The 55,697-nt window shown below is 59.4% G+C and carries 55 protein-coding genes and 1 pseudogene (2 of these 56 cut by a window edge); 31 read left to right on the top strand and 25 right to left on the bottom strand.

Features of this window, described 5'->3' with window-relative positions; all coding sequences use genetic code 11:
- The 3 genes from IF199_RS04595 to cysN form a co-directional block, all read left to right on the top strand.
- Positions 1-312: the 3' end of a Nif3-like dinuclear metal center hexameric protein gene (locus IF199_RS04595; RefSeq protein ID WP_102619445.1), read on the top strand. It extends 447 nt beyond the left edge of the window; only the last 312 of its 759 coding nucleotides appear in the window; its start codon lies beyond the left edge, outside the window; the stop codon is at positions 310-312.
- A 149-nt stretch (positions 313-461) separates the two neighbouring features.
- Positions 462-1,379, top strand: a complete 918-nt coding sequence (cysD, locus tag IF199_RS04600) for a sulfate adenylyltransferase subunit CysD (protein ID WP_096818994.1) — start codon at positions 462-464, stop codon at positions 1,377-1,379.
- Positions 1,380-1,388: 9 nt separating this feature from the next.
- Positions 1,389-3,287: a sulfate adenylyltransferase subunit CysN gene (cysN, locus tag IF199_RS04605; protein WP_096818996.1), complete on the top strand. Its 1,899-nt coding sequence runs from the start codon at positions 1,389-1,391 to the stop codon at positions 3,285-3,287.
- A 493-nt stretch (positions 3,288-3,780) separates the two neighbouring features.
- On the opposite strand, the gene IF199_RS04610 is transcribed toward cysN, so the two are convergent.
- From IF199_RS04610 to IF199_RS04620, 3 genes are all read right to left on the bottom strand, one after another.
- Positions 3,781-4,686, bottom strand: a complete 906-nt coding sequence (locus tag IF199_RS04610; protein WP_192559790.1) for an acyltransferase — start codon at positions 4,684-4,686, stop codon at positions 3,781-3,783.
- Positions 4,687-4,690: 4 nt separating this feature from the next.
- Positions 4,691-6,790: a phosphate acetyltransferase gene (pta, locus tag IF199_RS04615; protein ID WP_096819000.1), complete on the bottom strand. Its 2,100-nt coding sequence runs from the start codon at positions 6,788-6,790 to the stop codon at positions 4,691-4,693.
- 61 nt (positions 6,791-6,851) lie between these two features.
- Entirely contained in the window at positions 6,852-7,178 is a 327-nt protein-coding gene (locus IF199_RS04620; RefSeq protein WP_096819002.1) for a DUF3565 domain-containing protein, read from the bottom strand.
- Here IF199_RS04620 and IF199_RS04625 point away from each other — a divergent pair.
- The 3 genes from IF199_RS04625 (at position 7,147) to IF199_RS04635 (ending at position 9,498) form a co-directional block, all read left to right on the top strand.
- Positions 7,147-7,632 carry an FKBP-type peptidyl-prolyl cis-trans isomerase gene (locus IF199_RS04625; RefSeq protein ID WP_096819004.1) on the top strand — a complete coding sequence of 162 codons (486 nt, stop codon included), beginning with the start codon at positions 7,147-7,149 and terminating at the stop codon, positions 7,630-7,632. The genes IF199_RS04620 and IF199_RS04625 overlap by 32 nt on opposite strands.
- A gap of 122 nt (positions 7,633-7,754) precedes the next feature.
- Positions 7,755-8,237 carry a glutathione peroxidase gene (locus tag IF199_RS04630; RefSeq protein ID WP_007959082.1) on the top strand — a complete coding sequence of 161 codons (483 nt, stop codon included), beginning with the start codon at positions 7,755-7,757 and terminating at the stop codon, positions 8,235-8,237.
- 157 nt (positions 8,238-8,394) lie between these two features.
- Complete coding sequence (locus IF199_RS04635; RefSeq protein ID WP_192559791.1) at positions 8,395-9,498, top strand: NADH:flavin oxidoreductase; 1,104 nt, start codon at positions 8,395-8,397, stop codon at positions 9,496-9,498.
- Here IF199_RS04635 and IF199_RS04640 read toward each other — a convergent pair.
- Entirely contained in the window at positions 9,467-10,687 is a 1,221-nt protein-coding gene (locus IF199_RS04640) for a glycosyltransferase family 4 protein (protein WP_192559792.1), read from the bottom strand. The genes IF199_RS04635 and IF199_RS04640 overlap by 32 nt on opposite strands.
- A gap of 120 nt (positions 10,688-10,807) precedes the next feature.
- On the opposite strand from IF199_RS04640, the gene IF199_RS04645 reads away from it, so the two are divergent.
- Positions 10,808-11,962, top strand: a complete 1,155-nt coding sequence (locus tag IF199_RS04645; RefSeq protein ID WP_192559793.1) for an AAA family ATPase — start codon at positions 10,808-10,810, stop codon at positions 11,960-11,962.
- Positions 11,955-12,770 carry a hypothetical protein gene (locus IF199_RS04650; RefSeq protein ID WP_192559794.1) on the top strand — a complete coding sequence of 272 codons (816 nt, stop codon included), beginning with the start codon at positions 11,955-11,957 and terminating at the stop codon, positions 12,768-12,770. Before IF199_RS04645 ends, IF199_RS04650 begins: the two co-directional genes overlap by 8 nt.
- 172 nt (positions 12,771-12,942) lie before the next feature.
- On the opposite strand, the gene cysZ is transcribed toward IF199_RS04650, so the two are convergent.
- The gene (gene cysZ / locus IF199_RS04655) at positions 12,943-13,689 is read right to left on the bottom strand and encodes a sulfate transporter CysZ (protein ID WP_192559795.1); all 747 of its coding nucleotides are present in this window, start codon (positions 13,687-13,689) and stop codon (positions 12,943-12,945) included.
- 312 nt (positions 13,690-14,001) lie between these two features.
- Here cysZ and trxB point away from each other — a divergent pair, with 312 nt between their 5' ends.
- Positions 14,002-14,964 (top strand): thioredoxin-disulfide reductase, encoded by a 963-nt coding sequence (trxB, locus tag IF199_RS04660; protein ID WP_085711762.1) that lies wholly within the window; start codon positions 14,002-14,004, stop codon positions 14,962-14,964.
- Positions 14,965-15,027: 63 nt separating this feature from the next.
- Here the strand turns inward: trxB and IF199_RS04665 are convergent, their stop codons facing one another.
- The 6 genes from IF199_RS04665 to IF199_RS04690 all read right to left on the bottom strand — a co-directional run bounded on the left by IF199_RS04665 (position 15,028) and on the right by IF199_RS04690 (position 18,015).
- Positions 15,028-15,366, bottom strand: coding sequence for a HopJ type III effector protein (locus IF199_RS04665; protein WP_192559796.1), 339 nt, complete (start codon positions 15,364-15,366; stop codon positions 15,028-15,030).
- Positions 15,359-15,655: a DUF1244 domain-containing protein gene (locus IF199_RS04670; RefSeq protein WP_102619451.1), complete on the bottom strand. Its 297-nt coding sequence runs from the start codon at positions 15,653-15,655 to the stop codon at positions 15,359-15,361. The genes IF199_RS04665 and IF199_RS04670 overlap by 8 nt, the downstream gene beginning before the upstream one ends.
- A gap of 68 nt (positions 15,656-15,723) precedes the next feature.
- A complete protein-coding gene (gene folX, locus IF199_RS04675; protein ID WP_096819038.1) occupies positions 15,724-16,095 on the bottom strand; it encodes a dihydroneopterin triphosphate 2'-epimerase in 372 nt (123 codons plus the stop codon).
- Positions 16,096-16,656, bottom strand: a complete 561-nt coding sequence (gene folE / locus IF199_RS04680) for a GTP cyclohydrolase I FolE (protein ID WP_096819040.1) — start codon at positions 16,654-16,656, stop codon at positions 16,096-16,098. It lies immediately after the preceding gene.
- A 22-nt stretch (positions 16,657-16,678) separates the two neighbouring features.
- Entirely contained in the window at positions 16,679-17,389 is a 711-nt protein-coding gene (gene folM / locus IF199_RS04685) for a dihydromonapterin reductase (protein WP_102619452.1), read from the bottom strand.
- A 56-nt stretch (positions 17,390-17,445) separates the two neighbouring features.
- Positions 17,446-18,015 carry an antibiotic biosynthesis monooxygenase gene (locus IF199_RS04690; protein ID WP_102619453.1) on the bottom strand — a complete coding sequence of 190 codons (570 nt, stop codon included), beginning with the start codon at positions 18,013-18,015 and terminating at the stop codon, positions 17,446-17,448.
- Between the two features lie 213 nt (positions 18,016-18,228).
- Here IF199_RS04690 and IF199_RS04695 point away from each other — a divergent pair, with 213 nt between their 5' ends.
- A complete protein-coding gene (locus tag IF199_RS04695; protein WP_096819327.1) occupies positions 18,229-19,188 on the top strand; it encodes a MerR family transcriptional regulator in 960 nt (319 codons plus the stop codon).
- Positions 19,189-19,191: 3 nt separating this feature from the next.
- Here the strand turns inward: IF199_RS04695 and IF199_RS04700 are convergent, their stop codons facing one another.
- Both IF199_RS04700 and IF199_RS04705 read right to left on the bottom strand, forming a co-directional pair.
- Positions 19,192-19,797 (bottom strand): hypothetical protein, encoded by a 606-nt coding sequence (locus IF199_RS04700; RefSeq protein ID WP_192559797.1) that lies wholly within the window; start codon positions 19,795-19,797, stop codon positions 19,192-19,194.
- 54 nt (positions 19,798-19,851) lie between these two features.
- Entirely contained in the window at positions 19,852-20,328 is a 477-nt protein-coding gene (locus IF199_RS04705) for a PAS domain-containing protein (protein WP_192559798.1), read from the bottom strand.
- A gap of 153 nt (positions 20,329-20,481) precedes the next feature.
- On the opposite strand from IF199_RS04705, the gene IF199_RS04710 reads away from it, so the two are divergent.
- On the top strand, positions 20,482-20,937 hold the full coding sequence (locus IF199_RS04710; protein ID WP_192559799.1) for a flavodoxin: 456 nt from the start codon (positions 20,482-20,484) through the stop codon (positions 20,935-20,937).
- Here IF199_RS04710 and IF199_RS04715 read toward each other — a convergent pair.
- Positions 20,927-21,814, bottom strand: coding sequence for a LysR family transcriptional regulator (locus tag IF199_RS04715; protein WP_192559800.1), 888 nt, complete (start codon positions 21,812-21,814; stop codon positions 20,927-20,929). The two genes, IF199_RS04710 and IF199_RS04715, sit on opposite strands and share 11 nt — an antisense overlap.
- Positions 21,815-21,909: 95 nt before the next feature.
- On the opposite strand from IF199_RS04715, the gene IF199_RS04720 reads away from it, so the two are divergent.
- From IF199_RS04720 to IF199_RS04740, 5 genes are all read left to right on the top strand, one after another.
- Positions 21,910-22,296 carry a CidA/LrgA family protein gene (locus IF199_RS04720; RefSeq protein WP_192559801.1) on the top strand — a complete coding sequence of 129 codons (387 nt, stop codon included), beginning with the start codon at positions 21,910-21,912 and terminating at the stop codon, positions 22,294-22,296.
- Positions 22,286-22,972: an LrgB family protein gene (locus IF199_RS04725; RefSeq protein ID WP_192559802.1), complete on the top strand. Its 687-nt coding sequence runs from the start codon at positions 22,286-22,288 to the stop codon at positions 22,970-22,972. Before IF199_RS04720 ends, IF199_RS04725 begins: the two co-directional genes overlap by 11 nt.
- Before the next feature lie 131 nt (positions 22,973-23,103).
- The gene (locus IF199_RS04730) at positions 23,104-23,886 is read left to right on the top strand and encodes a class II aldolase/adducin family protein (RefSeq protein ID WP_192559803.1); all 783 of its coding nucleotides are present in this window, start codon (positions 23,104-23,106) and stop codon (positions 23,884-23,886) included.
- Positions 23,886-24,788, top strand: a complete 903-nt coding sequence (locus IF199_RS04735) for an alpha/beta fold hydrolase (RefSeq protein WP_102619458.1) — start codon at positions 23,886-23,888, stop codon at positions 24,786-24,788. The genes IF199_RS04730 and IF199_RS04735 overlap by 1 nt, the downstream gene beginning before the upstream one ends.
- A gap of 152 nt (positions 24,789-24,940) precedes the next feature.
- The gene (locus tag IF199_RS04740; protein WP_102619459.1) at positions 24,941-25,852 is read left to right on the top strand and encodes an SDR family oxidoreductase; all 912 of its coding nucleotides are present in this window, start codon (positions 24,941-24,943) and stop codon (positions 25,850-25,852) included.
- Positions 25,853-25,900: 48 nt separating this feature from the next.
- Here the strand turns inward: IF199_RS04740 and IF199_RS04745 are convergent, their stop codons facing one another.
- The gene (locus IF199_RS04745) at positions 25,901-26,164 is read right to left on the bottom strand and encodes a bacteriocin immunity protein (RefSeq protein ID WP_041475141.1); all 264 of its coding nucleotides are present in this window, start codon (positions 26,162-26,164) and stop codon (positions 25,901-25,903) included.
- The gene (locus IF199_RS04750) at positions 26,148-28,343 is read right to left on the bottom strand and encodes an S-type pyocin domain-containing protein (protein ID WP_192559804.1); all 2,196 of its coding nucleotides are present in this window, start codon (positions 28,341-28,343) and stop codon (positions 26,148-26,150) included. The genes IF199_RS04745 and IF199_RS04750 overlap by 17 nt, the downstream gene beginning before the upstream one ends.
- A gap of 227 nt (positions 28,344-28,570) precedes the next feature.
- Here IF199_RS04750 and IF199_RS04755 point away from each other — a divergent pair, with 227 nt between their 5' ends.
- The 5 genes from IF199_RS04755 (at position 28,571) to IF199_RS04775 (ending at position 37,460) form a co-directional block, all read left to right on the top strand.
- Positions 28,571-28,771, top strand: coding sequence for a hypothetical protein (locus IF199_RS04755; RefSeq protein ID WP_192559805.1), 201 nt, complete (start codon positions 28,571-28,573; stop codon positions 28,769-28,771).
- A 273-nt stretch (positions 28,772-29,044) separates the two neighbouring features.
- On the top strand, positions 29,045-30,838 hold the full coding sequence (locus IF199_RS04760; protein ID WP_192559806.1) for a DUF1302 domain-containing protein: 1,794 nt from the start codon (positions 29,045-29,047) through the stop codon (positions 30,836-30,838).
- A 23-nt stretch (positions 30,839-30,861) separates the two neighbouring features.
- Complete coding sequence (locus IF199_RS04765; protein WP_425220356.1) at positions 30,862-32,229, top strand: DUF1329 domain-containing protein; 1,368 nt, start codon at positions 30,862-30,864, stop codon at positions 32,227-32,229.
- Between the two features lie 139 nt (positions 32,230-32,368).
- Positions 32,369-34,915 carry a helix-turn-helix transcriptional regulator gene (locus IF199_RS04770; protein ID WP_192559808.1) on the top strand — a complete coding sequence of 849 codons (2,547 nt, stop codon included), beginning with the start codon at positions 32,369-32,371 and terminating at the stop codon, positions 34,913-34,915.
- Between the two features lie 151 nt (positions 34,916-35,066).
- On the top strand, positions 35,067-37,460 hold the full coding sequence (locus tag IF199_RS04775) for a dermonecrotic toxin domain-containing protein (RefSeq protein WP_192559809.1): 2,394 nt from the start codon (positions 35,067-35,069) through the stop codon (positions 37,458-37,460).
- A gap of 3 nt (positions 37,461-37,463) precedes the next feature.
- On the opposite strand, the gene IF199_RS04780 is transcribed toward IF199_RS04775, so the two are convergent.
- On the bottom strand, positions 37,464-38,258 hold the full coding sequence (locus tag IF199_RS04780) for an IclR family transcriptional regulator (RefSeq protein WP_192559810.1): 795 nt from the start codon (positions 38,256-38,258) through the stop codon (positions 37,464-37,466).
- A gap of 163 nt (positions 38,259-38,421) precedes the next feature.
- Between IF199_RS04780 and hmgA the strand changes: the two genes are divergently transcribed.
- The 4 genes from hmgA to IF199_RS04800 all read left to right on the top strand — a co-directional run bounded on the left by hmgA (position 38,422) and on the right by IF199_RS04800 (position 43,155).
- Complete coding sequence (gene hmgA / locus IF199_RS04785; protein ID WP_064593461.1) at positions 38,422-39,717, top strand: homogentisate 1,2-dioxygenase; 1,296 nt, start codon at positions 38,422-38,424, stop codon at positions 39,715-39,717.
- A 3-nt stretch (positions 39,718-39,720) separates the two neighbouring features.
- Complete coding sequence (fahA, locus tag IF199_RS04790; protein ID WP_192559811.1) at positions 39,721-41,025, top strand: fumarylacetoacetase; 1,305 nt, start codon at positions 39,721-39,723, stop codon at positions 41,023-41,025.
- A gap of 12 nt (positions 41,026-41,037) precedes the next feature.
- The gene (gene maiA / locus IF199_RS04795; protein ID WP_096819076.1) at positions 41,038-41,676 is read left to right on the top strand and encodes a maleylacetoacetate isomerase; all 639 of its coding nucleotides are present in this window, start codon (positions 41,038-41,040) and stop codon (positions 41,674-41,676) included.
- 81 nt (positions 41,677-41,757) lie between these two features.
- Entirely contained in the window at positions 41,758-43,155 is a 1,398-nt protein-coding gene (locus IF199_RS04800) for an MFS transporter (protein WP_192559812.1), read from the top strand.
- Here the strand turns inward: IF199_RS04800 and IF199_RS04805 are convergent.
- Positions 43,079-43,882 (bottom strand): SirB1 family protein, encoded by an 804-nt coding sequence (locus tag IF199_RS04805; protein ID WP_096819080.1) that lies wholly within the window; start codon positions 43,880-43,882, stop codon positions 43,079-43,081. The genes IF199_RS04800 and IF199_RS04805 overlap by 77 nt on opposite strands.
- 184 nt (positions 43,883-44,066) lie before the next feature.
- On the opposite strand from IF199_RS04805, the gene IF199_RS04810 reads away from it, so the two are divergent.
- A complete protein-coding gene (locus IF199_RS04810; protein WP_096819082.1) occupies positions 44,067-45,086 on the top strand; it encodes a Glu/Leu/Phe/Val dehydrogenase family protein in 1,020 nt (339 codons plus the stop codon).
- A 156-nt stretch (positions 45,087-45,242) separates the two neighbouring features.
- On the opposite strand, the pseudogene IF199_RS04815 reads toward IF199_RS04810, so the two are convergent.
- Positions 45,243-45,497 (bottom strand): annotated as a pseudogene (locus IF199_RS04815) (YebG family protein); the annotation flags it as partial.
- A 294-nt stretch (positions 45,498-45,791) separates the two neighbouring features.
- Between IF199_RS04815 and IF199_RS04820 the strand changes: the two are divergent.
- The gene (locus tag IF199_RS04820) at positions 45,792-46,292 is read left to right on the top strand and encodes a phosphate-starvation-inducible protein PsiE (protein WP_003221775.1); all 501 of its coding nucleotides are present in this window, start codon (positions 45,792-45,794) and stop codon (positions 46,290-46,292) included.
- On the opposite strand, the gene IF199_RS04825 is transcribed toward IF199_RS04820, so the two are convergent.
- The 3 genes from IF199_RS04825 to IF199_RS04835 all read right to left on the bottom strand — a co-directional run bounded on the left by IF199_RS04825 (position 46,289) and on the right by IF199_RS04835 (position 49,547).
- Positions 46,289-46,606, bottom strand: coding sequence for a DUF3509 domain-containing protein (locus IF199_RS04825; protein ID WP_192559814.1), 318 nt, complete (start codon positions 46,604-46,606; stop codon positions 46,289-46,291). The genes IF199_RS04820 and IF199_RS04825 overlap by 4 nt on opposite strands.
- Before the next feature lie 199 nt (positions 46,607-46,805).
- A complete protein-coding gene (locus IF199_RS04830; RefSeq protein ID WP_192559815.1) occupies positions 46,806-48,107 on the bottom strand; it encodes an HAAAP family serine/threonine permease in 1,302 nt (433 codons plus the stop codon).
- A 63-nt stretch (positions 48,108-48,170) separates the two neighbouring features.
- Entirely contained in the window at positions 48,171-49,547 is a 1,377-nt protein-coding gene (locus IF199_RS04835; protein ID WP_192559816.1) for an L-serine ammonia-lyase, read from the bottom strand.
- Positions 49,548-49,682: 135 nt separating this feature from the next.
- Between IF199_RS04835 and IF199_RS04840 the strand changes: the two genes are divergently transcribed.
- Both IF199_RS04840 and IF199_RS04845 read left to right on the top strand, forming a co-directional pair.
- On the top strand, positions 49,683-50,630 hold the full coding sequence (locus IF199_RS04840; RefSeq protein ID WP_192559817.1) for a LysR substrate-binding domain-containing protein: 948 nt from the start codon (positions 49,683-49,685) through the stop codon (positions 50,628-50,630).
- A gap of 200 nt (positions 50,631-50,830) precedes the next feature.
- On the top strand, positions 50,831-51,238 hold the full coding sequence (locus IF199_RS04845) for an HPF/RaiA family ribosome-associated protein (RefSeq protein WP_096819094.1): 408 nt from the start codon (positions 50,831-50,833) through the stop codon (positions 51,236-51,238).
- Between the two features lie 133 nt (positions 51,239-51,371).
- Here IF199_RS04845 and fecA read toward each other — a convergent pair whose 3' ends face one another.
- The 3 genes from fecA to IF199_RS04860 all read right to left on the bottom strand — a co-directional run bounded on the left by fecA (position 51,372) and on the right by IF199_RS04860 (position 55,210).
- Positions 51,372-53,705: a TonB-dependent Fe(3+) dicitrate receptor FecA gene (gene fecA / locus IF199_RS04850; protein WP_192559818.1), complete on the bottom strand. Its 2,334-nt coding sequence runs from the start codon at positions 53,703-53,705 to the stop codon at positions 51,372-51,374.
- A gap of 90 nt (positions 53,706-53,795) precedes the next feature.
- Positions 53,796-54,725 carry a DUF4880 domain-containing protein gene (locus IF199_RS04855; protein WP_192559819.1) on the bottom strand — a complete coding sequence of 310 codons (930 nt, stop codon included), beginning with the start codon at positions 54,723-54,725 and terminating at the stop codon, positions 53,796-53,798.
- Positions 54,722-55,210 carry a sigma-70 family RNA polymerase sigma factor gene (locus IF199_RS04860; RefSeq protein ID WP_085730110.1) on the bottom strand — a complete coding sequence of 163 codons (489 nt, stop codon included), beginning with the start codon at positions 55,208-55,210 and terminating at the stop codon, positions 54,722-54,724. Before IF199_RS04860 ends, IF199_RS04855 begins: the two co-directional genes overlap by 4 nt.
- A gap of 175 nt (positions 55,211-55,385) precedes the next feature.
- Between IF199_RS04860 and IF199_RS04865 the strand changes: the two genes are divergently transcribed.
- Both IF199_RS04865 and IF199_RS04870 read left to right on the top strand, forming a co-directional pair.
- Positions 55,386-55,691 carry a DUF3649 domain-containing protein gene (locus IF199_RS04865; protein WP_102619477.1) on the top strand — a complete coding sequence of 102 codons (306 nt, stop codon included), beginning with the start codon at positions 55,386-55,388 and terminating at the stop codon, positions 55,689-55,691.
- Positions 55,688-55,697 carry the start of a PepSY-associated TM helix domain-containing protein gene (locus IF199_RS04870; RefSeq protein WP_192559820.1) on the top strand. 1,577 nt of this gene lie beyond the right edge of the window, so 10 of the gene's 1,587 nt are visible here — the first part of the coding sequence; its start codon is at positions 55,688-55,690; its stop codon lies beyond the right edge, outside the window. The genes IF199_RS04865 and IF199_RS04870 overlap by 4 nt, the downstream gene beginning before the upstream one ends.

The raw sequence follows: 55,697 nt of genomic DNA on the forward strand, positions 1-55,697 counted from the left end.
GCCCGTCGCGTGCAGGAACGCATGGGCCGCGAGCCGCTATTGGTTGAAGGCAGTGCGATGATCCGTCGGGTCGGCTGGTGCACCGGCGGCGGTCAGGGCTACATCGACAACGCCATCGCTGCCGGCGTCGATCTGTTCCTCAGCGGTGAAGCCTCCGAGCAGACGTTCCACAGCGCCCGGGAAAACGACATCAGCTTCATCGCCGCCGGCCACCACGCCACCGAACGCTACGGCGTGCAGGCGCTGGGTGACTATCTGGCGAAGCGTTTCGCCCTGGAACACATCTTCATCGACTGCCCGAATCCGATCTGACTTTTCCCTGAAAAGCACCCGAACGAGCGGGCATATTCATATGCCCTTTCGATCTAGTTGGCGTCCTGATTAGAAGGGGTCGCTGTGCTAGGATTCCCCGCTCGAACACGGCCCGCTGGCCGTTCATAAGAAAGCTTTCGTGAGTAGCCATGGTCGACAAACTGACGCATCTGAAACAGCTGGAGGCGGAAAGCATCCACATCATCCGCGAGGTGGCCGCCGAGTTCGACAACCCGGTGATGCTGTACTCCATCGGTAAAGACTCCGCCGTGATGCTGCATCTGGCACGCAAGGCGTTCTTCCCGGGCAAACTGCCGTTTCCGGTGATGCACGTCGACACGCAGTGGAAATTCCAGGAAATGTACAAGTTCCGCGACAAGATGGTCGAAGAGCTTGGCCTGGACCTGATCACCCACGTCAACCCGGATGGCGTTGCGCAGGGCATCAACCCGTTCACCCACGGCAGCGCCAAACACACCGACATCATGAAGACCGAGGGCCTGAAGCAGGCACTCGACAAGCATGGTTTCGACGCCGCCTTCGGCGGTGCCCGTCGCGATGAAGAGAAGTCCCGCGCCAAGGAGCGCGTCTACTCGTTCCGCGACAGCAAACACCGCTGGGACCCGAAGAACCAGCGTCCGGAGCTGTGGAACGTCTACAACGGCAAGGTCAACAAGGGCGAATCCATTCGTGTGTTCCCGCTGTCGAACTGGACCGAACTGGACATCTGGCAGTACATCTACCTCGAAGGCATCCCGATCGTACCGCTGTACTTCGCCGCCGAACGCGAAGTGATCGAGAAGAACGGCACGCTGATCATGATCGACGACGAGCGCATCCTCGAGCACCTGTCCGATGAGGACAAGGCGCGCATCGTCAAAAAGAAAGTGCGTTTCCGTACCCTTGGCTGCTACCCGTTGACGGGCGCGGTGGAGTCCGAGGCCGAAAGCCTGACGGACATCATTCAGGAAATGCTCCTGACGCGAACTTCCGAGCGCCAGGGCCGGGTCATCGACCACGATGGCGCAGGCTCGATGGAAGATAAAAAACGTCAGGGTTATTTCTAAGGGGTTGTCATGTCTCACCAGTCTGATTTGATCAGCGAGGACATCCTCGCCTACCTGGGCCAGCACGAACGTAAAGAGCTGCTGCGCTTTTTGACCTGCGGTAACGTCGACGACGGCAAGAGCACCCTGATCGGGCGCCTGCTGCACGACTCGAAGATGATCTATGAAGATCACCTCGAAGCCATCACCCGCGATTCGAAGAAAGTCGGCACCACCGGTGACGACATCGACCTGGCATTGCTGGTCGACGGCCTGCAGGCCGAGCGCGAGCAGGGCATCACCATCGATGTCGCGTACCGCTATTTCTCCACCGCCAAGCGCAAATTCATCATCGCCGACACCCCCGGCCATGAGCAGTACACCCGCAACATGGCCACCGGTGCGTCCACCTGTGACCTGGCGATCATCCTGGTCGACGCCCGTTACGGCGTGCAGACCCAGACCCGTCGCCACAGCTTCATCGCATCCCTGCTGGGCATCAAGCACATCGTTGTCGCCATCAACAAGATGGACCTCAAAGGCTTCGATCAGGGCGTGTTCGAGTCGATCAAGGCCGACTACCTGAAGTTCGCCGAAGGCTTGAAGATGAAGCCGACGAGCATGCACTTCGTGCCGATGTCCGCTCTGAAGGGCGACAACGTGGTGAACAAGTCCGAGCGCTCGCCGTGGTATACCGGCCAGTCGTTGATGGAAATCCTCGAGACCGTGGAAGTGGCGGGCGACCGCAACTTCACCGATCTGCGTTTCCCGGTGCAGTACGTCAACCGTCCGAACCTGAACTTCCGCGGTTTCGCCGGCACCCTGGCCAGCGGCATCGTCAAGAAGGGCGACGAAGTCGTGGTCCTGCCTTCGGGCAAGAGCAGCCGCGTGAAATCCATCGTCACCTTCGAAGGTGAACTGGAACACGCAGGTCCTGGCCAGGCCGTGACGCTGACCATGGAAGACGAGATCGACATCTCCCGTGGCGACCTGCTGGTACACGCCGACAACGTCCCGCCGGTGACCGACAGCTTCGAAGCGATGCTGGTGTGGATGGCTGAAGAGCCGATGCTGCCGGGCAAGAAATACGACATCAAGCGCGCCACCAGTTACGTGCCGGGCTCCATCGCCAGCATCGTCAACAAGGTCGACGTCAACACCCTCGAAGAAGGCCCGGCGAGCGCGTTGCAGCTCAACGAAATCGGCAAGGTCAGGATCGCGCTTGATGCGCCGATCGCCCTCGACGGTTACGACAGCAACCGCACCACCGGCGCGTTCATCATCATTGACCGTTTGACCAACGGCACCGTTGGCGCCGGCATGATCGTCGCGCAGCCAGTGACCCATGGCACGGCTACGCACCACGGCAAGCTGGCCCATGTAGCGACCGAAGAGCGCGCTCAGCGTTTCGGTCAGCAACCGGCGACCGTGCTGTTCAGCGGCCTGTCCGGCGCTGGCAAGAGCACTTTGGCGTACGCGGTCGAGCGCAAACTGTTCGACCTCGGTCGTGCGGTGTTTGTGCTGGACGGCCAGAACCTGCGTCACGACCTCAACAAAGGTCTGCCGCAGGATCGCGCCGGTCGCACCGAGAACTGGCGTCGTGCCGCGCATGTGGCGCGTCAGTTCAACGAAGCGGGTCTGCTGACGCTTGCTGCGTTTGTGGCGCCGAGTGCTGAAGGTCGTGAACAGGCGAAAGATCTGATCGGCAAGGAGCGTCTGCTGACGGTCTATGTCCAGGCTTCGCCGACTGTTTGCGCAGAGCGTGATCCGCAAGGGTTGTACGCTGCGGGTGGCGATAATATTCCGGGTGAGTCTTTCCCGTATGACGTGCCGTTGGATGCTGATCTGGTGATCGATACTCAGTCGTTGTCGCTGGATGAAAGTGTGAAGCAGGTGTTGGATCTGTTGCGTAAGCGTGGCGCGATTTAAGCGTTAGCTGCCAATAAGAAGCCCGCCGATGAGTGATCATCGGCGGGCTTTTCTTTTGTGGTTGGCAGGCGTATGGGTGTTGGCCTGCTGGCGGTGGCGGCCTTTGGGCCGGCCAGGCTCTGGGTGTTTTTTGTGAATATCCGTTTCTGCGGGTGTTGCGGCTGGCGGTTCCGCCCTTACGGCGGCTCACTTTTTCAAACGCCAAAAAGTAAGCAAAAGGCTTGGCCCGTGCGTTCGGCCCCTCGCTGGGGCTCGGTGTTCCTTCGTTCCGGGATTCATCCGGGGGCATCGCCTACGGTTTGCTTCGCTGCACCTCCTCTCGATGTGTTTGGCTTCGCCAAACGGCGCTGCGCGCCCACCCCCGGATGAATCCCTCCACTCAGCCTGTCGAAGGGGCCGGCACGTCAAAAGCGGTACTCGAGCTAACGCTCATTGTGTTGAGTGGTGAGGGGCGGAAGCCGGCCTGTTTCTGTCGGGGGCTCCCTCAGGGGGATCAGCGTTGGTTCGGATACTCGAGGTGCATCTGCTCCAGCAGCGCATCTTTGTCCTGCCAGAGCTGGTTGATCCAGCCTTGAAACTGCAGGCGATATTCGCCGTCCTGGTCGTAGTTCTTGCCGATGAACTGCGCAGGGATTTTCAGTTCTTCAAAGTGCACCACTACGTCTCGCACATTGCCGCACAGCAGGTCCCAGAAGCCTGGACGCCCGCCCGGGTAGTGGATGGTCACGTTGACGATGGATTCCAGCTGTTCGCCCATCGCATCGAGCACGAAGGCAATGCCGCCGGCCTTGGGTTTGAGCAGGTATTTGAACGGTGACTGTTGCTGCGCGTGCTTGCCTTCGGTGAACCGTGTGCCTTCGACGAAGTTGAAGATGCCCACCGGGTTGTCGCGAAATTTCGCGCAGGTCTTGCGGGTGGTTTCCAGGTCTTTGCCTTTCTTTTCCGGGTGCTTCTCCAGGTACGCTTTCGAGTAGCGTTTCATGAACGGGAAGCCCAGCGTCCACCACGCCAGACCGATCACCGGCACCCAGATCAGTTCCTGTTTGAGGAAGAATTTCAGCGGTTGAATTTTCCGGTTGAGCACGTATTGCAGCACCAGAATGTCGACCCAGCTCTGGTGGTTGCTGGTGATCAGGTACGAGTGCTGATAGTCCAGACCTTGCAGGCCGCTGAGGTGCCAGCGGGTGCGGCGGACCAGGTTCATCCAGCCTTTGTTGTTGCTGATCCAGGCTTCGTGGGTGTGGCTCATCAGCCAGCGCGAGGCACGGCGTGCGAGGTCGAACGGCAGCACTTTGATCAGCGCCACGAGAAACAGGAACGAGCACAGCAGGATCGTGTTCAGCGCCAACAGCAGCGCGGCGATCACGCCGCGCAAGGGGGCAGGGAGAAAGGCCAGCATTGAGTCATATATCCAAAGGTCGGTTGGCAGCTTGAATCGCGGTCAGGGCGATGGTGTAGACGATGTCGTCGACCTGCGCGCCGCGCGGCAGATCGTTCACCGGTTTGCGCAGGCCTTGCAGCATCGGGCCGAGGCTGACGCAATCGGCGCTGCGCTGCACGGCTTTGTGCGTGGTGTTGCCGGTGTTCAGGTCGGGGAACACGAATACCGTGGCGCGACCGGCCACCTGGCTGTTCGGCGCCAGTTGCCGGGCCACGGTTTCGTTGGCGGCGGCGTCGTACTGCAACGGCCCGTCGATCAGCAGCGAGTGCTGTTGTTCGTGGGCGAGCAGGGTGGCTTCGCGGACTTTCTCGACGTCCTCGCCAGTGGCCGATTCGCCGCTGGAGTAGCTGATCATCGCCACCCGTGGCGTGATGCCGAACGCGGCGGCCGAGTCGGCGCTTTGCAGGGCGATCTCGGCCAGTTCGCTGGCGCTCGGGTGCGGGTTCATCACGCAGTCGCCGTAGACCAGCACTTCTTCGGGGAACAGCATGAAGAACACCGACGACACCAGCGTGCAGCCCGGCGCCGTCTTGATCAGTTGCAAGGCCGGGCGGATGGTGTTGGCGGTGGTGTTGATGATGCCGGAGACCAGTCCGTCGACTTCATCCAGCGCCAGCATCATGGTGCCGATCACCACCGTGTCTTCGAGTTGCTGCTCGGCCATCGGCGCGTTGAGGCTTTTGCTCTTGCGCAGGGCGACCATCGGTTCGACGTAGCGCTCGCGGATCAGATCCGGATCGAGAATTTCCAGCCCCGGCGGCAGCACGATGCCCTGGGCCCGGGCCACGGCTTCAACGTCTGCCGGTTTGGCCAGCAACACACAGCGGGCAATCCCGCGTTCCTGACAGATCGCCGCCGCTTGCACGGTGAACGGCTCGCTGCCTTCGGGCAGCACGATGCGCTTGTTGGCGGCCTGTGCGCGTTGAATCAATTGATAGCGGAACACCGCCGGTGACAGGCGCATTTCTCGCGGCGTGCCGCAGCGCTGGTGCAGCCAGTTGGCATCCAGATGACTGGCGACGAAATCGGTGATGATCTCCGCGCGCTCGCGGTCGTCGACGGGGATTTCCTTGTTCAGGCCGTTGAGCAGGTTGGCGGTGTCGTAGGAACCGGTGCTCACCGACAACACCGGCAAGCCAGCCTGCAACGCGCCACGGCACAGGTCCATGATGCGTGGATCCGGCAGGGTGTCGCTGGTCAGCAGCAGGCCCGCCAGCGGTACGCCGTTGATGGCCGCGAGGCTGACGGCGAGGATGATGTCGTCGCGATCGCCGGGGGTCACTACCAATACGCCGGGCTTGAGCAGGTCCACGGTGTTGCGCATGGTGCGCGCGCAAATGATGGTCTTGGTCATGCGCCGGGTTTCGTAGTCGCCGGCGTTGAGCACCTGGGCGCCCATCAGGTCGGCGACGTCGCGGGTGCGCGGGGCATTGAGTTCGGGCTGGAACGGAATGCAGCCGAGCAGGCGGAAATCACCACTGCGCAGCAACGGCGAATGCTCTTTCAGACGCGCGGCGAAGGCGTCCATGCTTTCGTCGGTCTTGACCTTGTTGAGGATCACGCCGAGGACTTTCGGGTCTTTCGGGCCGCCGAACAGTTGCGCCTGCAACTCGACGCGACCGGACAGTTCGGTCAGCACTTCGTTTTCCGGCGCCGAGACCAGAATCACCTCGGCATCAAGGCTCTTGGCCAGGTGCAGGTTGACCCGTGCGGCATAGCTGGCGCTGCGGGTCGGCACCATGCCTTCGACGACCAGCACGTCTTTGCCGATGGCCGCCTGCTGGTAGAGAGCGATGATTTCTTCAAGCAGCTCGTCGAGCTGACCGTCGCCGAGCATCCGCTCGACGTGGGCCAGACCCAGTGGCTGCGGTGGCTTCAGGCCGTGGGTGCGGGCCACCAGTTCGGTGGAGCGTTCAGGGCCGGTGTCGCCCGGATGCGGCTGGGCAATCGGTTTGAAAAAGCCGACTTTCAGCCCGGCCCGTTCCAGCGTACGCACCAGCCCGAGGCTGATGGAGGTCAGACCCACACCAAAATCGGTGGGCGCGATAAAAAAAGTTTGCATGCGGATTCTCTAAGGGTGCATGGCAAGGGCGTTGGCCTATGGCTGGCCTTCCACCGGTTTTTCAGGCGTCAAGGTTAGCGCTAACCGAGCCTTGAGCGCACCAACCGCAAGCAAAGGGTTGGCCTATTTTTTCAATACGTTGCGTTGCGTCCAGCACCCATGCTCGTGACTGCCACGGCGGCTGGTGACGCAGGTGCTGGGTATGGCCGCAGGAAAGTTCGGCCACCCAGTGACCGTCCTCGTCCTGATGGAAGCCTGTGATCGTCGAATCCCGTTTGTCAGGGTTGTGTTCGCTTTCGAGCGATTGCTTCGCTAAACTTGGCCTTTCTATATTCTTATGCAAAAGGTCTCGCCCCATGCTGATCGCCGCCAATAAGGCTGTCTCCATCGACTATACCCTGACCAACGACGCTGGTGAGGTCATCGACAGCTCCGCCGGCGGCGCTCCGCTGGTTTACCTGCATGGCGCAGGCAACATCATCCCGGGCCTGGAAAAAGCCCTGGAAGGTAAAACCGTCGGTGACGACCTGCAAGTTGCAGTCGAGCCGGAAGATGCCTACGGCGAATACGCTGCCGAACTGGTCAGCACCCTGAGCCGCAGCATGTTCGAAGGCGTTGACGAGCTGGAAGTCGGCATGCAGTTCCACGCTTCGGCGCCGGACGGCCAGATGCAGATCGTCACCATTCGTGACCTGGACGGCGACGACGTCACCGTCGACGGCAACCACCCGCTGGCCGGTCAGCGCCTGAACTTCAAAGTGAAGGTCGTTGCCATCCGTGACGCCAGCCAGGAAGAAATCGCTCATGGTCACGTCCATGGCGAAGGTGGCCATCACCACTGATTTTCTGCGCTAAGCTCAGAGAACTGGAGAGGCGCCCGAGGGCGCCTTTTTAGTCCGCGGCTGTCCTTGGTGGCCTCGCCAAGTGGCTGTTTCGAGTAGAAAACGGGAATCTGGAGTTCGTCATGAGTGCTTTTCACGACCTTAAGTTGACAGCCCTGGATGGTCAGGAGCTACCGCTGGCACCCTTCAAGGGCCAAGTCGTGCTGGTGGTCAACGTCGCCTCCAAATGCGGCTTGACCCCACAGTACGCGGCGCTGGAAAACCTCTATCAGCAATACAAAGGCAAAGGCTTCAGTGTGCTGGGCCTGCCGTGCAACCAGTTTGCCGGTCAGGAACCGGGCAGCGAGCAGGAGATTCAGGAATTCTGCAGCCTCAACTATGGCGTGAGTTTTCCGTTGTCGAAAAAGCTCGAAGTCAACGGTCACGATCGCCATCAGCTGTACCGCCTGCTGGCGGGCGAGGGTGCCGAATTTCCCGGTGACATCACCTGGAATTTCGAGAAATTCCTGCTCGGCAAGGACGGTCGTGTACTGGCCCGCTTCTCGCCGCGCACGGCGCCGGATGATCCTTCGGTGATTACGGCGATTGAAAAAGCCCTGAGCTGAAACGCGAAAATCGCAGCCATCGAGCTGCGATTTTTTTTGCCTGTCTTTTGACCCTTAATCATTCAGATCAATAATGCTTTCGGCTGGTTGAAACTCCGCATATTATCGCCGTCATATGAATCACATGCCCGTCGATGACTTTTTCGTGGAGCCTCCCATGCCTGTTCAAGCCTTGTTCAAACCGTTCCAGCTCGGTGCCCTCGAACTGCCGACCCGCGTGGTCATGGCGCCGATGACCCGTTCGTTCTCTCCGGGTGGCATACCCAATTCCAAAGTGATCGAGTATTACCGTCGTCGTGCGGCGGCCGGTGTCGGCCTGATCATCACCGAGGGCACCACCGTCGGCCACCAGGCCTCCAACGGTTACCCGAATGTGCCGCAGTTCTTCGGCGAAGCGGCACTGGCCGGCTGGAAGAAAGTTGTCGACGCGGTGCACGCCGAGGGCGGCAAGATCGTCCCGCAACTGTGGCACGTCGGTAGCGTTCGTCGCATCGGCACCGAGCCGGATGCCAGCGTGCCGGGCTACGGCCCGACGGAGAAACTCAAGGACGGTCAGGTCGTGGTGCACGGCATGACCAAGCAGGATATCCAGGACGTGATCGCAGCCTTCGCCCAGGCTGCCAAAGATGCCCAGAGCATCGGCATGGACGGCGTGGAAATCCACGGCGCCCACGGTTACCTGATCGACCAGTTCTTCTGGGAAGGCAGCAACCAGCGTACCGACGAATACGGTGGCAGCCTGGCCAACCGTTCGCGTTTCGCCATCGAACTGATCCAGGCCGTGCGCGCTGCCGTGGGTGAAGGCTTCCCGATCATCTTCCGTTTCTCGCAGTGGAAGCAGCAGGACTACACCGCACGTCTGGTGCAAACCCCGGAGGCGCTGGGCGAGTTCCTCAAGCCTCTGTCCGACGCTGGCGTGGACATTTTCCACTGCTCGACGCGTCGTTTCTGGGAACCGGAATTCGACGGTTCCGAACTGAACCTGGCCGGCTGGACACGCAAGCTGACCGGCAAACCGACCATCACCGTCGGCAGTGTCGGCCTCGATGGCGAGTTCCTGCAGTTCATGGTCAACACCGACAAGGTCGCGCAACCGGCCAGTCTGGAAAAACTGCTGGAGCGTCTGAACAATGACGAGTTCGATCTGGTGGCGGTAGGTCGCGCGCTGCTGGTGGACCCGGACTGGGCGCAGAAAGTGCGCGAAGGCCGCGAGCAAGACATTCTACCGTTCAGCCGTGAGGCGTTGATGACGCTGGTTTGATTGCAGTGGGGGGCTTGTCGCGCAGGTCGCGGCAGGCTCCCTGCAAATGGTTTTCAAACTGCTCGATGATGGCCGCCCAGCCTTGGCGACTGGCATGCTGGCGGGCGTTCAATCTGACGCAACGCAAGGTTTCATCCTCTTCCAGCAGCCACTGCGCTGCATCGCAAAACGCCTCTTCATCCCCCGGCATCGCCAGCACGCCGTTGTAGCCGTGGCGAATATGCTGCGCAGCCGCTGCCTGATCGTAGGCCACCACGCCAAGACCCGAAGCCAGCGCCTCCAGCACGACGTTGCCGAACGTCTCGGTCATGCTCGGAAACAGGAACAGATCGCCAGACGCATAGTGCGCTGCCAGCGCTTCGCCGCGTTGTGAGCCGCAGAAAATCGCCTCGGGCAATTCTTTTTCCAGGGCCACCCGTTGTGGTCCGTCACCGACGATGATGAGTTTCAGGTTGCGTTGTGGATAAGCGTTAGCGAGCTTGTCGAAGCAGCGCTTGAGCAGGCCGAGATTCTTTTCTGGCGCCAGGCGTCCTACGTGAATCACCGCGATGTCCTGCTCGCTCAGTCCCCATTGCTCACGCAGGGCGTTCAGGCGTTTGGTCGGGTGGAACAACTGACTGTCGACCCCTCGGGACAGCAGTGCGAGACGATCGAAATGTCGTCGTTCCAGTTCCAGACGCTGGCTGACGCTCGGCACCAGGGTCAGCGCCGACCGATTGTGGAACCAGCGCAGATAGTGGGTCAGCAATCGTGTCAGCAGGCCGAGGCCGTACTGGTTGGTGTACTGCTGGAAATTGGTGTGGAAGCCGCTGACCACGGCGATGCCCAGGCGGCGCGCGGCTCGCAGTGCCGACAACCCGAGCGGGCCTTCGGTGGCGATGTACAACACATCCGGGCGTTGGCGTGTCCAGCGGCGCAGCAACTTGTGCATCGACGACTGACCCCACTGCAACCCCGGATAACCCGGCAGCGGCCAGCCTCGGCACAACAGCAGCGCATCGTCTTCACTGCGCTGCGGATCGTCACCCTGACGTGGCCGCACCAGTTCCACCCGATGCCCGCGCGCGCGCAAACCGTCGCACAAGCGGCCAAGGGTATTGGCCACCCCGTTGATTTCCGGTGGGAAGGTTTCGCTGATCAGAGTGATGTGTAGAGCTGTCGTCATGGCCTCAGTGTCGGCTGAGGCCATGTCGTGGTTGTGACGTTCGGATGATGGATTTGTGACGATGATATCTGCCGTAAAAAAACTACGGCAAGTAGAATTTAAGCTATAATTTCGACGTTTATTGAATTTCTTAGGATGTGTTTCATGTTATGTAGATTTGAGGTTTCGGGATTTAAAGGCTTTGAAGAGAATTTTGTATTCGATTTGCTTCAAAGTAATAGTTATGAGTTCAATAAGGAGGCAGTGAAGAATGGCGTTATAAAAAGTAGCATAATTTATGGCAAGAACGGATGTGGGAAAACCAATTTAAGTTTTGCGCTATTTGATATTGTTACTCATCTGGTGGATAGGACGAGAAATTTTAATTTCTATGCAAAAAACTACTTGAATGCCAGCAGTAAGGAGAAGGTGGCGAGATTTACTTATCGTTTTAAGTTTGATGAGGATGAGTTGGTTTATTCTTATGAGAAGTTGTCTTCTTCTAATATATTGAAAGAGTCGATAGCTATAAATGGTAAGCTGTATGTAAGTGTTGACAGGGCTGAAGGCGGAAGTTTGCTGATAGATCTTCCTGGTACAAAAAGTCTTAAAAGAGATCTAGGGCTGCTCAAGGATATTTCAGGGTCTGAAATTTCAGTGGTTTCTTACATTGCTTCAAATTCTCTGCTGCCGGATAGCGGAGTTTCGTTGGTGTTCAAACGATTCTACAAGTTTGTGCAAGGCATGCTTTTTTTTAGATCCCTTGAGGGGAATTCATATGTCGGTCTGAGTGAGGCTTCAGGCATAAAAATTTGTAGTGATATTGCCGAGCGCGGAAATGTAAAGGATTTTGAGAAGTTTTTAAATAGTAATGGGATCGAGTGCAAGCTTGAAGAAGTGAAAGATAATGATGGCAAGAATATATCTTTCAAATTTGGTAAAGCCTTGATTCCGTTCTCTGAAGTGGCTTCAACGGGGACTAAAACTCTAGGTTTGTTCTATTTCTGGATGCAGCGCATGAAAAAGGATGATTATATTTCTCTTGCCTGTATTGATGAATTCGATGCTTTTTATCACCACGAGCTTGCTGTTCATGTCGTGGAGATTCTGAAAAAAGTTAATAGCCAAGTGATTCTGACAACGCATAATACAAGCATCATGACTAATGATCTTCTTAGGGCGGATTGTTATTTTGTAATGAATAATAAAAAAATTGTGTCGCTCTCTGATTCGACATCAAAGGAAATAAGGCAGGCCCATAATCTCGAGAAAATATATAAGGCTGGTGGGTTTAGCGTCGAAGGTCATTCGAATGAGTAAGATTCAGCATATATTGTTTGTCTTCGAGGGTGAAAAGACGGAAAAGCTGATCAGTAGGAAGTTTATAGAGTACTACTTCAGTAGTAATGGAAAAAGCATAGTAACTACGGCATTTTGTGGTGAGATCTACCAACTCATCGCAAAAATGAAGGAAGATGGTTTTGGCTTGGGAAGTATCGACCTTTTTCCTTTGCTGCAAGATATGCCGGAGAATAAAAGCCTGAAAGAATTCAAGCGCGATGATTTTTCCGAAACTTATCTGTTTTTCGATTATGATCCGCATGCGTCCGGTGCCTCTGATGATAAAGTAAAAGAGTTACTCGAATTTTTCAGTGAAGAGACGGAGGAGGGTAAGCTATTTATCAGCTATCCAATGGCAGAGGCTGTCAGGTGTATGGATGAAAAGTGTAAAATAAACTGTTTTTCAGTTTTGTCAGTTCCTCTCTCGATTGGGAATAAGTTCAAGAATTTTTCGTCAATCTATTCTTCAGATAAGTTTAGGTCAGTTAAGTCATGGACGAGGGAGCATTGGAACGAGGTTGTATGGCGACATTGTGAGAAGTCTAATTTTATCGCTCACGGACTAGGGCTGTTCCCGGCGGTTGCAATCTCTGAGTCTGAGTTGTTTGAAGGTCAGTTGAAAGAAAAGCTTCGTCGGAACCGTATATATGTTCTCAGTTCTTTTCCTATGATGCTTGCGAGCTACTATGGCATGAGAAAAGTCAAGGAAATGACTATTGGAAGGTGGTGCAAGAAAGGCGCGTTGCGCAAAGCCCCGTGGATAGGTAGATACAATCATTCTGCCTGATAGCGCGAGGAATCAAGGAGTGTTATTCCCGTTTTTTATTCAAAAATAGCATCCTGCTAATCTATTTTTAGTATTTATCTGATTAGTCGGGAGTATGCTTTCCACTCCTGACGCCGATACCTGCTCGCTTTCAATGAGCGCGGAAGAACGCTGGGCCGTATGAAAATTGATTTTAAGTGGGGGCTTGCTGCGGTGCTTGTTCGCGCACCCAGAACAGCGTAGCCCCGGCCACGGCGGCCGGCATCATCAGGATGTTCACCACTGGAATCAGCAACGCCAGGTAAACGATCCCGCCGAAGCTCATGCTCTGCCAGCGCTTCTGCCGCAACCAGGCGAGCATTTCGTTCCAGCCCAGTTTGTGGTTGTCCGCCGGGTAGTCGATGTACTGGATCGCCATCATCCATACGCCGAACAGCAGCCACAGCGGTGCGGCGACGATGTTTACCACCGGGATGAACGAGAGGATGAACAGGCCGATCGCCCGGGGCAGGAAGTAGCCGAGCTTGCGCATTTCCCGGGCCAGGGTGCGCGGAATCATCGCAATCAGTTCGCCCCAACTGAAGGCCGGGAAATCGTCGGTGCCGCGTACCACGACTTCGACTTTTTCCGCGAGGAAGCCGTTGAACGGCGCCGCGATCACGTTGGCCAGCATGGTGAAGGTGAAAAACACCATCAATGCCACCAGCACCACGAACAGCGGCCACAGGATGTAGCTCAGAAAGCTCAGCCAGTCGGGGAGCGACGGCATCAGGGTATCGACCCACAGGCTGAACTGGTGGCCGGCGAAATAGATCAATCCGACGAACAGCACCAGGTTGATGGCCAGCGGCAGCAGCACAAAAAGGCGCAGGCCAGGGCTCAAGACCAGTTTCAGGCCTTCACGCAGGTATTGCGGGCCGGAGAGAACAGGGGCGGGCATAAGGTGCTCCGAGCAAGGGAAATCGCGCCGACCTTACCGACTTTGCATCGCCTGTGAAAGCGCGGCAGAGGGATCGACATTCACTGTAACAAAGACGTCCATCTCGTCAGTGTGTCGGCATAGAGACCACCTATGAGCTGGATTGTTAAACCGTATTTCCTTAATCTTGCCCCCCTCGATACGCTGCACCCAACTTTTTACAGGACTGTCGAGCTCATGCCTTCCCCAAGGTTATCCACAGTCCTTTTTTATTCTCGCCGGCAGTCCGGCGTCCGCGCCTGATGTATTGGCCGGTCAACAGGAGACAGGTTCATGTCTGAAGTCCGTCATTCGCGAGTGATCATCCTCGGTTCCGGCCCTGCCGGTTACAGCGCTGCTGTCTACGCTGCCCGTGCCAACCTCAAGCCGCTGCTGATCACCGGCATGCAGGCCGGCGGTCAACTGACCACCACCACCGAAGTCGACAACTGGCCGGGCGACGTCCACGGTCTGACCGGCCCGGTGCTGATGGAGCGCATGCGTGAGCACGCCGAGCGTTTTGAAACCGAGATCGTGTTCGATCACATCAACGCGGTGGACTTCGCTTCCAAACCGTACAGCCTGACTGGCGACAGCGGCACCTACACCTGCGATGCCCTGATCATCGCCACCGGCGCCAGCGCTCGTTACCTTGGCCTGCCGTCGGAAGAAGCGTTCATGGGCAAAGGCGTTTCGGCCTGCGCGACCTGCGACGGTTTCTTCTATCGCAACAAACCGGTTGCCGTGGTCGGTGGCGGCAACACCGCTGTCGAAGAAGCCCTGTACCTGGCCAACATCGCCAGCAAGGTCACCCTGATCCACCGTCGCGAAACCTTCCGCGCCGAGAAGATCCTGATCGACAAGCTCAACGCCCGTGTGGCCGAAGGCAAGATCGAACTGAAACTGAACGCGACCCTGGACGAAGTGCTGGGCGACAACATGGGCGTGACCGGTGCACGTCTGAAGAACAACGACGGCAGCTTCGACGAAATCAAGGTCGACGGCGTGTTCATCGCCATCGGCCACACCCCGAACACCTCGCTGTTCGAAGGTCAGCTGGAATTGAAAGACGGCTACCTGGTCGTTCAGGGCGGCCGTGAAGGCAACGCCACTGCGACCAGCGTCGAAGGCATCTTTGCTGCCGGCGACGTGGCCGACCACGTTTACCGTCAGGCCATCACCTCGGCCGGCGCCGGCTGCATGGCGGCACTGGACACCGAGCGTTACCTGGACGATCTGCAGAACGCTTCGTTCTAAGATCGCAGGTACAAAAAAACCGGCCAATTGGCCGGTTTTTTCATGCTCGCGATTCGCTCGGAATCAACGGCGGGTCAGCGGCTGCGCTTCGAACTTCACGCCCGCCAGACCGTGCTGGATCAGCGCACGGATATTGCCGTGATCGCTGCCTTCAGGTGTCGCCACGACCGAACGGTAGTGTTCGCCGAACGCCAGCAGCGCTTCTTCGTCGCTCAAGCCTTCCAGCAGCGCCAGACCCAGCGTCTTGCACGAACCTTCATTCTGCCCGGCCGCGTTTTCCACGCCTCCGTTGTTGAACGCCTGTGGCTGGTAGTCGTAACCGGCGGCGACGAACGCCAGGGTGTCGGCAAAAACGTGTTCGCCGGTCTTGAGGCTGGCGCGCAGGGTGTTCAGATCACTCATTGGGTTTTCCTTTGGCGAACGCCGCTTGTTGTTCGGCGCTGGCTTCTTGCTGATATTGGGCTTTCCACTCGGCGTACGGCATGCCGTAAACCACTTCGCGGGCATCGTCGAGGCTGACGTCGATCTGGCGCTCGTCGGCGGCGGCCTTGTACCACTTGGACAGGCAATTGCGGCAGAACCCGGAGAGGTTCATCAGGTCGATGTTCTGCACATCCTTGCGGCTGTCCAGGTGGGCGACCAGCCGGCGGAAGGCGGCGGCTTCGAGTTCGAGGCGTTGTTGCTCGGTCATGATGGGCTCTGTGCAGTCAAATCGTGGCGCGGATGATAAAAGTCTGACGCTTGAAGCGCCAGACACACTCAGCGGCTGGCGGCGAGGGTGATCGACACCGACTCGGCAAAACGCAACGCGTGCGGCTTGTCGACTTCGACCTCGGCGTACAGCACCGATTCGTTGACCATCACCAGATCCAGCAATTCCTGGGTCAGGCGTTCGAGCAGCGCGAAGCGGTTGCCTTCCACGTGGGCGATGATCGCCTTGGTGATGGTGCGGTAGTTCAGCGCGTGGTCGATGTCGTTGTCGCGCACCGCTTCCTGCGCGGCGTACAGGATGGTCAGGTTGATCAGCACATCCTGCTTGTTGAGGATTTCGTCCTCGTTGATCCCGATAAAGGTGCGCAGGCGCAGATCCTTGACCCGGATGCGCGCCATTCCCGGTTGAAGTTGTGGCATTTACTTGCTCCGTCCAATCAATTGCAGGAACTCCTGGCGGGTGTTGCTCGACTCGCGGAAGGCGCCGAGCATGACCGAGGTGTTCATGGTCGAATTCTGTTTCTCGACACCGCGCATCATCATGCACATGTGCCGGGCTTCGATGACCACCGCGACACCGGCGGCATCGGTGACTTGCTGGACCGCCTCGGCGATCTGCCGGGTGAGGTTTTCCTGGATCTGCAGGCGGCGGGCGAACATGTCCACCAGCCGTGCGATCTTCGACAGCCCCAGCACCTTGCCCGTCGGAATATAAGCCACATGGGCCTTGCCGATGAAGGGCAGTAGGTGATGTTCGCACAACGAGTAGAGCTCGATGTCCGCGACGATGATCATCTCGTCGGTGTCGGAAGCAAACAGCGCACCATTGACGATCTCGTCGACGCTCTGTTCATAGCCGTGACACAGATACTGCATGGCCTTGGCCGCCCGCACCGGTGTGTCGAGCAAGCCTTCACGGTCGGGATCTTCACCGAGGCCGATCAGGATCTCGCGGTAGTTTTCGGGCAGGGAACGGGTCATGGAGCATCCTCGCGGGGGCGTTTTACTTGACGTGCCGCCCGCCGTTGACGGTCAGGGTCGTGCCGGTGACATAAGGGTTGTCGAGCAGATAGCGCAGGCTCTGATAGATCACTTCGCTGCCGGGTTCGATGCCCAGCGCGGACTTGGCCAGCGCCTTGGCGCGGTATGCCGCGTCGTCGTCGGGATTGAACAATAGCAGGGCTGGCGCGATGCCGTTGACCTTGATTGACGGGGCGTAGCGCGCGGCGAAGGACAGCGTGAGACTGTCGAGCCCGGCCTTGCTGGCGCAATAGCCGATGTGTTTGCTGCTGCCCTTGCGGGTGACGTCGTCGCTGATGTGGATGATATCGGCGGGGTTCGAGCGTCGCAGCAGATCGGCGCAATGCAGATTGATCAGGTACGGCGCCAGCATGTGGATGTTGAACATGCGGGTGAAGGCTTCGGCTTCGTCGTCCCCGTTTTCCGCCAGCCACTCGGAGGCGTTGTGAACGATGGCCCGCAGGCTGTCGGTGTGGGTTTTCAGTTCGGCGATGAACGCCAGGATGGAAGCTTCACTGGAAAAGTCCGCGAACACGCCGATCGCGCCCAGGTCCTTCAGCGTCTTCACGCCCGGACGTTCGCTACGGTAAGTGAAGATGACCCGGTGACCGTCCTCCAGCAACCGCTGCGCACAATGCAGCCCGACGCGCTGGCCGGCACCAGTGATGAGAATGGGAGCTGCAAAAGAGGTCATGAACGGCTCGCGTCGAGGTCAGAGCAAAAACTATAACAGCGACGCGAGCGATGGTTTCAGCGATTTTGCGTGGACGCCGCGCCAGGCAGTGGACGGGGTGGGGAACTGTTGAGCCAGCCGGCCAGCAGGCGTGTCGACAGTGGAATGAAGAAATAGACCATCAACGGCGTCAGGCACAGTGTGCTGATGAACACGCGGGGCAACAGGCTCATTTCACCGAGCAGCGGACCGAGCACGAAGTTGAACAGCAGGGAAACCGGGAAAAACGCCAGCCAGATGGCCACGGCCTGTTTCCAGCGCGGAGGACGCACGCCGGCTGCACCGAACCAGCCTTCGATGCCGCTGACCCGATGTTCGGTCGGGTGGGCAAACAGATCACTGCCACGGGCCAGCCACGCGGTGCGCGAGGCCGAGTGCTCCCAGGCGTGCAGGGTCTGTTCGTCGACAAAGCGGAAAATGATCTGGAACTCATCGTCGCCGGGAGGCGGAGCCAATACGCCGGAACCCAGGTAGCCGGGAAAGTCGGTGGCCAGTTGTTCGCCTTCGCGCAGCCAGGCGATCAGGTCCTGATAGCGGCCATCGGCGACGCGACGCGCGACCATCAGCGTGACGGGGGAAGTAGACATCGTGTATCTCCGTATTACGTTTGCGTCGTTCCGGGTAGGAACTTCGCCTGACGCAGCGCCGGGGTAGAGGGCTGCGCTTTTCGACAAGCAAGGATTATTCCTGATTATTGTGACGAAACCAGAGAGTTTCGTCCCGTTTCATCGCTTGAACCGACGAGGGGCATCCGGAGTAGAATGGGATCCAACTACGCCAACAAGGACGTGCCCGCACACATGCCTGTCATTACAGACGTTCGCCCTGCTTCGCAGGCATCTGTTGCGCTAGAGCGCGAGGAGCTTTTCCCCATACGTGAAGTGGCGCGTCTGACCGGAGTGAACCCGGTCACGCTGCGCGCATGGGAGCGACGTTATGGTTTGATCCAGCCGACACGCACCGAAAGCGGGCACCGGCTGTATTCGATGACCGATATCGAGCGCGTTCGCAGCATCGTCGACTGGATTGATCGTGGTGTCTCGGTGAGCAAGGTCGGCAGGATCCTGGCCAAGACCGAGCCGATGAAGGCGCTGGCACACATCATTCCCAATGACATGGTGCAGGCCGACTATCTGCAATGGCAGGATCAGGTCCAGCGCGCGGTCAGTTCATTCGATGACCAGGAACTGGATCGGGTCTACGGGCAGATTTTCTCTTCCTACACGCTGCCTGTGGTGTTCCAGGACATCCTCATGCCGCTGTGGCTGCGCTTGTTGCAGCGTCAGGATTCCTTCGGGCAAACCAGCGAGTGGCTGTTCCTTGATGGTTTCCTGAGGGCGCGGGTGCTGCAGCGCATTGTCGTGTTGCGTGGCTCGCATCCTCGCAAGGTGATTGTCAGCGCCCTGGCGGGGCAGTGCCGCGAACTCGAATTGCTGGTGGCGGCGCTGTTTCTCAGTGGCAATGACACGGGCGTTCGTGTGTTGACCACCGGCCAGCCGTTCGATGAGCTGACGCTGGTTTGCGAAAAAATCAAACCGCAGGCGCTGGTGCTGTTTTCCAATCACGCCCCGACTACTGAATTGCCCCGGCGTCTGAACCGCCTGGCCCTGAGCCTGGATTGTCAGTTGATGCTGGCGGGTGATGCGTCGGATCTGGCACAGGACAGCCTGGCCGGTTCATCGGTGGGCTGTCTGGGCAATGAAGGTTCGACCATGCGCCAGCGCCTGAACCAGTTTCTCGCGGGGACGCTGGATACCTGAGACTCAGGTGTGCAGGGCAGGGTGAGTCAGGCGATGTTGCTGAAGGATGAACTGGCGCAGGCGCTCGGTCTCGTCGGCGTCGCTCTGGCTCAAGTCGTAGGCGTAGAAACCACTTTCGGTTTCCCGTTCGAAGGTGCCGCGCAGGGAAATCCGCTCATAGCCTGAAGGGCTGAACCACAGGGCGAAATGCTTCGGTGGCTTGGTCTTGTTGCGCACTTCCAGCAACACGCCTTTGTGCGAAACCTCGTGAACCCACAGCATGCCCGGTTGGCCCTTGGCATTCTCCAGCGCTACCGGTTCTTCAAGGGCCAGACGCCATGGGCGCACCATCGGCCCGTCTTCATAAATGCTTGGCACACCCAGGCGCAAATGCAGGGCGTGGAATTCGTCTTCCACCAGATGCAGCGGAAAGGTCATCTGCTGGTTTTCGAAGTTGGCCTGGATGGTGACTTGCTCATGGGCCGCCAGGCGCGTGAGCAGATCACGGATTTGCGAACCACCATTGACCAACAGGCTCGACGTCGCATCCCGCACATTGAGCTGCGGGTTGTGTTGCATGGTCTGGATGAAATCCAGCTCGTCCTGGGTCAGGAGGGCGTCGCGTTGCATGGCTAGCTCGAAATAAATAATTACAAAGTCATTGGTGATTGTAGTTAATGACACTTAGTTCGCTGTTTTGTTTGCGCCGTTCGTCGCTTTGATGGCCGCCAGCTCTGCCTCGAGTGCCGCGACCTGGGCTTCCAGCTGCGCCACTCGCTGCTGCGCCTTGACCTGAACGGTCACGTCCTTTTGCACGCCGACGAAGTAAGTCTGTCCATCGTCAGCGTTTTTTACCGTCGACAGCGACAGCTCGTTCCAGAACGGTGTGCCGTCCTTGCGATAGTTACGCAGGATTTCGCGGCACGAGCCGTTATTGCGCAGGGTCTCTCGAATGAGGGGCAGGTTGTCCTGATCCCGGTCTCCGGCCTGCAGAAAACGGCAATCCTGATACAGGATCTCTTCACTGGTGTAACCCGTCAGGTGTTCGAAAGCCGGGTTCACGTAAATCAGGATGTTGTCCTCTTTACCTTCCCGTTCGGCCACCACGATTCCATCGTTCGACGCGTTGATCACCATCTGCAGCAGGCTGGCATTGATCATCTTTGAATCCTTTCAAGGGTGTCGGTGGCAGGCATTCTAGAAGATCAATCGGCGCTGTCTACTGGCCATCAGCGCTTATCGAGAGCCAATCGCAACATTGCGCCGCCGGCTGTTACTATCGCCGCTCTTTTTTTCAGTTTCAGGATCAGATTGATGAAAGTCGCCATCCTCTCCGGCTCGGTGTACGGCACAGCCGAAGAAGTCGCTCGCCACGCCCAGAGCCTGTTGAAAGCCGCCGGTTTTGAAACCTTCTACAATTCGCGTGCCAGCCTCGCCGACCTCCAGGCCTTTGGCCCTGAAGCCTTGCTCGCCGTGACCTCGACCACGGGCATGGGCGAGTTGCCGGACAACCTGCAACCCTTGTACTCGACCCTCCGCGATCAGCTGCCGGCGGCCTGGCGTGGCTTGCCTGGCGCGGTGATCGGATTGGGCGACGCCAGTTACGGCGACACTTTCTGCGGCGGCGGCGAGCAGATGCGTGAGCTGTTCGGCGAACTCGGCGTGCGTGAAGTGCAGGACATGCTGCGCATCGACGCCAGCGAGAGCGTCACCCCGGAAACCGACGCCGAGCCTTGGCTGGAGCAGTTGATCGCCACGCTCAAGGGCTGATCCCGCGTTCGCGCAACAGCGCGAGCCAGGCTTGTGCAGCCTTCGACAGATACGCGCCCCGGCGCCAGATGAAGGCGATGTCCCAGCGCAGGTAATCCGGTGCGTTCAAGGTCAGGCGAACCACGCCTGGCCGCACCAGACCGCGTGCCACCACGCTCGGCAGCAGCACCACGCCTTGCCCGGCGGCCACCAGCGCCGCGAGGAAATCCGCCTGGCCGCTACGGCCACCTTCTTTCGGGGTGAAGCCCATCTGCTGGCACGCCTGAAGCAAACGATCGTTGAGCACGAAACTGCGCTGATACAAAAGGAACGGCGTCTCGGCCAGTTCCTCCAGACCGATTTCACCTTTCGTCGCCAGCGGGTGATCCACCGGCAGCAGCGCATCGAGCGGTTCATCGCAGAAGGGCTGGAAGTCGAACTGTGGGTCTTTCGGCCGCAGACTGCCGCCCAGTTCCAGTTCACCGCTCAATACCGCCTGTTCGATATTGCGGCTGCCACCTTCGAGCAACTGCACGCTGATGTTCGGGTAACGCCGCCGGTACTCGGCGAACAGCCCGGCAAACAGTGCATCGCTGCCCAGCAAGGGCAAACCGAGACGCAACTCGCCGCGCGCCAGTTGGCTGAGGTCATCCAGTTCACTGAGCAATTCATTGCGCAGGCGCAGCATGCCTTCAGCCCGTTGTAACACCACGCTGCCGGCGGCGGTCAGGCGTAGCTGCGAGCCCAGTCGTTCGAGCAGCGGCGTGCCCAGGCTCTGTTCGAGCTGAGCGATCTGCTTGCTCACGGCGGACTGACTGATGTGCAGGGTTTTTGCCGCCTGAGTGAAACCGCCCTGATGCATGACTTCGACGAAGCTTTTGAGCTGTTTGAATTCCATGGCCTGATTCCAGATTGGAATGGCTTTGAGTCTAACAATTCGCTTCGGGGATGGCAGTCCGGTTCGTAAAATAGGCACCTGAAAGGAGCCCAACCATGAACGTCTCGACACTCAAATATCTCTCTCGCCTGCTGGCCGAACTGGCTGTGCTGCTCGGTCTCTATCTGCTCGGCTGCCAGTTGGCCTCGTGGCTGGCATGGCCGATCCCCGGCGGCGTGATCGGCATGGCGTTGCTGCTGTTGGCTTTTGCGTTCGGCTGGGTCAAGCCGGCGGCGCTGCAAATGGGCGCGGGACTGCTGATGGCCGAGATGCTGCTGTTCTTCATTCCGGCCTTGATGAGCCTGCTGGATTACGGCGCATTGCTGCGAGATGACGGCTGGCGAATTCTGTTGGTGATCGCCGCCAGCACGCTGATGGTAATGCTGGTGACCGCGTTCACCGTGGAGCTGGCCGTGCGCCTGAGGCGGTCCCATGAAGCTTGAACTGATGCCGATGTTCTGGCTGGCATTCACGCTGCTGGCCTACTTGTTCAGTCGCTGGCTGTATCGCCGGACCGGTCGCTACGTGCTGTCGCCACTGATCCTGGTCCCCGCATTATTGCTGGCCCTCGCCGTGCCGCTGCATACCGCCTACGCCGAATACTCCAGCAACACCCATTGGCTGATGCTGGTGCTCGGCCCGGTCACCGTCGCGTTTGCGGTGCCGATCTGGCAACAGCGGCGTCTGCTGGTGCGTCACTGGTCGGCGTTGCTGCTGGGCATGCTCGCTGGCAGTACGGCGTCGATTGCGACTTCGTTTGGCCTGGCCAGGGCCTTGGCGCTGGACAGTTCGGTAACGCTGTCACTGGTGCCGCGCTCGATCACCACGCCGTTTGCCATGCCGCTGGCGCAGGATCTGGGTGGTGTGCCCGAACTGACGGCGGTGTTCGTGATGTTCACCGGGGTGTTCGGTGCGATGCTGGGCGGGGTGCTGCTCAAGTGGCTGCCGCTGCGCAGTGCCCTGGCGCGCGGCGCCCTGTTTGGCGTTGGCGCTCATGGTGCGGGCGTCAGTCGCGCCCATGAAGTGGGGGGCGAAGAAGGTTCGGTGGCGGGGCTGGTCATGGTGCTCACCGGGCTGCTCAATCTGTTCGCCGCGCCTTTGTTGGCGTCGTTGCTTTGACATGGATCCAAGCGGCTGGCGTGGCTGACTCGTTCAGTCATCAAGCTGGCTGCCAATGCAACTACGCGATCCTCCGGGGCTGACTAGACTGCTGACACCTGCCGAAAAAAACAAAAACAGAGGTGCATACAGTGAGCGTAGCCCCCGTCCCTTCTTCCTTGAATGTCAAAGATCAGGTCAGTGCCGCGGAGTGGCAGACCCGGATCGATCTCGCCGCCTGTTATCGACTGGTCGCCCTGCATGGCTGGGACGATCTGATCTTCACCCACATCTCGGCCAAGGTGCCGGGCACCGAAGACTTCCTGATCAACCCGTTCGGCCTGATGTTCCATGAGATCACTGCGTCCAGTCTGGTGAAGGTCGACCAGGCCGGCAACAAACTCATGGACAGCCCTTACGAGATCAACCCCGCCGGTTACACCATTCACAGTGCCGTCCACGAAGTGCGGCATGACGTGGCCTGCGTGCTGCATACCCACACCGCTTCCGGCGTTGCGGTGTCGGCGCAGAAACAGGGCGTGTTGCCGATCAGTCAGCAATCGTTGTTCGTGCTGTCGAGCCTGGCCTTTCATGCTTATGAAGGCGTGGCGCTCAATCACGAAGAGAAGGCCCGGTTGCAGGCTGACCTCGGCGAAAACAATTTCCTGATGCTGCACAACCACGGCTTGCTGACCTGCGGCGGCACCATCGCCGACACGTTCCTGATGATGTTCACCTTTCAGCGTGCCTGTGACATCCAGGTGATGGCGCAGACCGGCGGTGCCGAACTGATCGCCATCGAACCGCAGATTCTGGCAGGCGCCAAGGCGATGATCGCTGGCGTCACCAAAAGTGCTCAAGGCATGGGTGGCGCACTGGCCTGGCCGGCACTGCTGCGCAAACTCGATAAACAAGACCCGGGGTATAAACTGTAATGCCTCTCGCCGAGATTCCTCTGAGTGCCTGGCGCAAACGCAGCCAGACGTTTGTCTTCCGTGGCCAGCCGATCCGCTACTGGACGGCCGGGCAGGGCGAACCGCTGCTGCTGATCCATGGTTTTCCGACGGCCAGTTGGGATTGGCATTACCTGTGGCAGCCGCTGTCCCAGCGCTACCGGGTGATTGCCTGCGACATGCTCGGTTTCGGCGACTCGGCCAAACCGCTGAATCACACCTACAGCCTGCTGGAGCAGGCCGATCTGCAACAGGCCTTGCTGGCGCATCTGCAGGTCGAGCAACCAGTGCACATTCTGGCTCACGACTATGGCGACAGCGTTGCCCAGGAACTGCTGGCCCGGCATTACGATGACCTGATCGAGGTCGCCAGTTGCGTGTTCCTCAACGGTGGTCTGTTTCCGGAAACCCATCGGCCGTTGCTGACGCAAAAACTGTTGCTCAGCCCGTTGGGCTGGATGATTGGCCGCGCATTTACCCGCGATGCGCTGGTGAAGAGTTTCCATCAGATCTTCGGCCCGGACACCCGGCCCAGTGAAAGTGAGATGGATGATTTCTGGAGCCTGATCGAGTGCAATCGCGGGCCGCGAATCATGCACAAACTGATCACCTACATCCCCGAACGCCGGGTGCAGCGTGATCGTTGGGTCGCGGCGATGCAGCGCGGCGAGGTGCCGTTGCGGGTGATCGATGGCGAAGTCGATCCGATCTCCGGTGCACACATGGTCGAGCGTTATCGCGAGCTGATTCCCGACGCGGACACCGTGCTGTTGCCGGGCATCGGTCATTACCCGCAAAGCGAAGCGCCGGTGCAGGTGCTCAAGCACTACCTCGAATTTCGCGATCACTTCGTGTTGCCGCCGCGCAAGGTGGCGTGTTCCTGATCGCAGGGCGGAGGCGCTTTGCGCCTCTGCACGGTTTCATCATCCCCCAGCCTTATCGCGCACCATTCAGCCTCAGCCGTGTTCGTTGTGACCGCACGCTCTGTGCCTGACACTCAGGGACACTGTCCCTCAGGCCTGCTGGAGTTGCCTCGATGAATGAGTCTGTGCGTTTCGAAGATAAAGTCGTGATCGTCACCGGAGCCGGCGGTGGCCTGGGACGCGCACATGCTTTGCTGTTCGCCAAACAGGGCGCCAAAGTGCTGGTCAACGACCTCGGCGGCTCGACCCAGGGCGAAGGCGCCAACGCCTCGGCCGCCGACCGCGTGGTGGCGGAAATCCGCGAGGCCGGCGGCATCGCCGAGGCCAACCATGATTCCGTCACCGACGGCGACAAACTGGTGCAGAACGCCCTGGACGTGTTCGGCCGCGTCGATGTGGTGGTCAACAACGCCGGGATCCTGCGCGACAAGACCTTCCACAAGATGGAGGACGCCGACTGGGATCTGGTCTATCGCGTCCACGTCGAAGGCGCCTACAAGGTGACCCGCGCCGCATGGCCGCACCTGCGCGAGCAGAACTACGGCCGGGTGATCTTCACCGCGTCGACCTCGGGCATTTACGGCAATTTCGGCCAGTCCAACTACGGCATGGCCAAACTCGGTCTTTACGGCCTGACCCGTACGCTGGCCATCGAAGGTCGCAAGAACAACATCCTGGTCAACGCCATCGCCCCCACCGGCGGCACGCGCATGACCGAAGGCCTGATTCCGCCGCAAGTGTTCGAACAGCTCAAACCGGAACTGGTCAGCCCGCTGGTGGTGTACCTGGCCAGCGAGCAATGCCAGGAAACCTCGGGCCTGTTCGAAGTCGGCGGCGGCTGGATGGGCAAGGTGCGCTGGGAGCGCAGCCTGGGCGCCGGTTTCGATCCGCGCGTGGGGTTCTCACCGGAAGAGGTGGCGGCGCACTGGCAGCAGATCTGTGATTTCGAAGGGGCGGCGCATCCGAAGGACAATATCGAGGCGCTGAAGGAAATGATGGCGAATTTGCAGAAGTATTCGTTGTAATACATAGAGAGACGAGCAGGCATGAGTTGCCTGCTCGTTGTTTGCTTTCTATTCTTCGTTTTTAAATCCGGGTTTTCCGTTGGCAGCGCGCCAAGCCTTGATGGTTTCTAAAACTCCTGCCGGACTGTCGTCCGTACCCTCTTCCGGGTAGTAAAGAACGTCCGTTCCATTTGGGTGCTCCGAGGTTTTTACAATGTTGTCGACGATAGCGTCATGCTCTTTTTCTGATGAGTAATCACCTTCGACCAGCCGATTAATAAGTGCTACATATTCGGCTTCCGTATATTCCTCAAATTTATTCTTGAATTTCATTTTTTTGTTTTCTCATTTCGGAATGGGTTTCAATGTGTCGTTTTGGAGTTAATACACGAAGATTGTCTAGATCGTAAACCGAACCACCTTCAGCGATAGGTACGACATGATGTATATCCAGTTTTGTTTTTCCACCCACTTGTTCTGACCTGGGAGCTGTTGGTGAGAGGCCCTTTTTTATGTCAAATTTACTGAAAGGGGTGAATTGTTCAAACAACGCTTGATCATTCCCTACCGCCTTCCAAAACGCCTTGCGAAATGCCCTGAAACTCGAAAACTCCCTACCTCTGAGCTTATCCGCAATTTGCGTCGGAATCGGCGCACCTTGCTGCGTCGCAGCTGTTCCCAACCAATTGCCTGAAACCGTTTGCCCTATCCCACTGGCGATACCGGGATCCTGCCGCCGATCCCGAAACATCGTGAAAATCGGCGGTATTCCAGAGTCGATCGGGAAAACCGTAACCCATCCATCAAACCCGTACTGATCAAGCTGAGGAAATGGATCGATCCGTCCGCTGTCAGGCGTGACATCGGCGCCTTCGTAGTTCGGCAAGTCTGTGTCGGCGACTGGCAAATCTGTCGAAGGATTCAGCGGTTTTACCAACGGCGTCCAAGTGACGACAGGGCCTTTGGAGTCGCTTGCATTAGCAGTGGAAATGTAAGTGTTTTTCTGTACGTCAAAGCGTGCGAGTACCACCGGCACTTTGCTGGGGACTGTCACGCCATCGGTGCTGACGACGACAACTTCGACTCTGTTACCTGACGTTCTGGAGCCAAGCCTGACCGGCAGATCGACTTCACCGCCGGTCGTCGCCAGTTCGTACAGGTCGGTGTCCAAATCAGGCGCAAGTTCTGATAGCGGGACACTTGCAGCAAACAGGTCGCCGTTCCCAAGTTCCGAAGGAGCGAGCAAAGCGGCGAATCCGACGATCACTGGTGCAGCCGCTGTGGAGATGGCCGCCAGCGCCAGGGACACCGCCGTTCGCAGCGACGTTCTGAGTGCCAGCGTGGTTGCCGGGTTGTTGCCAAAAACACCGAGCGGCCCGGTAAAGGTCGGGCCGAATGCGGCCATCGATCCGGCATTGGCAAAGACGGGAGATTGTCCGCTCAGGGCGTTTTCTGCTTGCCGTCGGGCTTGTTCCCTGGCGTTCTTGCGCGCTTTTTTACGGCGTCTTTTCTGTGCCTTTCGCAGCGCTTTCTGCTGTTTTTCCTGCCGTGTTTTTTCAGCCAGCAGCCGCCGCTCTTCATTGCGGCGCTGAGCATCGGCTTGCGCTTGCAGACGTGCCTGCTCGGCAGCAACCTGTTGCGCGGCAGCGTCGGCGGCGATTTGCGCCTGCTCAGCGGCGAGCCGTTGTGCTTCAGCCAGCGCTGCAAGGCGCGCCTCTTCACGAGCCTGGATTTCCTCTTGTTCCTTTTGCTGCCGTGCCGCCTCTGCGAGTGCTTGCTGACGGTGTTGTTCGGCGGCAACGCGCTCTCGCTCGGCCACTACGCGTGCAGCTTGTGCCAGTGCTTCAAGTCGAGCTTGTTCATTGATCCGCGCCAGTTCGGCAGCAGCTCTCTGCGCTTGTTGCTCTGCAGCGATTCGTGCTTGATCGTTGGCCTGAACGGTCGCCAGCCAGTTGAGCACATTGACTTGTTGCTGGTTGAGCATCTGCAACGATTGCGACAACAGCCTCGCTTCGTGAGCGGCCCGGTATGAGAACGACCAGGTCTGAAAGGCAATGCCATCAGGCTTGAGAGGGCGCTCCATCGTTCGCGCCCGAGCGGTGAAATCGTTCAACGGCCGGTTCAGGGGATCGCTGCCATAAAACGTGTTGCCCAAGGCGGTCTGGCGATGAAACTCGGCCGTCTTGCGCGCCATCAGCGTATTGCGAACACCGAGCTCGCGAATGATTGCCTCGGCGGGCGGCAGAGGGTGAGTTGAAACTTCAAGTCTGGCGGCGGCAAGTTCATGTTCGAGGGTTTGTGCAAGTTGACTGGCTCTGGCCTGAAACTCCTGATCCAGAACTTGAGCGGTGCCTTTCACGATATGTACGTTGCCCGCAAAAGCAGGCGGCCTTTGAAAGGCGCCGCTGCTGCTGATATCGAATGTCGTTGCCGGTAACGGGTTGTAGCCGGGAGGCGCTGGTGCTGTCGTGTGGACAGGTTCGGTCAGCTCCCATGCTGGAGGCCTTTGCATATTCATATCCTTTTGAATGTGCGCTGTTTAAAAATGATGAGTTGTTCTGCCATTAGAAGTTACAGGTGAAACCTCGGGCGCGGGTCCGAGAGTCCTGTAGGCAGTTACAGAAGAGAGCGGCAGAAAATTCGGTGATAAATAACGAATAGAAGTTGTTCGTTATTTCAATAAGGAAGTTTCCGAAAAGGATTCAGGAAGCATCTGACAGTGGCGGGGGGAGTGACTGATTGCTGACTCGCCGCGATAAACCATCGCCCATAAAAAAGGCCGCTGCAAACGCAGCGGCCAAGGTAAGACGTTGGATCAAGGAGCTACAAATCAACGTCAGTGAACACCAGGGCGATGGAGCGAAAAACGCTTCGGTCCATCAGAAATCGGTTGCCGACGACTCGGTCGCGGACTTTGTGCTTCGTGGCGGTCTGCCTTGAAAGCCCGCTCAGAATAAGGGCTTGAAGCCAAAGGAAAAATAGCGATTCCGGACATGCACTGTTACGGGGCATGTAACAGTGCTGCGTCTTGAGGTGGGCATCATCCGTTGAATTGATCATGGGTTATCCAGCTTGCCCATGCCTCGCGGCAAGCCCCGTTCCAGGCGGGGATTCATCCTTTCGGGCGACAGCGCGAATACCTCCTTGGTGCGCTTATCGTCCCCGTGTGGCGGCAGTAGGGTGGGGCCTTCTGTCACTCACCGGGGAAGACGCATGACAAAAACAACAATGCGCGCCATCTTCAAACCGCAGGCGCTGGCGGCTGCGGTCGCCTTGGGTTGCTGTGCCCAGGCCCATGCGATCGATTTCAACATCGGCGAAATCGAAGGCACGTTCGACTCATCGCTGTCGGTCGGCGCGAGCTGGGGCATGCGCGATGCGGACAAGTCACTGGTCGGCACGGTCAATGGCGGTACGGGCCAGTCTTCGACCGGTGATGACGGGCGCTTGAACTTCAAGAAGGGCGAGACCTTTTCCAAGATCTTCAAGGGCATCCACGACCTTGAATTGAAGTACGGCGACACCGGTGTGTTCGTACGTGGCAAGTACTGGTACGACTTCGAACTCAAGGACGAAGACCGCGAGTTCAAGCCCATCAGCGACAAGGGCCGCAAGGAAGGCGCCAAGTCTTCCGGCGGGCAGATTCTTGATGCGTTCGTCTATCACAACTATTCCATCGCCGATCTGCCGGGCACCGTGCGTGCCGGCAAGCAGGTGGTGAGCTGGGGCGAAAGTACCTTCATCGGCAACTCGATCAACAGCATCAACCCGATCGACGTTTCGGCGTTCCGCCGGCCCGGCGCGGAGATCAAGGAAGGCCTGATTCCGGTGAACATGCTGTTCGGCTCGCAAAGCCTGACGGACAAACTTTCGGTCGAGGGCTTCTATCAGCTGGAGTGGGACCAGACCGTTCTCGACAACTGCGGCACCTTCTTCGGTGTCGACGTCGCGGCGGATGGTTGCAACCATGGTTACACCGTCGCCAATCCGGCAATCGCCCCGCTGGCACCGGTGGCCGCCGCTTTCGGACAACCCATCGAAGTCACTCGCGAAGGCGTCGTCGTGCCCCGTGGCGGTGATCGCGATGCACGGGATTCCGGGCAGTGGGGTACGGCGCTGCGCTGGCTCGGCGACGATACCGAATATGGCCTCTATTTCCTCAACTACCACAGTCGCACGCCCACGGTGGGCACCACCACGGCCGGCCTGTCGACCCTCGCGGCATTGCCGGGGATGGTCAGCACCGCCAATCGCCTGGCCCCCGGCAGCGGTTCCGGGCTGGCGCAAAGCGTGATGCTCGGGCGCGGTCAGTACTACCTCGAATACCCGGAAGACATCCGCCTGTATGGCGCGAGTTTCGCCACCACATTGCCCACCGGTACTGCGTGGACCGGCGAGCTCAGCTACCGCCCCAACGCCCCGGTGCAGGTCAACACCAACGACCTGACCCTGGCCTTGCTCAACCCGATTGCCGGCGGCGCGGCGTCGCCGCTGAGCACCTCACCGGGCGCCGACAACAAAGGCTACCGGCGCAAGGAAGTGACGCAACTGCAGAGCACCCTCACGCACTTCTTCGATCAGGTGCTGGGCGCCGAACGCCTGACCGTGGTCGGTGAGGCGGCGGTGGTGCGGGTCGGTGGTCTGGAGTCGCGCAGCAAGCTGCGTTACGGCCGTGATTCGGTGTACGGCCAGTACGGTTTCGGCGGCGACACTGGTGGTTTCGTCACTTCGACCTCATGGGGCTATCGCGCCCGGGCCATCCTCGACTACGCCAACGTGATCGGCGGGATCAACCTCAAGCCCAACCTGTCCTGGTCCCACGACGTCTCCGGTTACGGCCCCAACGGGTTGTTCAACGAAGGCGCCAAGGCAATCAGCGTCGGGGTCGATGCCGACTACCGCAACACCTACACCGCGAGCCTCAGTTACACCGACTTTTTCGGCGGCGATTACAACGTCCTCACCGACCGTGACTTCGTGGCCCTGAGCTTCGGCGTGAACTTCTGATCTGCCCGAGAAGGATGAAATCAATGCGCAAGATGATTCTGCAATGCGGTGTCCTGGCCTTGAGTCTGCTGGCCGCCAACGTGATCGCGGCGGTGTCGCCGCAAGAGGCCGAGAAACTCGGCACCAGCCTGACGCCGCTGGGCGCCGAAAAGGCGGGTAACGCCGATGGCTCGATTCCGGCCTGGACCGGAGGCATCCCGAAAAACGCCGGGGCGGTGGACAGCAAAGGTTTTCTCGCCGACCCGTTCGCCAGCGAAAAACCACTGTTCACCATCACCGCGGCCAACGTCGACCAGTACAAGGCCAAGCTTTCCGAAGGCCAGGTGGCGATGTTCAAACGCTATCCCGACACCTACAAAATTCCGGTCTACCCGACCCACCGCACCGTCGCCGTGCCGCCGGAAATCTATGAGTCGGCCAAGCGTAGTGCGCTGAACGTGACCTCGATAAACGACGGCAACGGCCTGGCCAATTTCACTGGCAATCGCTACTACGCCTTCCCGATTCCGAAGAACGGTGTCGAGGTACTGTGGAACCACATCACCCGTTACCACGGTGGCAACCTGCGCCGGATCATCACCCAGGTGACCCCGCAGACCAACGGCAGCTACACACCGATCCGCTTCGAGGAAGAGATCGCCGTGCCGCAGTTGATGAAGGAGCTGGATCCGGAGCAGGCGGCCAACGTGCTGACCTTCTTCAAGCAGTCCGTGACTGCCCCGGCACGTCTGGCCGGCAACGTATTGCTGGTGCACGAAACCCTCGACCAGGTGAAAGAACCGCGTCTGGCCTGGATCTACAACGCCGGTCAGCGCCGGGTTCGCCGTGCGCCGCAAGTCGCCTACGACGGCCCGGGTACTGCCGCCGATGGCCTGCGTACGTCGGACAACTTCGACATGTTCTCCGGCGCGCCGGATCGTTACGACTGGAAACTGGTTGGCAAGAAGGAAATGTACATTCCGTACAACAGCTACAAACTCGATTCGCCGAAGCTCAAGTACGACGACATCGTCAAGGCCGGGCACATCAATCAGGACCTGACCCGTTACGAACTGCACCGGGTCTGGGAAGTAATCGGCACGGTCAAGCCGAGCGAGCGGCATATCTACGCCAAGCGCCACATGTACATCGACGAGGACAGTTGGCAAGTGGCGCTGGCCGATCACTACGACGGTCGCGGACAGTTGTGGCGGGTGGCCGAAGGTCATGCCCAGTACTACTACGATCACCAGGCCCAGGCCTACACACTGGAAGCGCTCTACGACATCATCGCCGGTCGCTACATTGCCCTGGGCATGAAGAACGAGGAGAAGCACAGCTTCGAATTCGGCTTCGAAGCCAAGGCGGCCGACTTCACACCTTCGGCCCTGCGCGCCGAGGGCGTCCGGTAAGGGGAACGATACACGCGCGAGACAAAAGGCGACTGGTTGGTCGCCTTTTTTATGGGCAGCAATCAGCGTACTGAATACTCGTCAACAAGCATCGGGGAGAGGGCTAGGGTGAACGCACAACGATAAAAAGGCGCACCCGATGACCGCCATGACACCCCGTCTGGATCGAGCAGATTTTTTTCCGAGACTTTCTTCCCATCACCTGCCACGTCCGCGACTTTGCGATGCACTGCTTGAGTCGACGGCACGGGTCAAACTGATTTGCGCGCCGGCCGGCAGCGGCAAAACCGCGCTGCTCACCGAATGCCTGCTGCAGGCACCCGTCAATTGCACCGTCTGTTGGTTGCCGCTGGCCGGTGCATCCTTGAGCGCTGGCGAATGTTGCGAACGACTCGCGCAAGCAATGGGGCTGACAACCTCGGACGAAGCGTCACTGCTGTATGAACTGGCGCGACGGTCTACGGTGACCTGGGTGCTGATCGACGATTATTGCCGATACCCGGAGCCGGCGCTGGATGCGTTGCTCGACCGGATGCTGGCGATCAGCAGTCCGGCCGTGACGTGGTGGATCGGCACGCGACGGCGCCCAACCTGCAACTGGCCGCGCCTGCTGCTCGACGATGCCTTGTACGAATGTGAAGGCACGGCGTTGGCGCTGACCCGGGACGAGATTGCACAAGTGTTGCGTCATTTGCCTCCCGCCCAGGCCGATAGTGTGGCCGGACGCATCTTCCAGCGCAGCGGCGGCTGGTGTGCCGGGGTGCGGATGCTGTTGATGCAAAAATGCGACTGGTCGCAAAAGACCTTGCCGCAGCAACGCATGGACACCTTGCTGGACTACCTGCAACACGAACTGTTCAGCGGTCTGAGTCCGGAGCTGGCCGAGGCCTGGCGGGTGCTGGCGCATTTGCCGCGGTTCAATGCCGGCCTTTGCGACCATCTGTTCGGTGCTGGTGACGGGGCGCAATGGATGCGCAGTCTGCAAACGCTCGGGTGCTTTATTGAACCCTGGCAAGACTCGCCCGAGTGGTTGCAAGTGTGTGCCCCGCTGTCGCGTTTGATGCGCGACGAACCCTGGCCTGCCGGACGTTCCTGGCATCGCCGGGCCTGTCAGTGGTTTGCTGCCGGACAGCATTGGAAATGCGCCTTCGAGCAGGCGTTGCTGGCCGAGGAATACGAGGTCGCGGTGAGCCTGTTGCAACACTTCAGTTTCGAGCATCTGTTCGAGGAACAGACGGTTGTGCTGTTGCTGCGTCTTTATGAGCAACGCGGTGAAGAACTGCTGCTGGGCTCTGCGCAATTGGTCGGTTTGATCACGGCGGCGTTGCTGTTCGCCGGGCGATTTGCGCAGGCTGCAGATTGCATCGGGCAACTTTCGCGCTTTTTGCCGCCACCGTCGGCTGACCAGCAACGGCAATTGATCGCCCGCTGGCAGGCTCAGCAAGGCTGGCTGTCGCATCTGCAAGGACGGATGGAGGAAGCACGCGATCACTTCGAGCAAGCCTTGAACGATCTGTCGCCGCAGGCCTGGACGGCACGCCTGCTTTGTCTGTCGGGTCGCACTCAGCAGGCGTTGCTGTGCGGTGATCTGGAGTTGGCTCATTCGATCAATCGTGAAGCACTGTGCCTGGCCCGGGCTGAGGGTTCTCTGTTGTTCGAAGCGTTGCTGGAACTTGATCATGCCCAATTGCTGGAGCAGCGCGGTGGGGCCGCCCGAGCCGAAGAATTGCTGGCCAATCTATGCGAAATGCTCGGCTCGTCCGTCGAGCGACCGACGCCGCTGCTGGGGCGGATCGCCCTGCGTCGCGGGCGGCTGGCGCTGAGCATGGGGCAGCAGGATCGGGCGGCCGGATTCTTTCAGCAAGGGCTCGACGATTGTCTGCGCAGCTTTGACAAGCGCGTGCTTTACGGCTTTCTCGGGCAGGCGCAACTGGCCGCCGATCAGGGTGATTACGCTTACGCCTTCATGCGACTGCGGGACGCCGAACGGTTGATGCAGCAGCGGCAGATTCCGGACACGGTTTATCGCGGCGTCCTGCTGCAGGTCAGCAGTGAATTCTGGCTGCAACAAGGACGACCCGAACTGGCTCGCGAGGCGTTGAGCCGGGTGCTCAGACATTATCGCGGCCCGCATGCAAAGCAAGCCCCGCCGGCGACGCTGGAGCTGATTCCGCGCATTGAGTGTTTGCTGATTCTGGCTGAGGCCCGGTTGCAGCAGGCGCAACAGCCAGTGGTGCGATTGCAGTCTTTGCTCGAGCAGGCTCACGCCAGCCGGATGATCGTGCTTGAAGCCGAGTTGCTGTTGGCGATGAGCGAGGTGGTCTCGCTGTTCGATGACCTGGAGTCGGCTCGCCAGTGCTTCGACAAGGGTCGTGCATTAGCCAGTCAATTCGACCTGCCGCGATTGTTGATGAGGTTTGAGGAACAGGCGCCCGGCATCTATCCCGATTCGGCGCTGGACAAGCAACATCCAGATAATAATAACGATGAAAGTTCATTGAGTTTTCGTGAAACGCAGGTTTTGCGATTGATCGCGTCGGGAAGTTCAAATCAGCAAATAGCGGACAAGTTGTTCATCTCATTGCACACTGTTAAAACTCATGTCAGGCGAATTCATGCAAAGTTGGGCGTGGAGCGCAGGACACATGCGGTGGCGCGTGCAAGAGTGCTGGGTTTGTGCGTTTGACGGTTATGGTTTTTTGTTAATTCATAGTGCGTCGGAATGGATCCAAATTGTTTGTGATGATTGTTGGGTGTATTCATTTTTTTACGTTGGTTAGTTTTATGGGCAGTCAAGCCGAGGCCTGTCTTGTTTTATAACTTCCAAGGATATTTAAATGAATATTGCATTGAATGAAAAACTTCTGTCGGACAGTCATCCCATCTGGCTGGAACGGCTGGGTCAGACGGAAAGGAGAGCTTATCTCGAACAAAGTAGGGTATCCGAGCTCAGCGACACCAGACTTCAGGACTTGTTGGCACCTTATGCCTCTTTGAAAGACTATGCCCGTCATGTGGTGAGACAGGTTCTGCAACTTGAGTTCGGACGTGATCTCGATGCCGATGAAATCCAGTGCAGTTGCCGATACACCTTCAATGTGGGGAATCGACAAGTTGTTCAGGAGGATACCCGATCACTGACTGAGCAATTCATTATAGGTCTGCATGAAGAGGAGCGGAGGGGAGAGATCTCTATTAAAGGCCGGGATCTTCCTTCAATCCTAAACCAGCAATGGCTGGAGGACACACTCGTTCGTGATGTTCGCTCGGTCTACGGTGCCGAACTCGGCAAATTGTACCAGCGTGCTGATGTTATCGACGCCATGAAGAGCGCGCTGCGTGAAAAACTCCTGTTAAGCGCATTGGCAGCTCGATATCAGGGCCACATCAGCAACGACGATTATCTCTCGAGCGTTCAGCGTGCCGTCATGGGGGACACTGCCTTTGTGATAGATGGCATTCGCATAATCGACAATACGCGACCATTGGCTCAGATGCTGGTGATCGGGGCTCGCAAGGGTAATGGCGAACCGATGTTTCTTTACGCACCCGACTCTCCCGGCGGTCAGACCTGGTACGAATGCCGAAGCTTGCGTCAGGTCGATATCACAGTGATCGACTGGACGAGGGAGCAGGCGGGGCGCGATTTCATTGCTTCCCGCGCGCATGCCTTGAACCGTGGGCAGATTATCGGCCTTCTGAAAAAGCTTGAGAAAATGCCCAGTCTCTGGAGAGGCATAATTCTGGCATCGACACCGCACATGGCCGACGAGGCCCTGAATGGCATCGTTGAAAATGCCCGTGCCTGGCGGGTTTCCGAAGAAGAAAGCCTGCGTCCTTATGGATATCGAACAGCCTCAACAGAACAACGTCAGAGCTATACCCGCATCAGTTGTGAACTCAAGGCATTGCAGACGCTGACCGTGCGCGAAGGCGGTCTCGTCACATATGAGCGGTTCTGCTTTGATCTCATCAAGGAACGCGTCGAACAGGTGCTACTGCAGAAAGGAGAACAGGTCACGATCAATCCCGACCGGATTTTCGTTGACGTCAGCCCTCAAGTGCAGATGACACTGACGGAGCTGATCATCACCGAAACCCATTTTTATGCAAACGATGCAGGTTCCCCCTGGAGTTATCCCCGCTTCACATTAGCCCATGATCATCTGCCTGTGATGAATCTGGATATCCGCCATATTGCCAGTTGGTCACGAACACTGCGTCCGGGTGAAAAATACATTGCAATGCTGCATGAGAAGTACCTCGCTCCTGATCATGCCGAAGGTGCTTTCAAACGTCTGATCCACAAGGAAGTCGCTCGTCGCCAAATGCAGATCGGCGTCTTGCAGGAACGCTTTCACGGACGTCTGAGTGCCGCGCAATTCAATCAGCTCATGTGGATTGTTGATGCCAGCGAAAACGTCGATACCCGCCCGTTGTTCTCCATTGCGTTCGAAGAGCCCGGGTTGTTCCAGTTCGAGATAAAGGATCGACCGGTAGTGGGAAACTTTGTTTTTCGCTGGATGACAGCAGGGCAAGTCGAGAGTTATCTCTTCACTCCGGATGCACCCGACGGTCGTTCGATCCGGCCGTTTTCGGAGTTTGTTTCGGCCGTCAAGACACTGGAACTTGGGCAGTATTTTTACGAGCGGGTGATGTACAAGGATCAGAGGGTTGTCGGAACCTATATCACCGATCTTGAGCAGCTGGACAATTTCACTCAGATGCCGGTTGTTCAGCAGTACGCCCGGGCCACGGACTTCAGTGGTGATTTCGATGGTTTGATCCGGCGGACCATTTCCGATGTCGACGAGAAAACAGAAAGCCTCAATGAGATTATTTTCAAACTGGTCTTCAACGCGGTGGAAGCAGCGGCTACGGCGATCAGCGTAGTCATTCCGCCTGTGGGTATTGCGGTGAGTGTGGCGTTGCTGACAAAAAATCTTTGGGAGGCCGCCGAAGCTTACAAGGATGGTGATCGTGCGACGGCGCAAGTACATTTTTTCTGGGCATTGGTCGAACTGGCTTCGCTGGGCAAGGCCGGTTATAGCCATCTGGCGCCAACGAAAATGCAGAAGGATCTCATCGGTTTGCTGGGTGATGTCTATACCATCGAGAAATTCTTCTCTCAGGCGACCGGGCAGCAGAGACTGCCGTTGCAGGCGCTGGAGATCATTCAGTCAGTTCTCGATGATCCGGATTCCTTCACCAGCAGGACCTACCTGAGGTAACGGTCAGTCCGACTTGTCCTCGGGCTGATACCCCATCCGCCAACTCACGGCCCGTGTCGCCGCCAGCAACCGCTGCGCCGCCGGGCCGTTTTCGTCGGCGTGGAACAGCGAGGTCGGGCCGACGATGGTCAACACTGCCGCGATCTGCCCGAGGGCGTTGAACACTGGTGCCGACAAGGCATCGACGCCGGGCATCAGCAAACCATGCACATGATGCAGACCGCGTTCGCGGATCTGTTCGCACAACGCCGCATAGGCTTTTTCGTCCGCCAGCGGATGGCCGCCGCTGGCGATTTCCTGTTCGCGCAATTCGTCGGTTTCCCGATGCGGCAGGTAAGTGCTGAAGACCAGCCCCGTGGATGAACTGAGCAGCGGCAACACCGAGCCCAGTTGCGTCACGACCGTCACCGCGCGCACCGCCGGTTCGATGTGCACAACGGTTGCGCCCTGATTGCCCCACACCGCGAGGAAACAGGTTTCGTTGAGTTCGTCGCGCAGTTCGGCCAGCGGCAGGGCGGCGACTTTCAGCACGTCCACACTGTTGAGTGCGGCCAGGCCCACGCGCAGCGCTTCACGGCCGAGGCCGTAATGGTTGGTGGCGGTGTTCTGTTCGGCGAAACCGCTGGCGATCAAGGCCTGCAGATAGCGGTGAACCTTGCTCGCCGGCATCTGCACATGTTCGGCCAGACGCGACAGCGAAGTGGAGGGCGACAACTCGGCCAGGGCCTTGAGGATGTCGGTGCCGACTTCGGCGGAGCGGACTTTCTGTTTGCCGTTGCTGTCGCTGGTTTTTTCCATGGTGCTGCCGTGTCCCGGAACGAATGGGCGTCTTTATAGCTTGACGCTGGATAGCGAGCAAATTACGTTATGCGTAATTGAATTACGATAAAAACAACCCCGGCGTGCCAAGACCTCTGATCCAGAGCGTCCGGCCATGCCGACTCCCTGTTCAGGAGGCTCCATGAACCTCGATTCAGCCCTGGCTTACCAGTCCGGTTTCGGCAACGAATTCAGCTCCGAAGCGTTGCCCGGCGCACTGCCCGTCGGCCAGAACTCCCCGCAGAAAGCCCCGTACGGTCTGTACACCGAACTGTTCTCCGGCACCGCGTTCACCATGACCCGCAGCGAAGCGCGGCGTACCTGGATGTACCGGATCCAGCCGTCGGCCAATCACCCGGCATTCGTCAAACTGGAGCGGCAACTGGCCGGTGGACCGTTGGGTGAAGTGACCCCCAATCGCCTGCGCTGGAACCCGCTGGAGATCCCGGCCGAACCGACCGACTTCATCGACGGTCTGGTGAGCATGGCGGCCAATTCCGCTGCCGAAAAACCGGCCGGCATCAGCATTTATCACTACTGCGCCAACCGTTCGATGGAACGGGTGTTCTTCAACGCCGACGGCGAGCTGCTGCTGGTGCCGCAACTGGGGCGTCTGCGCATCGCAACCGAGCTGGGTGTGCTGGAAGTGGCGCCGCTGGAAATCGCCGTGTTGCCACGGGGCCTGAAATTCCGCGTCGAACTGCTCGACCCGCAGGCGCGCGGTTACGTCGCCGAGAACCATGGCGCGCCGCTGCGCCTGCCGGATCTGGGGCCGATCGGCAGCAACGGCCTGGCCAATCCACGGGACTTCCTGACCCCGGTCGCCGCCTACGAAAACCTGCAACAACCGACCACCCTGGTGCAGAAATTCCTCGGCCAGTTGTGGGGCACCGAACTCAATCACTCGCCGCTGAACGTGGTCGCCTGGCACGGCAACAACGTGCCGTACAAATATGACCTACGCCGCTTCAACACCATCGGCACCGTCAGTTTCGATCATCCGGACCCGTCGATCTTCACCGTGCTCACGTCGCCGACCAGCGTCCACGGTCTGGCCAACCTCGACTTCGTGATCTTCCCGCCGCGCTGGATGGTGGCCGAGAACACCTTCCGTCCACCATGGTTCCACCGCAACCTGATGAACGAGTTCATGGGCCTGATCCAGGGCGAATACGACGCCAAGGCCGAAGGTTTTGTGCCTGGCGGCGCGTCGCTGCACAGCTGCATGAGTGCTCATGGCCCGGACGGCGAGACCTGCACCAAAGCCATCAACGCGGACCTGAAACCGGCCAAGATCGACAACACCATGGCCTTCATGTTCGAGACCAGCCAGGTGCTGCGCCCAAGCCGCTTTGCCCTCGACTGTCCGCAACTGCAATCCACTTACGACGCCTGCTGGGCCACGCTGCCCGCCACGTTCGACCCGACCCGGAGATAACCCATGACTCAGAATTCCATCACCCGCAGTTGGGTCGCTTCGGCCAACGGCCACACCGATTTCCCGTTGCAGAACCTGCCGCTGGGCGTGTTCAGCCTCAACGGCTCGGCGCCGCGCGCGGGCGTGGCGATTGGCGAACACATCTTCGATCTGCAAGTGGCGCTGGAGGCCGGGTTGTTCGACGGCGTCGCGCGCAGTGCAGTCGAAGCCATGCACGGCGGCCAGTTGAACGCCTTCTTCGAACTCGGCCGCGACGCTCGCGTTGCCCTGCGCGAACGACTGCTGGAGCTGTTCAGCGAAGGCAGCACCCATCGCGGCAATATTGAAGCCCAGGGCGCAAAACTGATGCCGCTGGCCGCCGATTGCCAACTGCACCTGCCGGCGCGCATCAGTGACTACACCGACTTCTACGTCGGCATCGAGCACGCGCAGAACGTCGGCAAGCTGTTCCGTCCGGACAACCCGTTGCTGCCGAACTACAAACACGTGCCGATTGGTTACCACGGTCGTGCGTCCACCGTGCGTGCTTCCGGCACCGACGTGCGCCGTCCGAAAGGCCAGACCCTGCCGGCCGGTGCGACCGAGCCGACCTTCGGCCCGTGTGCGCGTCTGGACTATGAGCTGGAGCTGGGGATCTGGATCGGTCAGGGCAACGAGATGGGCGAGTCGATCGCCATCGGCGATGCCGCTGAACACATTGCCGGTTTCTGCCTGCTCAACGACTGGTCGGCCCGTGACATCCAGGCCTGGGAATACCAGCCGCTTGGCCCGTTCCTCTCCAAAAGCTTCATCACCAGCGTCTCGCCATGGGTGGTGACCGCCGAAGCGCTGGCGCCATTCCGCACCGCGCAACCGGCGCGCCCGGAAGGTGATCCGCAGCCATTGCCGTACCTGTTCGACAAGCGCGATCAGGATGGCGGTGGTTTCGATATCGAGCTGGAAGTGCTGCTGCTCACCGAGAAAATGCGCGAGCAGAACCTGCCGGCCCATCGCCTGACTCTGAGCAACACCCGCTACATGTACTGGACTGTCGCGCAAATGGTCGCGCACCACAGCGTCAACGGCTGCCAGTTGCAGGCCGGTGACCTGTTCGGTTCGGGCACTTTGTCCGGCCCTGAAAACGGCCAGTTCGGCAGCCTGCTGGAAATCACCGAGGGCGGTAAGAAGCCAATCGAGCTGGCCTCCGGTGAAGTGCGCAAATTCCTTGAAGACGGCGACGAAATCATCCTGCGCGCTCGTTGCGCCCGCGAAGGTTTTGCCTCGATCGGTTTCGGCGAATGCCGTGGCACTGTGCTGGCGGCGCGCTGACAGGAGCGGCTCATGGATCTCTACACCTATTACCGTTCCACCTCGTCGTATCGGGTGCGGATCGCGCTGGCGCTCAAGGGCCTCGACTATCAGGCGTTGCCAGTCAATTTGATTGCACCACCCGGCGGTGAACATCGGCAACCGGCGTACCTGGCGATCAATCCCCAGGGCCGGGTGCCGGCGCTGCGTACCGATGACGGCAAGTTGCTGATTCAGTCGCCGGCCATCATCGAGTACCTGGAGGAACGTTATCCACAGGTGCCGCTGCTGCCCGAGGACCTCGTTGCCCGTGCACAAGTGCGCGGCGTGGCGGCGGTGATCGGCTGCGACGTGCATCCGCTGCACAACGTCAGCGTGCTCAATCGCCTGCGCGGTCTGGGGCATGACGAGCCGCAGGTGACCGAGTGGATCGGCCACTGGATCGGTCAGGGTCTGGCGACGGTGGAGCAGTTGATCGGCGACAGCGGTTTCTGTTTCGGCGAGTGGCCGTGCGTGGCTGATGTGTACCTTATCCCGCAGTTGTACGCGGCCGAGCGTTTCAACGTTTCGCTTGAGGCGTATCCACGGATCCGTCGGGTGGCCGCGTTGGCCGCTGAACATCCGGCGTTCATCGCGGCGCATCCGGCGAATCAGCCGGACACGCCGAAGTAGCATTTGATGGCTCCCGTGCAGCGCACGGGAGCCATTCCGGTTACCCGCAAAAAAACATAAAAACAAAACAGGTACCTTGCGATGCATAACCAGATTGCCAGCTTCCGGGCGGCACTCGACGCCCGTCCTGTGTCCCGCTTTCAGTGGTTGCTCCTGATCCTTCTCGCCTTGTTGCTGGTCACCGACGGCTACGACGCCCAGGTGCTCGGCTATGTGGTGCCGGCGCTGGCGCAGGACTGGGGCCTGGAGAAATCGGCGTTCGGTCCGGTGTTCAGCGCCAACCTGCTCGGCCTGACGCTTGGCTCGCTCGCCGTGACGCCGCTGGCCGACCGTTTCGGCGTACGGCGGATTCTGCTCGCCTGTGTGCTGATCTACGCCAGCCTCACCGTGCTGATGGTGTTCGCCGATTCCCTGAATACCTTGATGATTGCGCGCTTCATCTGCGGCATCGGCATGGGCGGCGCAATGCCCAGCGCCATGGCGTTGATGTCGGAGTACTCCCCGCCACGCCTGCGCACGTTGATGGTGACGCTGGCGGCCTGCGGTTTTTCCTTCGGCGGTGCGGCGGGTGGTTTTGTCGCGGCCGGTTTTATCGACCGTTTTGGCTGGCAAGCGGTGTTCCTCGCTGGCGGCGTCACGCCGTTGCTACTGTTTCCGTTCCTCTGGTGGATGCTGCCGGAATCCCTGCCGCGCCTGCTGCGCGATGCGCCACCGTATGCGCGCCTGCGCAAGGTTACCGCCCGAATGCTGCCAGACTGGCAACCGCCCGCCGCGTCGGTCGAGCAGAACGAACGCGAGCAGGGCAGCAAACTGACCGTGGTGGAACTGTTCCGCAATGGCTACGCACGCCCGACCTTGCTGATCTGGGCGACCTTTTTCGTCAGCCTGATCCTGCTGTATTTCATGATCAGCTGGCTGCCGTCGCTGCTGCTGGAAAGTGGCCTGAAACTCAATGAAGCGAATCTGGTGACGTCGATGTTCCTGTTCGCCGGCACCTTGGGCGCCATCTGCATGGCGTGGTTCGCTGATCGTCTGAAGCGCAAGGTACGGTTGCTGTCCGGTGTGCTGGCCGGCGCGGCGGTCTGCACGATTCTGCTGGGCCTGAATCACGACAACCCGCGCTATCTGGTGGCCTGTGTGTTTGCGGCGGGCTTCTGCATCATTGGCGGGCAACTGACGCTCAATGCGTTTGCCAGCAATTTCTATCCGGCGCACGTGCGCGCCACTGGCACCGGTTGGGCGCTGGGGGTAGGGCGTTTCGGCTCGATTCTCGGGCCGCTGTTCGGCAGCCTGTTGCTGGCGATGCACATTCCGGTGGAGCAGATTTTCTTCTTCTGCGCGATTCCGGCGGTGATTGCGGCGTTGTTGATCATTCAGGTGCGTTCGCCTGCTGCGGCGTCAGTCAGTGCACCACCGAATTGGGCGGCAGATGCCCCAGTCGTTCAGTCAGGCGAAGCCGCTGAATCGGGTCGTCACTGAGCAGCAGCGCGTGCTCAAGATCGAAGCGCTCGGCGTTCGGGCAGTCGAGACGCTGGTACAGGCTGGCCCGGGCCAGGTAGTCGGCGGCGCTGGCATCGCCCATTTCGAGTACGCGTTCGGCATCGATCAGCGCGGCGATGAAGTCATCGTGGGTCAGGTGCAACTGGCGCAGGTTGCGCGACAGGCGTTGAAGCATCTGTAGCGGTGTGGCGGCCAGCAGGTGGTCGGCGTTGAGTTGCATCTGGTGGCCGTATTGGCGATGCAGCAGTTCGCGGCAATCGTTCGGATACAGGCGCCGCCCACCGCACGGATCGAGCAAGTGATCAGCCCCGGGCACCTTCAACAGGAAATGTCCGGGGAAGTTCACGCCCACCAGCGGGATCTCCAGGCCACGGGCCAGTTCCAGCGCGATCAGCGCCAGGGCCAACGGTTGGCCGCGCCGGGTCTGCAACACCTTGTTGACCATCGCGGCTTGGGGGCGCAACGGCGCAAAATCATCCTGTGCAAAACCCAGATCGGTCATCCGCCGCAGGAGCGGCTGCGCCAGTTCGCTGACCGGCAACAGTGGCAAACCGGAACTGACGCGCTGTTGCAGTTCCTTGAAATCCTGCAATAGCGCTTCGGGGTCGACGTGTTTGTCATGCTCGGCAGCCATCCACAACGCTGCCTCGAACAGCGCGGGCGGTGAACGGTGCAGACAGTCGAAAAAACGTTGGCGCGGACTCATCAAAATCTCCGGGGAATGCCTCGTTTTAGCCCCGTCTCTGTCATTCGTCCAGTGCCGCGCCGCTCTGCCACCGGGTTATGCCGCAACGCATTGGTCGCTGTCGGGCCTTATTCCCGTGCGCTTCAGCAATTTTTGGGCGCAAGCCTATACTGGCGTCTACCAGAAGTGATTCGGGGGCCTGCCGATGTTCGCTCTCATGCAAAGCACTCGCCTGGAATCGCTGCACCTTAGCGTTGATCCGGTCTCCGGATTGAAGGCGGTCATTGCCATCCATAACAGTCGCCTCGGGCCAGCCCTGGGCGGGTGTCGTTATCTTGCCTACCCGAACGACGAATCCGCTGTCGAGGACGCCATACGCCTGGCCCAGGGCATGAGCTACAAAGCCGCGCTGGCCGGTCTGGCCCAGGGTGGCGGTGTGGCCGTGATCGTGCGCCCGGCCCATGTGGAAAACCGCGCCGCGTTGTTCGAAGCCTTTGGCCGTTGCATCAATCAGCTCGACGGCCGCTACATCACTGCCATCGACAGCGGCACCTCGGTGGCGGACATGGATTGCATCGCCCAGCAGACCCAGCACGTCACCAGCACCACCTCTGCCGGCGACCCTGCGCCACATGCCGCGATGGGCGTGTTCACCGGAATACGCGCCACGGCCATGGCGCGGTTGGGCAGCGACAACCTCGAAGGCTTGCGCGTGGCGATTCAGGGGCTGGGCAATGTCGGTTATGCCCTGGCCGAACAACTGCACGCCGCTGGCGCCGAACTGCTGGTCAGCGACATCGACCACGGCAAGGTGCAACTGGCGATGGAGCAGCTCAACGCCCACCCGATCGCCAACGACGCATTGCTCAGCACGCCGTGCGACATTCTTGCGCCGTGCGGCCTGGGCGGTGTGCTCAACAGCCACACCGTCACTCAATTGCGCTGCTCGGCGGTGGCAGGGTCGGCCAACAATCAACTGACGCATCTGGATGTGGCCGATCAACTGGAACGGCGCGGCATCCTGTATGCGCCGGATTACGTGATCAATGCCGGTGGGTTGATCTACGTATCCCTCAAGCACCGTGGCGAAGAGCTGACGACCATCACCGCGCACCTGTCGAAGATCAGTTCGCGTCTGACGGAAGTGTTTGCTCACGCCCAGGCAGAAAAGCGTTCACCCGCACGGGTGGCGGACGAGTTGGCGGAGAAGGTGTTGTACCGCTGAGGTTTTTCCGGACATGAAAAAGCCCCTGAGTCTTGCAACTCAGGGGCTATTCAATTCAGGTATCGATTACTTTGCAGCCTTCGCCGCTTTGGCGGGTTTGGCTGGGGCTTCTGTCGGCTCAGCCGCGTCTGCCGTCTCAGTCGCCACAACCGGTTCGGCCGGTGCGTTGATCAGCTCCGACAGGGCATCAGGCTGGCTCTTGAACGCTCGGGCGAACACATCGCGGTTCTTCGCCATGAAGATCCCGACTTCTTCCACTTGCTGCTCGCTCAACGATGGAACGGCTTTTTCCAGCACTTCGGCCAGCAACTCGGCCAGTTCGAGCATTTTGTCATGACGGTCAGCTTCGGCTTTATCCATGAACAAGCGCTCCAGATCTCGGCTGCTGCGGTATACCACTTCGACGGCCATTCACCACCTCACATGCCTTCACATTAAGTTGTCTTTGCGACTACTGTATCTATATACAGCGAAAAGGATAAGCGAATCCCTGCGCTTTGGGTAGTGGCTTTTTAATGTAGACCGGATTCGGATTTTGTCAGGCCGATGGCGCCGCGCAGGTGCGACCAAACGCCACGGCGCGGGTTTCGCGGCGGCTCGCCATGATGGCGTGGCCTCTTTTCTGCATGCATCCGTGTGCGTGCGCAATAACCGTCACATCCAAGCGTGCAACATCCGCTCGAACCGGGCTAAGGAACCTTCATCGTGAAAATCAACTGGGCCGAGAAACTGCGGCAAAACGTGCACCAACTGGCCGAGTCTCTGGGCAACCTGTTCGTCGAGACCTTCCACTACCTGGCGCTGTTCGCCATTGGCGCGGTGACCGCCTGGGCGGCAGTGATGGAATTTCTCGGGATGCTCGAGGAAGGGCACATCAAGATTGATGACATTCTGTTGCTGTTCATCTATCTGGAACTGGGGGCGATGGTCGGGATTTACTTCAAGACCAACCACATGCCGGTGCGCTTCCTGATCTATGTGGCGATCACCGCACTGACACGCCTGCTGATCTCCAACGTCTCGCACCACAACCCGCCGGACATGGGCATCATCTACCTGTGCGGCGGGATTCTGCTGCTGGCGTTCTCGATCCTGGTGGTGCGTTACGCCTCGTCGCAATTCCCTTCGGTGAAAATCGAGAAGCCGCAACGCAAGCTCGGTGCGGGCTCCGGTGAGCACCCCGAGATCGAGAAGGGCGAGCTCTAAAGACCGATCGATGGCCGATGCTGGCCCTTGATCTGGCGCGGTGGCGGGGTGAGCCCGTCGCCGCGGGTCATGGCTTCCAGGATCGCCATGGCGCTGTGGCCCTGTTCGATGGCGATGCCGAACTGGATGCTTTGCACCAGTCGTTTGAGGCGCTTGGGGTCGTTGCGCTGGTCGGCGCTGATCATCCGTTTGGCGACGATCCGGCCGCTGTTGGAAAGGGTCAGTATGATGCTGCCGTCGAGGCCCTGAATGCTCAGGTTGATCTGATAGTCCGGCGCGAAGGCATCGGTAATGATCTGAAAAGGATTGTCCATGATGCGTCACCGCCTGATTGAACGTGCAGTTGTTGACCGGCCTTGATCGGGTTGGTTCGCCAAACCTGACCGTCGGCCATTCCGTGGTCCTGTCTCCTTCAGGGATGTAGCAAGGGACATGCCGGGAATTTTGTCGAACAATGAAACCGGCCAAAAAGAAGGCGAGCTCATGGCTCGCCTTCTTCGTTTGCGGCCCGTTTCAGGGCAGAACCGAGTAGATGATCGCTGACAGTGCAATCAGGCCGATCAGCACCACGAACACGTTCGACACCTGGCCCGAATACTGGCGCAAGGCTGGCACGCGGCGGATCGCGTACATCGGCATCAGGAACAACAGGCAGGCAATCACCGGCCCTCCGAGGGTTTCGATCATGCCGAGGATGCTCGGGTTGAAGGTCGCCACGGCCCAGCAGCTGAGGATCATGAACAACGCAGTCGCACGGTTCAGCCAGCTCGCCGACATCACCCGGCCACGGCCGCGCAGGCTTTTGACGATCATGCCCTGGAAGCCTTCGCTGGCGCCGATGTAGTGGCCGAGGAAGGATTTGGTGATCGCCACCAGCGCAATCAGCGGCGCGGCGTAGGCGATGACCGGGGTCTGGAAGTGGTTGGCCAGGTACGACAGGATCGAAATGTTCTGCGCCTTGGCCGCTGCCAGATCCGCCGGCGACAGTGCCAGCACGCAGCTGAAGCAGAAGAACATCACGGTCACCACCATCATGCCGTGGGCCATGGCGAGGATGCCGCTGCTCTTGCGTTCGGCCCGGTCGCCGTAGCGTTGTTTCTGCTCGACGGCGAATGCGGAAATGATTGGCGAATGGTTGAACGAGAACACCATCACCGGGATCGCCAGCCACAGGGTCTTGAAGAACACCGACATCGGCATCGCTTCCTGGGCGCTGGCAAAAAACGCGCCGTTCCAGTTCGGAATCAGGCTGATACCGAGCAACAGCAACGCGGCGACGAACGGATACACCAGCACGCTCATGGCTTTGACGATCACGCTCTGACCGCAACGCACGATGGCCATCAAACCGAGGATCAACGCCAGCGACAACACTGCGCGCGGCGGCGGGGCGATGTGCAACTGGTGTTCGAGGAAGCTGCTCAGGGTGTTGGTCAGCGCCACGCTGTACACCAGCAGGATCGGGAAGATCGCGAAGAAATACAGCAGCGTGATCAGTTTGCCGGCACCGACGCCGAAGTGTTCTTCCACCACTTCGGTGATGTCACCGGAGCGGCCCGACAGCACGAAGCGGGTCAGGCCCCGGTGCGCGAAGAAGGTCATCGGAAACGCCAGCACCGCCAGGATCAGCAACGGCCAGAAACCGCCGACACCGGCGTTGATCGGCAGGAACAAAGTGCCGGCACCGATGGCGGTGCCGTACAGACCGAGCATCCAGGTGGTGTCGAATTTGCTCCAGCCCTTGTGGGCGATTTCGCTATTGCGTGTGCGGTCTACAGCGGGGTTTTCGGCAGCAGGTGTGCGTACATCGGTCATCGTTTTTGCCTCGTTATTATTCTTGCTCGGGCTCACGTGTTACAGGCGGTCAGGGAGCGCTCCTCAGCACTCCACCCAGCTCACGGCCAGGCCGCCCCGTGAAGTCTCTTTGTATTTGTCATGCATGTCGGCGCCGGTATCGCGCATGGTGCGGATCACCCGGTCGAGGGAAATGAAGTGTTTGCCGTCACCGCGCAGGGCCATTTGTGTAGCGTTGATCGCCTTCACCGCAGCGATGGCGTTGCGCTCGATGCACGGCACCTGCACGAGTCCGCCGACCGGGTCGCAGGTCAGGCCGAGGTTGTGTTCCAGGCCGATTTCGGCGGCGTTTTCCAGTTGCTCCGGGGTAGCGCCGAGCACGTCTGCGAGACCAGCAGCGGCCATGGCGCAGGCAGAGCCGACTTCACCCTGGCAGCCGACTTCGGCGCCGGAAATCGAGGCGTTTTTCTTGCACAGGATGCCGACCGCTGCCGCGCCCAGAAAGAACGCGACCACGTCATCGTCGGACGCATCCGGATTGAATTTCATGTAGTAGTGCAGGACGGCCGGAATGATCCCGGCGGCACCGTTGGTCGGCGCGGTGACCATGCGCCCGCCGGCGGCGTTTTCTTCGTTGACGGCGAGGGCGAACAGGTTGACCCACTCCATCGCCGACAGGGTCGAACTGATGACGTTCGGTTTGCCGATTTCCAGCAGGCTGCGGTGCAATTTCGCTGCACGACGCGGAACATTCAGACCACCAGGCAGCACGCCTTCGTGACGCAAACCTTGCTCGACGCATTCGCGCATCACCGACCAGATATGCAGCAGGCCCTGACGGATTTCGGCGTCGCTACGCCAGGCCCGTTCGTTGGCCATCATCAGTTCGGAAACACGCAGGTTGTGTTTGTTGCACAGCGACAGCAGTTCAGCGGCGCTGGAAAAGTCGTACGGCAACACCACGTCGCCGGCCGGTGCTACACCGGATTCGGCTTCGGCCGCTTCGATGATGAAACCGCCACCCACCGAGTAGTACGTCTGCTCGAACAGTTGCCCGGATGCACCGAAGGCTGTCAGCGACATGGCGTTGGGGTGGTAGGGCAGGCTCTCGTCCAGCAGCAGGAGATCGTCTTGCCAGTTGAAGGCAATCGAGCGTGTACCTGCGAGGGACAGTTGGCCGGTCTCGCGCAGTTGCTGGATGCGTGGTTCGATGGTCGACGGATCGATGCTGTCCGGCCATTCGCCCATCAGGCCCATGACCGTTGCGCGGTCAGTGGCGTGACCGACGCCAGTGGCCGAGAGCGAGCCGTATAAACGGATTTCCACCCGCTGCACATCGTTCAGCAAATGCTGATCGATCAGGGCCTGGGCGAAGGTCGCGGCGGCGCGCATCGGGCCGACGGTGTGGGAACTGGACGGACCGATGCCGACTTTGAATAGATCGAAAACACTGATAGCCATGCTAAAGCCTTACAAGCAATGGAGTAGGAATCGCCGCCATTTTTTGTAGGACAAGCGCAATGTCGGCGATACTGCCTACCTCGCTTCAACGTGACTAACGAAACTTCCTAAGTAAGCCTTTAGCAGGACTAAACCATGAGTCGTCAATTGCATGCCCAGACTTACGTCTGGCTGCAGGTGTTTTCCTGTGCCGCGCGGCACCTGTCATTCACCCGTTGTGCCGAGGAGTTGCACATCACGCCGGGGGCGGTGAGCCAGCAAATCCGACAGCTGGAAGAGCGTCTGGGCTTTCGCCTGTTTCACCGTCGCGCCCGGGGCGTGGAGCTGAGTGCTGAAGGACAGCGACTGGCGATTACGGTCAACGAGGCCTACGGCAGCATCGATGCTGAGCTGCGTCGTCTGGATGCGGGGATGATCAGCGGAACTCTGCGGGTGCGCTCGATTCCGTCGTTCCTCAGCAAATGGCTGACCCCGCGCCTGCCGCGCCTGCAACAGCGTTACCCGGACATCCAGTTGCGACTGGTGGCCGAGGACAGCAGCGTGCCGTTGCATGAAGGGGATTTCGACCTGGCGATCGACTTGAACGACGGAAGTTATCCGGGATTGTTATCCACAGCCTTGCTCGACGAGCAGATTTTCCCGGTGTGCGCGCCGAGCCTGCTGCGTGGACGGCCGCCACTGCACGGGCCGGCGGATCTGGTGCATTTCCCGCTGCTGCACGACATCACGGCCTGGCGCGGCAGTTATGAATACGCGGAGTGGGAGTTTTATCTCAATGCCATCGGATTCGATGGCGCCGACGTACGGCGTGGGCACACGTTCAATCGCAACCACCTGACCATCGAAGCGGCGATTGCCGGCATGGGCGTGGCGATTGCCCGGCGCACGCTGCTCAACGATGAACTGGAGCGGGGGACATTGATCGTGCCGTTCGGGATTTCGGTGCCCAATCACAAGCGCTATGTCTTGCTCTACGCACCAGGGGCGCTGAGCCATCCGGGCGTGCGGGCGGTACATGACTGGCTGGTGGAAGAGGCGGGGATTTTTCGCAGCCAGCACCCGTTGGGTGATGGCCAATTGTGAGCAGATTTTGCAGGGAACTGAGGCGACCCAACTCCCGACCTTACCAGCGCTTCACTCGGTTGTCCGGCTTTTTTTGCGTATGAATATTTATCTTTTTTCAGGGGTTGAAATGTTCGTCACACGGGCCGATTGTTGTAATCAAGAGGTCACGAAATCCTGTTCAAGGCCTCTTGCGAGCTAGCTGAAATAAGGGATGAACTATGCAAATCCAAGTCAACAGCGACAACCATATTCAAAGCAGCAAACGACTGGAGGAGTGGGTACGAACCACAATTGAGAGCACGCTCGACCGTTATGAGGAAGACCTGACCCGTGTCGAAGTCCATCTGAGCGACGAGAACGGTGACAAACCGGGTCCCCATGATTTGCGCTGCCAACTGGAAGCGCGGCCAAAAGGCCATCAACCGATTTCCGTCACCCACAAAGCCGATTCGCTGGAACAGGCGATCGATGGTGCAGCCGAAAAACTGGAGCACGCGCTGGAGCACCTGTTTGGCAAACTGCGGGGCAAACCGCGAGCCGCAGTGGTGCCATTTACCAGCAAGGCGAATGATGCGCTGCTGGAGGAAGAATTTCTGGAAAACGAACAGGCAGCGATCAACAGTTGATGCGCTGATTTTATAAGTCACCCAATGAGAACGGGCCTGCAATTGCAGGCCCGTTTCGTTTCTGGTGGGTTTTGTGAGTGGATCAGATATGAACCCCCTCTCCCTTCGGGAGGGGGCTGGATGCATGTAGATCTCAGAAGGCAACGGAAGTCTGCACATACACCGTGCGCGGCTCACCCACGTATTTGCCCTTGTTGTTGTCATCGAACGAACGGGTGAAGTACTGGGTGTTGAAGATGTTCTTCACCCCCACCGCCACGTTCAGGTCCGACAGTTGCGGGCCGAAGTCATAACCGGCGCGGCTGCTGAACAGCATGTAGCCCGGAATCTTGCCGGTGCTGCCATCGGCGCTTTCTTTCGAGGTGTTGGCGTTGTCGGCGAACTGGTCGCTCTGGAAGCTGCTGTCCAGGTTCAGCTTCCACGCCCCTTCGGTGTAACCGACGCCGATCGTGCCTTTGTGTTTCGAGGAGAACGGCACACGATTGCCCTTGTTCGGACCGTCTTCGCGGATGGTCGCGTCGACATAGGCGTAAGTGGCGTACACGTCGAAACCTGCCAGTGCCGGGCTCAAGTCATCCAGCGCGTAATTGACGCTGGTCTCGATGCCCTGATGGCGGGTTTCGCCACGGGCGATCACCGAGTCGTTGGTCTGATTGCTTTCGTACTGGTTGTCGAAGTTGATCAGGAACGCGCCGATTTCCGCTCGCAGGGCACCGTTGTCGTAACGGGTGCCGAGTTCCCAGGTGCGAGCCTTCTCCGGTTTCACTTCACCGCTGCTCACGCGGTTGGGCATCTGGCTGTATTGCACGCTGCCGAAAGAGCCTTCGGTGTTGGCGTACAGGTTCCAGGTGTCGGTCAGGTGGTACAGCACGTTCAACGCCGGCAGCGCGGTGTTGTAGTCACCCTTGTATTTGACGTTGGTCAGGTTGTTGGTCTGCTGCGACTCGATCATCTCGTAGCGCACGCCCGGGGTGATCGTCCACTTGCCGATATCGATCCGGTCATCGACGAAGAACGCATTGGCCTCGGTACCGCCACGTGTGTCGCGGTCGTTGCGGCTGTTGGTGGTCGGGTATTCGTTGCTGGCGATCGGGGTGCGATAGCGCAACTCGTGACCGGCCTCGTTGATGTAGCGATAGCCGACGCCGACTTCATGGCTGGTCGGGCCGAGGTCGAAACCTTGAGCGAAACGGGTTTCCAGACCGCGAACCCAGTATTCGCGCGGCGACAGCGACAGGAATGTGCCCTGATCCAGATAACCGCTGCGCAGGGTCTTGGTGAAGAAGGTGTTGGCGGTGAATTCGCGGCGATCTTCCTGATAGCGGTAGCCGAAATTGAACATCGTGCGACGGCCCCAGAACTGGTCTTTCGGTCGGGTCGACTGATACGGATCGGCATCGTAGTCGGCGACATTCAGACCGCCGGGCATGTCGGCCTTGCCTTCGTAATACTGGGCCATGGCGTTGAAGCTGTTGGCTTCGTCGAGCTGGTATTTGCCCTTGAGGATCAGGTCGTCGATTTCCGTGTCGCTGTGTTCGCGCCAGTCGCCACCGCGAGTGCCGGAGTACAGCAACGCGCCGCCCAGACCGTTGGCATTGGTGCCGCCGGCCAGCAGGTTGGCGCTGGTCTTGAAGCCGTCATGGCTCGACGAAGGACTGGTTTCGGTCTGGAAACCGCCCTTGACGGTCGGCTCGTCAGGAATCGCCCGGGTCACGAAGTTGACCACGCCGCCGACGTTCTGCGGGCCGTAACGCACGGCGCCGCCGCCTCGCACGACGTCCACCGCGTCCATGTTGCCCATGCTGATCGGTGCGAACGACAACTGCGGCTGACCGTAAGGCGCGAAGGGCACCGGGATGCCATCCATCAACACCGTCGAACGTGCGGCCAGGCGCGGGTTGAGGCCGCGAATGCCGAAGTTCAGCGCCATGTCGTGGCTGCCGGTACCGTTGTTTTCCGGGGCGTTGACCCCGGGAATGCGATTGAGCACATCGCGGGCCTGGGTCGCGCCCTGGCGTTCGAATTCTTCGCGGCGGATCACGTCACGGGCGCCGGGATGTTCGAAGACGTTGACCTGTGCGGCTTCACCCAGCCAGTCGCCGACCACTTTCGAGGTGTCCAGCTCTAGGGCGCTGTCGTTCGACGGTTGCAGGCTGAAGGCATTGCCGCCCTCGGCGCGGGCTTGCAGGCCGGTGCCTTCGAGCAGCGCGTTCAGACCTTGTTCCGCTGTGTAGCTGCCTTCCAGCCCACGGCTTTGCACACCGCTGGTGACCTGCGAGCCAAAGGAAATCAGCACCCCGGCTTCACGGCCGAACTGGTTGAGGGCGTTTTCCAGCGACGACGGAGCGATGTGGTAAGCCTTGGTGTCGGCAGCCAGCGCATGGGGCAGGGCGCTGAAGCTCAGGCTGGCGCCGAGGACGAGATTGCGCAGGGTTCGGGCCAACGGCGTGAGGCGGGTGGGGTGCATGGAGGACGGTCCTGAGAAGGTTGAATCAAGGGGGCTTTCCTTCTCTGTCACGCCAGATCTGAAAAACGGCTCATTTATTTTTGCGTTTGATCAAACCTTGGCTTCGACCGTCACCCAGTAACGGGTAAAGCGCCTTACTTTTACCGGCAGGCTGATTTCCAGCAGGTCGAGAATCCGCTCGCTGTCGTCCAGTGGATAAGTCCCGGAGATCAGCAAGTCAGCGACTTTTGCATCGCAATTGAGCTGCCCGCGACGGTAGCGGCCGAGTTCGTCGAGGAAGTCGGCCAATCGCATGTGGGCGGCCACGAGCATGCCGTCGGCCCAGGCGCCGCTGTTGGCGTCCAGCGGTTTTGCTTCGCTGATGGAGGTGGCGCTGAAACTCAATTGTCGGGCGACCGGCAGCAACATCGGCGCGCGACCTTGCGCGTTCAATTCGACCCGACCTTCAAACAGCGCAACCTGCGTGCGGTCGGCAAACTGCCGCACGTTGATCCGCGCACCTTGAGTTTTCAGCACGCCTTGCGCGGTTTGCACTTCGAAGGATTGAGTGGCGGTCAGCAGCATTTCGCCTTCGAGCAGACGGATCAGGCCATCTCCCCGGACATCCGCCGCACTCGCGCTGTTGAGTTGCAATTGACCGCCCACGCCGAGCGAAATCTTGCGCCGCTGACCGACCGGGCTGCGGTAATCGGCCAGCAGCGACGGCAACGGATTGTGCTCGCGCATCCCCCAGGTGACTGCCGAACCGGCGCCGAGAAGCAGCAACAATTTGAGAGCCTGACGCCGACTGCCGGACTTCGGTGCGTTCAACGCAGCATGGGCCAGTGGCGATGACAAACCCCGCAACCGCGAATTGACCCGCTGAATGTGTTCCCAGGCGCGGCGGTGTTCGCTGTGGGCATCGATCCACTGTTGCCAGGCTTGTTGTTGACGCGGATTCAACGGGCCCTGCTGCATTTCCAGCAGCCAGTGCACCGCCTGCTCGGCAACCTGCGCGGAAAAATCCATCGGCGGATTCACAGAGCAAAGTAGCAGCGCATCGCTGCCTTGTTCAGATGACGTTTGACCGTGGCCACGGAGATACCCAGTTCGGCGGCGATCTGCGGATAGGTCAGGCCATCGACCTGCGCCAGCAGAAATGCGCGTTTGACGGCGCGCGGCAGGCCATCGAGCAACTGATCCAGCTCCATCAGGGTTTGCAGGATGATCGCTTTCTCTTCTTCCGAAGGCGCGACGACTTCCGGCATCTGCGCGAGGGTGTCGAGGTAGGCGCGTTCCAGGTCCTGGCGGCGGTAATGGTTGAACAACACACGCTTGGCCAGCGTGGTGAGGAACGCCCGAGGCTCGATGATCACCGGCGGTTCTCGTGCGGTCAGCACCCGAATGAACGTGTCCTGGGCCAGATCGGCGGCGCTGTCCGGGCAGCCGAGTTTGCGCCGCAGCCAGCCAGTGAGCCAGCTGTGGTGGGCCTGATACAGCGATTCGACGGGATGGGCGGACGACAACGGCATCACTCCGGGCGCATACGGATGCGTTAGAGAACAAGAATGGTTCGCATTGTAGGGCCGCGAATGCATGCCGGCAATCAGACTCTTTTGCGTATGAGAATATTTATCATTAATATTGCATGCCTGTCGTCTCGGCCTGTTGGCCGGGCGTTAACCGTTTCAGGGTCGAAACATGAAAGCCAAACTCGCCACACTCCCCATGTCCTATCGTCTGGCCGTCACTTCGCGGGTGCTCGCGGCAGTGTTTGGCGGCTATCTGGTCGCGGCGCTGGCCAGTGTCACGCTGACAATGTGGTTGCCGCTGAACCGCGCCGAAGCGGTCATCACCGGCATGACGGTTTCGTTCCTCGTGTATCTGGTGGCCGTGCTCTGGTGCTTCGCCTGCCGCAGCGCGTGGGCGGCATGGGTCGGTTTGCTGGTGCCGAGCGTGATTCTGGCGACGATCTCCGGCGCCGCTCGGGGTCTGGGTTACGCATGAAAGAAG

This window comes from Pseudomonas allokribbensis (assembly GCF_014863605.1).
Lineage (GTDB): Bacteria > Pseudomonadota > Gammaproteobacteria > Pseudomonadales > Pseudomonadaceae > Aquipseudomonas > Aquipseudomonas allokribbensis.

What these genes read in the sequence shown, in the direction of transcription:
- IF199_RS04800 (WP_192559812.1), top strand. Translation starts at nt 41,758, where the DNA reads ATGCATAACCAGATTGCCAGCTTCCGGGCGGCACTCGACGCCCGTCCT.
- IF199_RS04710 (WP_192559799.1), top strand. Translation starts at nt 20,482, where the DNA reads ATGAAAGTCGCCATCCTCTCCGGCTCGGTGTACGGCACAGCCGAAGAA.
- fecA (WP_192559818.1), bottom strand. Translation starts at nt 53,705, where the DNA reads ATGCACCCCACCCGCCTCACGCCGTTGGCCCGAACCCTGCGCAATCTC.
- IF199_RS04725 (WP_192559802.1), top strand. Translation starts at nt 22,286, where the DNA reads ATGAAGCTTGAACTGATGCCGATGTTCTGGCTGGCATTCACGCTGCTG.
- IF199_RS04745 (WP_041475141.1), bottom strand. Translation starts at nt 26,164, where the DNA reads ATGAAATTCAAGAATAAATTTGAGGAATATACGGAAGCCGAATATGTA.
- IF199_RS04715 (WP_192559800.1), bottom strand. Translation starts at nt 21,814, where the DNA reads ATGGAATTCAAACAGCTCAAAAGCTTCGTCGAAGTCATGCATCAGGGC.
- IF199_RS04740 (WP_102619459.1), top strand. Translation starts at nt 24,941, where the DNA reads ATGAATGAGTCTGTGCGTTTCGAAGATAAAGTCGTGATCGTCACCGGA.
- IF199_RS04630 (WP_007959082.1), top strand. Translation starts at nt 7,755, where the DNA reads ATGAGTGCTTTTCACGACCTTAAGTTGACAGCCCTGGATGGTCAGGAG.
- IF199_RS04705 (WP_192559798.1), bottom strand. Translation starts at nt 20,328, where the DNA reads ATGATCAATGCCAGCCTGCTGCAGATGGTGATCAACGCGTCGAACGAT.
- IF199_RS04695 (WP_096819327.1), top strand. Translation starts at nt 18,229, where the DNA reads ATGCCTGTCATTACAGACGTTCGCCCTGCTTCGCAGGCATCTGTTGCG.
- folE (WP_096819040.1), bottom strand. Translation starts at nt 16,656, where the DNA reads ATGACCCGTTCCCTGCCCGAAAACTACCGCGAGATCCTGATCGGCCTC.
- IF199_RS04865 (WP_102619477.1), top strand. Translation starts at nt 55,386, where the DNA reads ATGAAAGCCAAACTCGCCACACTCCCCATGTCCTATCGTCTGGCCGTC.
- IF199_RS04840 (WP_192559817.1), top strand. Translation starts at nt 49,683, where the DNA reads ATGAGTCGTCAATTGCATGCCCAGACTTACGTCTGGCTGCAGGTGTTT.
- IF199_RS04770 (WP_192559808.1), top strand. Translation starts at nt 32,369, where the DNA reads ATGACCGCCATGACACCCCGTCTGGATCGAGCAGATTTTTTTCCGAGA.
- folX (WP_096819038.1), bottom strand. Translation starts at nt 16,095, where the DNA reads ATGCCACAACTTCAACCGGGAATGGCGCGCATCCGGGTCAAGGATCTG.
- IF199_RS04640 (WP_192559792.1), bottom strand. Translation starts at nt 10,687, where the DNA reads ATGGCCTCAGCCGACACTGAGGCCATGACGACAGCTCTACACATCACT.
- IF199_RS04760 (WP_192559806.1), top strand. Translation starts at nt 29,045, where the DNA reads ATGACAAAAACAACAATGCGCGCCATCTTCAAACCGCAGGCGCTGGCG.
- IF199_RS04830 (WP_192559815.1), bottom strand. Translation starts at nt 48,107, where the DNA reads ATGACCGATGTACGCACACCTGCTGCCGAAAACCCCGCTGTAGACCGC.
- cysN (WP_096818996.1), top strand. Translation starts at nt 1,389, where the DNA reads ATGTCTCACCAGTCTGATTTGATCAGCGAGGACATCCTCGCCTACCTG.
- cysD (WP_096818994.1), top strand. Translation starts at nt 462, where the DNA reads ATGGTCGACAAACTGACGCATCTGAAACAGCTGGAGGCGGAAAGCATC.
- IF199_RS04835 (WP_192559816.1), bottom strand. Translation starts at nt 49,547, where the DNA reads ATGGCTATCAGTGTTTTCGATCTATTCAAAGTCGGCATCGGTCCGTCC.
- IF199_RS04665 (WP_192559796.1), bottom strand. Translation starts at nt 15,366, where the DNA reads ATGAGTGATCTGAACACCCTGCGCGCCAGCCTCAAGACCGGCGAACAC.
- IF199_RS04635 (WP_192559791.1), top strand. Translation starts at nt 8,395, where the DNA reads ATGCCTGTTCAAGCCTTGTTCAAACCGTTCCAGCTCGGTGCCCTCGAA.
- cysZ (WP_192559795.1), bottom strand. Translation starts at nt 13,689, where the DNA reads ATGCCCGCCCCTGTTCTCTCCGGCCCGCAATACCTGCGTGAAGGCCTG.
- IF199_RS04780 (WP_192559810.1), bottom strand. Translation starts at nt 38,258, where the DNA reads ATGGAAAAAACCAGCGACAGCAACGGCAAACAGAAAGTCCGCTCCGCC.
- IF199_RS04625 (WP_096819004.1), top strand. Translation starts at nt 7,147, where the DNA reads ATGCTGATCGCCGCCAATAAGGCTGTCTCCATCGACTATACCCTGACC.
- IF199_RS04720 (WP_192559801.1), top strand. Translation starts at nt 21,910, where the DNA reads ATGAACGTCTCGACACTCAAATATCTCTCTCGCCTGCTGGCCGAACTG.
- IF199_RS04650 (WP_192559794.1), top strand. Translation starts at nt 11,955, where the DNA reads ATGAGTAAGATTCAGCATATATTGTTTGTCTTCGAGGGTGAAAAGACG.
- folM (WP_102619452.1), bottom strand. Translation starts at nt 17,389, where the DNA reads ATGACCTCTTTTGCAGCTCCCATTCTCATCACTGGTGCCGGCCAGCGC.
- hmgA (WP_064593461.1), top strand. Translation starts at nt 38,422, where the DNA reads ATGAACCTCGATTCAGCCCTGGCTTACCAGTCCGGTTTCGGCAACGAA.
- IF199_RS04610 (WP_192559790.1), bottom strand. Translation starts at nt 4,686, where the DNA reads ATGCTGGCCTTTCTCCCTGCCCCCTTGCGCGGCGTGATCGCCGCGCTG.
- IF199_RS04670 (WP_102619451.1), bottom strand. Translation starts at nt 15,655, where the DNA reads ATGACCGAGCAACAACGCCTCGAACTCGAAGCCGCCGCCTTCCGCCGG.
- fahA (WP_192559811.1), top strand. Translation starts at nt 39,721, where the DNA reads ATGACTCAGAATTCCATCACCCGCAGTTGGGTCGCTTCGGCCAACGGC.
- IF199_RS04700 (WP_192559797.1), bottom strand. Translation starts at nt 19,797, where the DNA reads ATGCAACGCGACGCCCTCCTGACCCAGGACGAGCTGGATTTCATCCAG.
- IF199_RS04845 (WP_096819094.1), top strand. Translation starts at nt 50,831, where the DNA reads ATGCAAATCCAAGTCAACAGCGACAACCATATTCAAAGCAGCAAACGA.
- IF199_RS04805 (WP_096819080.1), bottom strand. Translation starts at nt 43,882, where the DNA reads ATGAGTCCGCGCCAACGTTTTTTCGACTGTCTGCACCGTTCACCGCCC.
- IF199_RS04775 (WP_192559809.1), top strand. Translation starts at nt 35,067, where the DNA reads ATGAATATTGCATTGAATGAAAAACTTCTGTCGGACAGTCATCCCATC.
- IF199_RS04765 (WP_425220356.1), top strand. Translation starts at nt 30,862, where the DNA reads ATGCGCAAGATGATTCTGCAATGCGGTGTCCTGGCCTTGAGTCTGCTG.
- IF199_RS04810 (WP_096819082.1), top strand. Translation starts at nt 44,067, where the DNA reads ATGTTCGCTCTCATGCAAAGCACTCGCCTGGAATCGCTGCACCTTAGC.
- pta (WP_096819000.1), bottom strand. Translation starts at nt 6,790, where the DNA reads ATGCAAACTTTTTTTATCGCGCCCACCGATTTTGGTGTGGGTCTGACC.
- IF199_RS04690 (WP_102619453.1), bottom strand. Translation starts at nt 18,015, where the DNA reads ATGTCTACTTCCCCCGTCACGCTGATGGTCGCGCGTCGCGTCGCCGAT.
- IF199_RS04620 (WP_096819002.1), bottom strand. Translation starts at nt 7,178, where the DNA reads ATGGAGACAGCCTTATTGGCGGCGATCAGCATGGGGCGAGACCTTTTG.
- IF199_RS04735 (WP_102619458.1), top strand. Translation starts at nt 23,886, where the DNA reads ATGCCTCTCGCCGAGATTCCTCTGAGTGCCTGGCGCAAACGCAGCCAG.
- IF199_RS04825 (WP_192559814.1), bottom strand. Translation starts at nt 46,606, where the DNA reads ATGGACAATCCTTTTCAGATCATTACCGATGCCTTCGCGCCGGACTAT.
- maiA (WP_096819076.1), top strand. Translation starts at nt 41,038, where the DNA reads ATGGATCTCTACACCTATTACCGTTCCACCTCGTCGTATCGGGTGCGG.
- IF199_RS04750 (WP_192559804.1), bottom strand. Translation starts at nt 28,343, where the DNA reads ATGCAAAGGCCTCCAGCATGGGAGCTGACCGAACCTGTCCACACGACA.
- trxB (WP_085711762.1), top strand. Translation starts at nt 14,002, where the DNA reads ATGTCTGAAGTCCGTCATTCGCGAGTGATCATCCTCGGTTCCGGCCCT.
- IF199_RS04645 (WP_192559793.1), top strand. Translation starts at nt 10,808, where the DNA reads ATGTTATGTAGATTTGAGGTTTCGGGATTTAAAGGCTTTGAAGAGAAT.